Genomic DNA, 57,671 nt, shown 5'->3' with positions numbered 1-57,671 from the left:
CCCGCAACTAACGCATCAGTTTTCGCTGATACGCTACCAGATACTTTAGCACCTAGTTGCTGTAAGCGTGCTTTTGCGTCATTACGATTAAGCGTATTTAGCGTACCAGTAAGTACATAAGTAAGCCCAGCAAGCGGTTGTTCTTCTTCAGAAGGTGCGCTCAACGCTGGCCAGTTTACGCCTTGCTCTATAAGCGCATTAACAACTGCTAAATTATGCTCTTCATCAAAAAAGCCACGAACATGGGTTGCAACTATTTCGCCTACATCACTTACCTGCGTTAAACTATCAATGCTGGCATTTATTATATTTTCAAGGGTAAGAAAGTGATTAGCTAAATTTTGTGCTGTTGCCTCACCTGCTTCGCGAATACCTAATGAATATAAAAACTTAGCAAGCGTAGTGCCTTTCGCCTCTTCAAGTGCTGTTACTAAGTTTTTAGCTGACTTAGGTCCCATGCGTTCAAGTGACTCAAAATGTCCTTGTTTTAAAATAAACAAATCAGCGGGCGTTTTTATAAGCTCTCTGTCTACCAGCTGATCAACAATTTTATCTCCAAGGCCGTCTATATCCAGCGCTTTGCGTGACGCAAAGTGTTTAATTGCTTGTTTGCGTTGTGCAGGACATACAAGTCCACCCGTACAACGGGCTACAGCTTCGCCTGCAACCTTTTCAACATGAGAATCACAGATTGGGCAAGTGGTCGGGAATTCGATATCTCTGGCATCATCAGAGCGGCGCTCAAGTACAACTTGCGTTATTTGTGGGATTACATCTCCAGCACGGCGAATAATAACTGTATCACCCACTTTTACACCCAAGCGTGCAATTTCATCACCATTATGTAGTGTTGCATTTGATACTGTTACACCACCAACAAAAACAGGCTCTAGGCGTGCAACTGGGGTAATAGCACCCGTACGCCCAACTTGAAATTCAACATCAAGTAATTGTGTTATTTCTTCTTGCGCTGGGAATTTATACGCAATAGCCCAGCGAGGAGCACGTGCTACAAAGCCTAAACGCTCTTGTAAGGCCTTTTGGTTTATTTTTATTACTACACCATCAATTTCATATTTAAGCTCACCACGGCGCGTTAAAATATCGCTGTAGTACTCAAGCGCGGCTTTAGGACCTTCAACTAATTTTGTTTCTGGGCACAGTGGCAATCCCCAGTCAGTTAACTTTTCTAATTGCTGATAGTGATCTTCAGGAATATTGCCATTAGCAACAAGCCCTGTACTGTAGGCGTAAAACATGAGTGGGCGTTTAGCGGTAATTTTAGAATCGAGTTGACGCAAACTACCCGCGGCTGCATTACGCGGGTTAACAAATACTTTTTCACCGCGTTTTTGCGCTTCAGTATTCAATTTATCAAAGCCAGCGCTGTCCATAAATACTTCGCCGCGAACTTCAAGCTCTTTTGGGTAATCACCACGTAGCTTGAGCGGTACATTACGAATGGTTTTAACATTTTGAGTAATGTTTTCACCGGTAAAACCATCACCTCGCGTAGCCGCTTGTACAAGCACACCATCGCGATAAATAATTGATACAGCTAAACCATCAAGTTTTGGTTCACAACAAAAAGTAAGCTCATCAGTACTCATTAAACGCTCTTTTATACGGCGATTAAACGCAGCGAATTCTTCTTCACTAAAGGCGTTATCAAGTGAGAGCATGGGTACTTGGTGCGCTACTTGCTCAAATTTACTCAGTGCTGCACCGCCTACTTTTTGTGTAGGTGAGTCGGCGGTTAAAAATTCAGGATGCTCGGTTTCAAGTGCGCTTAGTTCGCGTAATAACCTATCGTATTCAGAATCAGGAATACTGGGGGTGTCGAGCACATAATAATTATAGTTGTGTTGCTCTAATGTAGTACGAAGATGATTAATTTGCTCACTAATGCTGCTAGACATTTAAACCTCAATAAACATAAAAAAAGCCACTTTGACGATTCACCGTCCAGTGGCTTATAAAAATATAATGTATGCGTTATTTACGCTGAAAAAGAACGAACCTGTTCAACATATTGCCTGATGCGCTCTACTGTCATTTCATTTCGCTCAGCATCTAAAATTTGTGCACCAAATTCATCCGCTAACTTTTTAGCTGCGCTGTGCAACATATTAAATGCCGCTAGGCCATCGCCGTCGCACGGTAACGTCATAAATAAGCTTACCCCAGCGGTACTAAATTGTTCCATATTATCAATATCAAACGTACCTGGGTTGTACATATTTACTAATCTAAATAAAACAGGGCCTTGGCCAGCCGGATCTAAGTGACGATTAAAAAAGCCTTCCTCAGAATATTTAAAACCTAAAGTATTAACTGCTGGTAATAGTTTACTGCCCTGCATACTAAGCTCTTCTGGCATTTGAATATGCACAATAACAAAGTCAGACATTTGAGCAGGTGCTTCTTCAGCACTTTGATCTTTTGTTTCAAGATCATCAACTATTTCTAGGTCGTCTTCAATTGGTGTTTCTGGCACGCTTGTATCAATTTGCGGCTCATTTGCATCAAAGTTAAGCTCGCCAAATTGTGGCTCATCACGTTCGTCTTGCATTGGCTCTTTTGGCTCAGCCTCAGTACGAAACGGTTTAGATGAAGCTGGTGTGCTTTGTTGTAATGGCTCAACCCGTTCATTATCCGATACCTCTGGGCGGTCTTTTTTTCTAACTGACCACAATCCATGTATTAATAAACCACCAATGACAATTACACTGATAACGATTAAAACCCATCTTAATTGTTCGGCCATCCCCTCACCTTTTATTATTTGATATGCCTAAAACCTGTATATTAATGAAAAACTAATACACTTGTTATAAAAATTTATGCGTGTGCAAGTTGCACAGCTTGCTCTATATCTACAGCAACCATGCGCGATACGCCTGGTTCTGCCATAGTAACACCTGTTAATCTACCCGCCATTTCCATCGCAATTTTATTATGACTAATATAAATAAACTGCACTGATTGTGACATTTCTTCAACCAAACGGCAAAAACGCACAACGTTGGCATCATCTAATGGTGCATCTACTTCGTCCAGCATACAGAAAGGAGCTGGATTGAGCCTGAATATAGAAAACACTAATGATAATGCGGTCAGCGCTTTTTCTCCACCACTTAACAAATGAATTGTTGAATTTTTCTTACCCGGTGGTCGTGCCATTATACTAACACCACTTTCGAGTAAATCGTCACTGGTTAATTCTAAATACGCGCTTCCACCACCAAAAACTTTAGGAAATAGCTCAGCAAAGTCTTCATTAACTTGATCGAACGTCGCTTTAAAGCGTGTTTTGGTCTCACTATCAATTTTACGAATAGCACCTTCAAGGGTATTTAACGCTTTTGTTAAATCATCTAATTGATTATCAAGATAATCACTACGTGCTTTGGCTAAATCAAACTCTTCTATTGCCGCCAAGTTTACTGCACCTAATTTATCTAACTGATTAGTAAATCCGGTTAACTGATTTTGTGCTGCGCTTAAATTTAATGAATCTGGTAATTCATCAAGTATTGCTTTTAAGCTTTGTTTCAACTCTTCTAATGGATCAAGCGCAACTTGCGCTTTTATTACCAAGCTTTGCTCTTCAATTGTTAGCTTTTGGTGCTGCTCTTGCAAGCCCACCAGCTCACCTTGTGAATTTTTAAGGCTTATTTGCTTAGTGTTTAAGCTTTCCTTGGCCTGAGTTAATTCTTTTTGTAGCAATACTAATGCCTGCTCACCTTTTTGATGCTGTGCTAAGAGCTGCGTAATTTTATCGCTAAGTTCTTGCTCTGGTATAAGCAGCTCTTCTATTTCATTAAGTAGTTCTTGCGCACCTTCTGATGCACTAACGTGCTCTTGCTCTGCATGGCTCAATTTGGTTTGGCTTAACCGCCATTCACTGCGTGCCTTTTGCTCTGAGAGCGTTGCCTGATGCGCTTGCGTTTTATATTGCTCAAGCATGCTTAATGCTTCGCTATAACTTTTATCACTTTGTGAGCGCAGGCTATTTGCAGCGTCTACCTCATCCGTTAAGTTGAGTTGCTGCTCATTCAACACTTCAAATTGCGCTACTTGCTCATCAAGCACGGTATTTAATTGCAAAAGCTGATTTGTTAATTGCTGTTTTTGTTGCTGTAGCTTTTCTAGTTGAAGCTTAAAGTGCGCTACTTGCTGTTTGAGCATATCGCTGCGTGTACCGGCTACCGCTATATTTTGCGCAAGCTCATGTATGGCTTCTTTTAGCTCGCTTTGTTCGTTAATTAATTTTATTTGCTCAGCTGTATGTTCATCACGAGTGTGTGTTACTTGTTGTAGCTCATCCTCGGCATTGGTTAACTGCTGAGCTTTGTCCTGCAATTGCTTATGCTTTAAAAGCAATGAGTTTTCAGCATTTCGATCGGCGCTTACATGCCAGTTACGACCATATAAAGCACCGTTTTCATCCATAACGGCTGTATAAAAACTATCTTTTAGTATTGCTAAATCACCGCTTTCGCTATAAGCAATACGTGCTAAATGCTCTGGATAAACACCGCTTGTTATATATGTAGCTAAGCTATTTGCTGGCATGCGTTTATCACTATTTGGCCACACACTGTTATCAGCTTGCTGCTCACTTACATTTAAATGCTCTAAAGATTTAAGTGCTTGCTCTATTAAAAGCTCAAAGCCTTCTTTAACACTTAGCTGATTAAACAAACCATTAGTACGTTCACTTTTCTCATTAAGCCCTAATGTACTTTTAAGCCCAGTTATACTGGCTTTTAGCTCGTTTATTGTTTGAGTAAGCGTCGAATATTGCTTTTGTGAGTTATTAACACGCTCATTTTGCACTTCAAGCTTAGCGCTACAGTGCGTGTGCGCTGTTTGTTTAGCGGCAAGTTCTTGAGTTAATGTTTGTGTTTGCTGTGATTGCTGTATTAACTGTTGCTCTACATCACTGCTTTGTAGTTCGCTAAGCTGGACAGTTAACTGATCAATTTGCTCGTTAACATGATCAATTTGCTGCTGAGTTTGTTTAATATGGCTACTATGTTGTTGCACATTATTATTAAGCTGTTGCTGTTGCTCACACAAAGCTTGCCAATGAGTATGGTGGCGCTGCTTAAGTGCTAATAATTCCTCAAGTTCATGCGTTAACCCACTAACTTGCTCTTCACATATTAAGGCATTCTCACTTGCCTCTTGCAGGGCTTCATTAAGTTGCTCGCACACAATTTGCTGCTGCGATTTTACCTCAGCACTTTGAATTTGGCGTTGCTGTAATTTAATTAAATTTTGTTTAAGCGTTTGGGTTTGCTGCTTTACATTTATTTGTTGCTGCTCAGCGCGAGTAAGCTCGGTGTGTATTACATGTTGCTGATGCTGTGCATCGCTTAGTTTATCTTGCTGGGCTTGTACTTGCCCCTCTAGGCTTGCAAGTACATCGTCATGCCCTGAGTTAGCGGTTTTAAAAAACAAAATTTGATCGTTCAGTTTTTTTATTTGGGCGCTTTTTTCAAGTTGTTGCTGATGTAACTTTTGCCATTTTAGAACCGCAATTTGCCCTTTTAACGTTCGCTCTTGCGCTTTTAACTCGCGGTATTTTTTTGCATCAACCGACTGCACAGCCAATTTATCTAACTGACTTTGCAGCTCTTTACGCACATCTAACAAACGTTCAAGATTTTCGCGAGTGCTTTTAATACGTGTTTGTGTTTCGCGGCGACGCTCTTTGTATTTAGAAACGCCAGCGGCTTCTTCTAAAAATACGCGCAGCTCTTGTGGTTTACTCTCTATTAAGCGCGAGATCATCCCTTGCTCAATAATTGCGTAACTACGCGGACCAAGGCCGGTGCCTAAAAATATATCGGTAATATCGCGCTTACGGCATTTACTACCATTTAAAAAATACAGTGACTGTCCGTCGCGCGTTACTAAACGCTTAATAGCAATTTGGTTTCGATCGGCAAATGTGTTTGAAGGACTTCCTTTATCGTTATCAAAAACAAGCTCTACAGAGGCTTGTGATATGGCTTTTCGATTAGTTGAGCCATTAAAAATAACGTCGGTCATGGCATCGCCACGCAGGTTTTTAGCAGAGCTTTCACCTAGCACCCATCGCACTGCATCAATAACGTTAGATTTGCCACAGCCATTGGGGCCTACAACACACGTCATTTGATCAGGAAATGGAATTTTAGTGGGCTCTACAAACGATTTAAAGCCCGCTAATTTAATGGTGCTTAAGCGCATCTTATTGTTATTACCGATTATTATTGTTATTGATTACAAACAATTTAACTCATTAACAGTTAAATTGTTAAGCTTGTCGTTTAAAATTATCTAAAATAATACCGGTCGCCATTGCAACATTAAGCGATTCTGCTCCACCAAAAGCGGGGATGGTGATTTTATTAGTTACTAACTTTGCACATGTCTCGCGTATTCCATGCGACTCACTGCCCATTAGTAAAACCCCTGAGCCCGTAAATTGGGTTTTATGCACGCTTTGCCCATCTAAAAAAGCACCGTAAACAGGTAAATTTAAAGACTGTAGGTAATCAGGTAAATCTACTTGGCTTACCGATACCCTTACAAATGAGCCCATCGTGGCGCTAATTGTTTTTGGGTTGTAAGCGTCTGCGCTGTCGGTGCTAGTTACTATATGTTTAATGCCGTACCAGTCTGCCACTCTTATTATTGTGCCTAAATTACCAGGGTCTGATATGCCATCAAGTACGAGTATTAAGCCACTTGCTTGTGGTAGCTCTGCCTTTGGCATATCAACAATAGCAATGGCTGCATTATTGCTAACTAGCGTGCTGGCTTTGGTGAGGGTCTCTTCATCTGCTTCAATAAAATTAGCTTGCGGATATTTACCTTGGTACGCATTTATAAACTCGCTTGTAGCAAAAATATTAACCACATTTAATGGGCTGTTTAATAACTCAAGTACGTTTTTTTCACCCTGTACAAGGTATTGATTATATTGCTTTCGGTACTTTTTTTGGCCAAGTTGGCGAATAAGTTTGAGTTGGTTTTTTGAAATCATAACAGCCCCATAAAATTATCCATCAAGTATAACAGATTTAGCTATAACATCTGAACTCGAAAAGCAGCGAATGGGCCTAATTTATCTTACTCGCACTTCTTTCAAAGGTCAGATCAATGCGAATAAACATGCCTTTTATCGCTTCTAATTGATTTGAATCGTCAACCGTCTGAGCCAATTCCTCATAAAGATTGTCTGACGCTTGCTTAAACTTATTATTAAACTTGCCCTTGGTTGCCAACATAAATGCATCAGCCAACGTGCGTTGCCACTCATTTAAATACTTTAACTTTGTATTACCAGCCAAATTTTCACAAATTGAGTTTAATCGAACCGACGCATGCCCTAAATTTAGAGCGGTTAGTGCAAGATCAGTAACAACGCGTGAGTGTGAACCTTGATCGTAATTAGTTAAGCGTATTAACCTATCGGCCATGCGCCGGTTATACCAAATACTCGGAGTTTGATGAGTATTTATTTCGAGTAAATCTTTATAGGTAGCCTTAAAAACACGATGAACAAGTAATTGAACACTTGGTCCTGTAAATAACTGAAAAATCCAAAATAAAATACTTACCCCCGCAAAGATTGCCATTGCAGAGCTAAGTGTGTAATCGATTGAAAATGCAAGACTCATATCTGTACTGGGTCTTACCAAAATCGTAAATGGGATACAAAACCCCAAGCCATATGGCAATGTTTGCTGATCAGCTAGCAGTAGTAAACCCAGAAAATAAGGCCCTGCTAACACAAGTAGCAATATTTCTAATTGCCCACCACTTTGTGATAATAAATTGAGTGCGTAAAAAATAGTTACAAAAGTAGCAACAATTATACCTGCCAATAAGCGCTTTATTACAACCTGCAAAATAGCTAACGGTATTCGCGCCAGCATTATCGAAAATATGACCGGTAAGATCATAATTAATAATGCAGCAGAAGAGCCTGTATTAATCCAAATAAATGCACCGATAGAAAACACCAAAGCAGTTCTAAATCCAACAATAATGCCAGCTAATGGGTCGCGATATGTAAGCATACTCGGCGCATTTAATAATGTTTTATCACGCTCTTCTAACGCTCTGTATGCGCGTAGTAAAATTGTTAAGTCGGCTGCCACTTCTAAGCTCACATTGAGCATGTGAGATTCAAATGGGGAATCACACACCGTATTTGCTCTATAGTCGGTTAGCTCTTTACGCAGCGTTTTAACTTGTTCGGCGCAGTAATCAAAATCGTCAGATTCTTTAATTTGCGAAAATACATGTTTAAGTTTACTTATTAATTTATCTAAAGTAGGTGTTATAAGGTCTTCGTGGTTTCGCTGTAGACGGCCAATTATTTGAATTAAGGCCAATAAAGAAAGTACTTTTTGCGACAACTGATTTGCAGCACGCGAGCGCCCTGGACCTTTTGGTCCTTCGTACCTTACTGCGCTGGAATCTTCGTTTATTGATCCCAATGTTGCCATAATGCCATCTATTTGCTGATGACGGTTTTCGTGAGAGCCTTTAGAATCAAGCTCAGTTACTAAATAATGCAACGTTTGGTTTATAACCGACCGCGCTTGTGTTTGCAGTAAATGTTTGACCTTTACAGGCCAAAATAGATGGCTCACAAGCCCAGCACATACAGAGCCTATTATTATTTCGCTTACTCGCGCTTGTGCAATATCAAATATACTTTGGCTGCTCACCATTGCCGGAGTAACCATGACTAAAAGTACAATAATAGCGGCTGTTACACCGGCCATAGCAAACGCATAAACAAAGTTTGCTTGGCGTACCATTGCCGATAACGCAGAGTTTACTCCCAACCATAATGCAAGTGCACCGAGCGCTAAATAAGGATAGAGAATTAACTGAGTTAAAAGCAATATGCCAAATAAACCACCCACTATGGTGCCTATTATTTGGCAAATTGCTTTTTCAATAACTAATCCGCTTTGCGGGCGTAATTGCAAAAATATAGCCGAGACTAACGCCCAATAAGGTCTTTCAAGATTTAGCCACATAGCTATAGTAAGTGCCATTACCATAGCTATAACGCCCTTAGTCGCAAAAATAATTGCCTGTTTTTTTGGAAAAAACAAATTTTGTAATACAACGCCCACTCTATTCCCCTTAACGTGTAGCGAGATGTATTGTGGCGGTCATTCCTGCGCTAAGCTGTGTATTTTCGGGCAATGAATCTAACTTAATATCAACAGGTATACGCTGTGATAAACGCACCCAATTAAATGTTTGTTGTACTTGTGGTAAAAGCTGCCCGTTACTTTGTGTATTCGTATTTGCAATGGCTTTGCCTACACTTACTACATGCCCTGTTAATTGCTTACCACCACTTAAAAGGGCTATTTTAGCTTTTTGCTCAGGATAAATAAGCGGTATTTTACTCTCTTCAAAGTAACCTGTTACGTAAAATGAATCTGACTGCACAATAGCAAACACAGGTGTGCCTTGAGCTACATAGTTACCTTGGCGTAGATTCAGATTAATTATTTGCCCTGATGCAGGCGCAACAATTTTAGTTCTATCAACATTTAACTGCGCAATTGTTTGCTCTGTCTTAGCTAAGTTATAATTTGCTTCAGCAATTTTAGTATTAATGCGAGTTGATTCTAGGGTTTCTTTACTAATTGCCTGTTGAGTGTTTAGCTCAACACGTCTTTCGTATTTGTGCTTGGCAAGTTCCCATGTATACAATGCGTTTTCTGTGTTTGCTTTACTTTTATCAAGCGCTGCTTGATAACGCTTTTTATCAACATTAAAAAGTACTTCGCCTTTTTGTACGTTTTGACCATCTTTAATATTTAAAGCAGTTACCCAACCCGACACGTCTGGAGCAACCGTGACAATATCGGCTCGAATACGCCCATCACGCGTCCAAGGTGTATGCATGTAGTCAGTCCATACCCAACGCCCAGCAAAAACCGCGGCTATAACAACCAAGATAGTAAAAGTAATACGCAGATATTTAATCATTCAATTCATCTTCCACTTAGTAGTACCAACCCGCAATAATACTTGAGTAATTTGAGGGCTTAAACCTGACGCTAACTGTGTTAAAAATTTCTGATATAGAACAACTAAATAACGAAATTTTTGCCTTGTTATTGACACAGTTTTCTTACCTCAAAATAGCTCAATTAATTAAACAGATTGGTATAAATAGACGGCGAGTGCCAAGTAACAAACAAATAGTGACACCTCAAACCAAGCCACTTTCCAAATACGGTCATGCCAATCTAGTCGATGCAAAGCAAAACGAGTCAACGCCGTTAAAATAAATGCAATTGGAAAGTAAACAATCAGCGGGCTAAACTCTAATCCCCCTAACACGACTGCTTGGAACATAATAAATATCCTAATGTTATTTAAAGCGGTGATAAAAGCTGTAAAACCTAAATAAATTTACATCCGCACTACTCTTACAATCTATCTTTTTGGCATATAAATCAATTAGCTTAATTGTACGTAGGTGTGCTTAATACATAATTAATGCCATTACATTTAAGCAGCACTAACTATGTATAGTAGCTAAATCGCATATTAAAAAGCTAAAGATCCCAGTTACCAGCCAAATAAATAAAACCAGCGAGGTTTATTTATAAAAAAGTATTGGAGTATTTAACTCAGTACTTAAAACGCCTATTTATAGCTGTTTACAGAAGAGTGAGATAATTATAAACATTGAATTTTGCACTAAAAATGGGTAAATTAACAAAAAAACAACATGGATATAATTTTAATGGAATCAATACACCCTCCCCCCTCTGAAACAACCCCACCAATAAATGAACCTGCTGAACCAATTTTTAGCGGAAAAATGCAATTTAGTGGTAAAGGCGGTGAGTTTTTTGGAATTTGGATTGTAAATATATTACTTAGCGTTATTACACTTGGCATATATTCAGCGTGGGCTAAAGTACGTACGCATCGCTATTTTTACGGCCACACCCGTATAGATGGTCATAGCTTTGACTACCTAGCAACACCAATACAAATTTTAAAAGGTCGGATTTTAGCGGTTGTTGTATTTTTTATTTACACATTCTCTATTAGCTTTATGCCTATTTTAGGCCTGTTTATTGCTCTTGGTTTTATCTTTTTAATGCCATGGATTATTAATCAAGGTTTACGTTTTAATCTGCGTATGACGCGCCATCGTAATGTTCGTTTTGCTTTTAAAGGCAATTACGGCGAAGCCTTTATTAACTTTATACTTTTGCCTATTGCAAGCATATTTACACTTTATTTATTAATGCCTTACGTTATAAAGCGTATTGATAGCTATATACATAGCAATATTAGTTACGGTGACAAACAGCTTACTGTAAATCTAAAAGGCGAAACCTATTACTTAACAGCGCTTATTTGCTTTGTAGTGAGCTCTATCACCATGGTGGTATTTATGGGGATTTTAGGGTTATTTGGTCTCAATTTATTAGATGTTGAAAATCAACAAAATTTAGAAAGCTCCCCTGCAATGGTTATGCTACCTATACTTATGATGATTGCCTATGTGCTGATGATTGCCATTGTTTCTGCTGTATGGCACGCCGCTATTAGAAATCATATTTTTGATAACAGCCATTTTGAAGGCGTTGCTACATTTAAATCTGAGCTAAAACCAGTTCCTTTCGCTGTTTTACTATTAACTAATATGTTAGCTATTGTATTTTCTTTAGGCCTTGCATACCCATGGACAAAAGTACGTACATCAAAAATGCTCGCTGATGTAACTAACGTTACTATTTACCCTGGCGCATTAAACCTAATCGATACCGCGCAAGAACAGCAATCATCATTTGCTGAAGAAGCTGCAAACGTATTTGATATTGACCTTTCTTTAACTTAAGAGCTCACCATGCATGTAAAGGGACATTTTTTTCCCATCGCATCGAGTAACTATCAAGTGTGTGTTGCAACTATTAGCGACACACACATTGACGTTATTAACGATGAACACGTTATAGCTCGCCACGCAATCTCAAGTCTTAATTTAAGTTCGGGGATGGCAGGACTTGCCGACGAACTAAACTTTGAAGATGGCAGTCGTTTTATCCCTCTTGATGTAAATTACAGATGGCCATTTAAAGCAAATAACCATCACGTAATGGAACGCCTTGAAAAAAGTAAATGGGCAATTTTAGCCGCAGTCATATTTACACCACTTTTTATGTGGTTAGTACTTTATAAAGCCGTACCCACCATTGCTGTTTACAGTGTTGATACCCTGCCACGTAATGTTGTAGAACAAATGGGTGAGCAAAGTTTTACACTAATTAAAAAGATTGCGCTTGACCCAACTGAGCTGCCCGCAGAGCAGCAAACTAAAGTACAAGCACATTTTACAAGTATGCTTAATGCGTTATCGCTTGATCAATCGGTTTATAGATTATCGTTTTATAAATCAGACAGCTTTGGTGCTAATGCGTTTGCACTACCTCATGGTCGTATTGTGGTCACAGATGATTTAGCAAATTTACTTGCCGATAAACCCAATGCACTAAAAGCGGTATTGCTACACGAAATGGGCCATGTAGTCCACCAGCATAGCGTACGTATTACAGCACAATCAGCCGCAAGTACGATTGTTTTAGCGGTTGTATTTGGTGATTTAGAAGGGGTTGCAGAGGTTGCGTTAGGTACAGGTGCATCGTTTGCTCAGCAAGGGTTTTCACGAGATATGGAACGCGAGGCAGATACCTTTGCACTCACTCAATTAGAGTCGCTTGGGTATTCGAGTAATGACTTTGCTGATGCAATAGAAGCCCTACAAGAAAGCCATACCAGCGAAAACGAGCACCTCGAAAAAGTAAATGACTTTTTAGAGTACTTATCTAGCCACCCAAGTGCACAAGAGCGTATTGACAATGCTAGGAAATAATCGCGGTTATATTCAACTTGCTCGCTACATAGTAAGTTTAAGTTGGATATATCATGGCTTTTTTCCAAAGCTTTATCATATTGCACCGCTTGAAAAATTAATGACTGGCAGTGCTGGTTTTTCAGCAGAAGTGTCTGATTTAATTACACGTTCAGCGGGTGTTGGCGAAATTATATTTGGATTGTGTTTATTTGTATTTTATAAAAATAAATACTTAGTAATTTTAAATATTTTAGCGTTAATTGGCCTTCTACTCGCTGTAGTTGTAATGCAGCCACAATTACTTATTGAAGCATTTAACCCTGTAACTACTAACCTGCCTCTTATTGGGCTGAGCGCTATATGGTTAAAAGAAATTAAGCAGTTGAATAATCGATACCTCTAACTAAAAAAGGGTATGCAAGCGCATACCCTTTTTGTAGTATTTAATTTGTAAAGTTAGTACTTATTTTTATGCGTCCACAAATGCAATAATTCGCTCGCAATGGTTGCTGCGGCAATTGCGGTAAGCTCGCTTTGGTCATACGAAGGTGATACTTCTACCACATCCATACCTACCATGTTTATACCTTTTAGCGCACGCAGTACTTTAAGTACTTTATCTGACGTTAAACCACCGCACACAGGAGTGCCTGTACCAGGCGCAAACGCAGGGTCTAAACAATCTATATCAAACGTTAAGTAAACAGGTAGGTCACCTACTCGTTCAAGTATTTGCGCTGCAATATCATTTGCATGTAAATCGTTGGCTTGCATTGCATCAATCACAGCAAACTCATGTTTGCTTTGATCAAAGTCGGTACGAATACCTATTTGTATACTGTGCTCAACATCAATTAACCCTTCCATTGGTGCATGATAAAACATAGTGCCGTGATCAAAACGCGAGCCATTGCTATAGGTATCGGTGTGCGCATCAAAGTGCACTAACGCCATTTTGCCATGTGTTTTTGCATGAGCGCGTAATAGCGGAAGCGTCACAAAGTGATCGCCTCCTAAGCCTAATAGCGTTTTACCTTGGCGAAGTATTTGCTCAGCAGCCATTTCTAGTTGCGCAGTAAAATACTCAGGATCGCCAACAGGGTAAGTAAAGTCCCCTGCGTCTGCCACTTTTAAGCGCTCAAACAACGGGAACGTCCACGGGTACTTAGTGTCTTCCCATGCTAAATGAACCGACGCACGACGAATCGCATCAGGGCCTAAGCGCGCACCAGGGCGGCCCGATGTCGCTAAATCAAACGGTAAGCCTAAAACCACTACGTCTGCATCAATTGCATTAATGTTTTGCACCATAGGACGACGTAAAAACGTCATCCCATTTGAGTACAATGAGTGATCTGCGTGACCAAACAAAGTCGACATTGCTTATAACTCTTCTAAATAAGTGTAGCCATCAAGACCGCTTTGCAACTCGTCTAAAACGCTTTGCTGTTCGTGTTTTTCAATTTTAGTGCTTACTAACTGCTCGTATGATTGCTGAAAACTTTCAACATCTAAATGTACGTAGCGCATCATATCGGCCACAGTGTCACCTTGGTTTATCTCGGTAATACTTGCAACGCCTTGCTCATCCATATTAACAATTGCGCTGTGCGTATCGCCAAACAAGTTATGCATATCACCTAAAATTTCTTGATAAGCACCCACCAAGAAAAAGCCCATTAAATAAGGTTTATCGGCACTAAATTCTGGTACAGGTAATGTGCTTTCAATACCTTGTCCATCTACATAATGCTCAAGTGCGCCATCTGAATCACAGGTTATATCAAGTAATACGGCACGTTTTTTTGGCGCTTCAGTCAAGCCACTTAATGGCAATACCGGAAACACTTGATCAATGCCCCATGCATCTGGAAGCGATTGAAATAAAGAGAAATTTACAAAAAACTTATCGGCTAAACGAACGTTTAACTCGTCAATAATAGGACGATGAAAACGGTTTTTATTATCCATGTGTTTGTTAAGTTCGTAACAAATACGGATATTAATTTGTTCAGCCCATGCACGTTGTGATAAATCAAGTAACCCGAGTGCAAATTGGTTATGCGCTTCAGCTAAGTCACCTTGGCTGTCGTGATAAATCTCAATTAAAGCACGGTCATCCGTTAAATCAGTTAACTGTACAAACGATGCCCACATGTTTTTTAATAACAGAGGTGCATCTGCCGCTGGCGCTACTAATTCTTCTGGCGTGTAACTTTCAGTACCAATAACATTAGAAATAAGCACTGCATGATGCGCCGTAAGCGCACGACCCGACTCAGAAATAATAGTCGGCATTGGTTGCTCATATTGCTTACATGTATCACCAATGGTGTACACAATGTTATTTGCATATTCAGCTAAGCTGTAATTCATAGAGTTATGCGATTGGCTACGTGTGCCGTCGTAATCAACAGCCAAACCGCCACCTACATCAAGGCAATCAATTTCTGCGCCTAGTTTACGTAGCTCACAATAAAAACGCGCAGCTTCGCTTACACCTAAACGTACGTCACGAATGTTCGCCATTTGTGACCCTAAGTGAAAATGTACTAGCTGCAATAAATCAAGCTGGTTTGCGCCTTTTAAACGATTAACTACATGTAAAACTTGCGATGCAGATAAACCAAATTTTGATTTTTCGCCGCCACTCGCTTGCCACTTACCTTTACCTTGCGACGCTAAACGCACACGAATACCAATGCGTGGTTTTACGTTAAGCTCTTTTGCTTGGCTAAGGACCATGTCTAGCTCAGAAAGCTTTTCAAGTACGATATACACTTTATGACCTAGCTTTTCACCAATAAGTGCTAAACGTACGTACTCTTTATCTTTGTAGCCGTTACATACAATAACGGCGCTGGTTTTTTCAGCCAGTGCTAGTACCGTTAGTAATTCAGGCTTGCTGCCGGCTTCTAAACCAAGTTGCTTTTTTTCTACTTGTGCTTGGCTTGCTACTATTTCTTCAACCACTTCACGTTGTTGGTTTACTTTTATCGGGTAAACTAATAGGTAGTCTTTAGGGTAACCATAGTTTTCAATCGCAGTATTAAATGCGCCGCATAAGCTGTGTACACGATGGTGTAAGATTTGCGGGAAACGAACTAAAGCAGGTAAGCTTAAACCTTTATCTTGTAGTTGCTTTGCGATATCTGTTAGTGCAATGGTTTGCTCTGGGGCATGAGCCTTGGGCGCAACATACACATCACCTTGATCATTAATACCAAAAAAACCTTGGCTCCAATGACGAACATTGTAGCTCGTACGAGCTTGTTCTAGTGATGTTGTTTCTTTCATTTATCTTTCTCTTTTATTTAATTAATGCCGACTCGGCTAGTGCCGCGCATTAAAAGAAAAATAGAGATTCAAGTCCAACAAGTATTTTTACTCGTAACGAGTGATTTTTAATGTTGATAAAACGACCAATCACGTATTGCTCGCTAGCGCATATAGAATAGGACTTTGATGATTATTAAAAATAAGAAAAGTTATAAAAATGGCTGTTTTTAAATGACTCATTATAAATTTTATTAGTAAAAATGAGTTACCTCATTCAATAAAATTCATCTTGAGTTACTTTGCTTATAGAATTTACTTTTGATGGATTAGAGTAAGGCATTCTCAACGCCTCAAATTACTGCTATCTAGCCAACGTGTTGTGACCAAGTAATACCAATATATTCTGCAACATGAATAAAAACTGCACGTCAAAAACGCGATGGATAACATCCACCAGCTTGAATTATTACTTGGCGCATATGTAGTTAAGTATTGCCTGTGGTATTGGAAGTGGAAAATTGCAGTAGTGATAGGCGAATTCGATTAATTGAGTATAAGCCAGCTATGCACTTTTTGGTGCGAACATAATTATAGCCATACCTAGCAGTGCAACTAAACCACCAATAATATCCCACATAGTAAGCTTTACGCCATCAACAACCCATAACCATAATAGCGCAACGCAAATATATACGCCGCCATAAGCTGCATTTACCCGCCCGGCTGCAGTAGGATGTAAAGAGAGCAACCATGCAAATAGTGCCAAACTTAAAGCCGCAGGAATTAAAAGTAAAATGCTCTTATCTTGCTCAAGCCAAAGGTAGGGCAAATAGCAACCCACTATTTCTGCTAAGGCTGTAATAGTAAAAAGTGCGATTGTTTTTAATTCAAACATAATGCTCCGCGCTAAAATAACAAGCATAACAATCTATATAAATTGTTATGCTTAGTGCGTTGTTATTCGCTAAGCGCCATTGTGGCAAGTTTCATTGTGCTTTCAAACGACTTAGTGCCCGCTATAAATAACCCATTATGGCAAAACACTGCGTCATCAATACCGGTTTCATCTACAAATGCTTGATCAGATAAACCAGACCACGCTTTAGGCAGCGATTTTCTATCTTCAAACGAGCCAGGCTCAACGGGTACTGTTTGTAATATCCATTGCCCAGAATGCGATGGGTAAACCATGTATAGCGCCTCACTTGATAAAATATGCACTGTTTTTTTCCACGGTGTGTATTTTTCAAGCACAATTACTCGGGCATCTTCTGCATTTTCAATTGCTTTAGCAACAATCTCTTTTGCATTAACACTACCGTGAGCTGAAGCGATAAAACGCGTTAGCATACGCGCTGCAAATTCAACAGCTTCATCAAAGCAGGTATCAAAGTTACTTTCTTCTTCCCATGTAGGGTTAAACATTGAAATTGTTTGGCTCAAGCTTATCCCTTTTGATACACCCTCAACATGACCACAATCAATGGCGTCAATAGTTGAGACTAAGCCTGAATCCACTCTATCAGCAACGGCTTGGTTATCATCACACAGCGCTAAGCCGTATTTCTTCCACACTAATCCAAATGATGAAAAAGGAATGCCATTTTCTCGCTCGCCTGCACCACCACGTTGATGATGATCAAAGCGATTCGTTTCTGGGTCGTATTCCCCACCTACATCTATTACGTAGTCGGCACTTTCTATAAGCGCTTTATCGCGTGTGCGTACCAATTTAAACGTTGGCAAAACATGTTTAAGTACCGCAATACTAAAAACGTCATCTGCATGAAAATTACCATTGTGGGTTACTACTGTTATTTCGCTCATTTGTTTATTGCTACTTTTAGAAAAGATAAAAATTCTCGCTTTGTAAGTTAGTCACTAATTATCGAGGCAGATTTTATACGAAGACAGGTGTTAAAAACAGTGAAGTATTTTTGCATCACTATAAAAGCTGCTTTTATAGTTACTAGTTTGAGTATGACTTTTATTACAAGATAATAATGAAGGCAGGTATTTACGACATATTAAGCTTTAACATGTCGCAGCGTTAATGAACTTATTTACTAAGCCCTAATTCCATAAAAACACTTTGTGGATTATCTACATATGATCCAAAACTGCTACAGCGTTTAAAGCCTAAATTTTCATATAAATTGATTGATTGTATTTGTTTTGGGCCTGTTTCTAAGCGTATTAACGGAATTTGTTTTTCGCCAGCTTGATGCAATAAAATCTGCATAATACGTCTTGATAGCCCTTTACCACGATGACTTGGTTTTACATATAAACGTCTTATTTCGCCATAAGGCTGAGTATCAAATTTCTCTACTATCGCACCGCAGGCAATAATACCTTCTTCAGTTTTTAAACCAATAGCGTACACATTAGGTAAGGTTAATTCGTTTAACTCCAGAGACTGTGCGGTAGCCACAGGGTATAAAGAGTTTATAAGTCGGTCTATATCATCAAATACATTTACCACGTCGGGATCATTCGGTTTCAAATCGACTAACTGCATAAAGCTTCCATTCATTGTTATAAGTTTATTAAGCTTTAAATAATATATTTAAGCGGACATAGCTTAGCACTGTTTAACTAAAAAATCTTTACTCCTTATTTAGCATATAGGCCATGACATTTCACCAGCTAAAAGAGCAAAAATGGCTTAGCACATGCGTAAATTTTGCTAGATTATCACTAACTAATAGATAGTAAACTTCAAGTATTATCGCACATTGGTATTAGCGCTATGCCATTTTGAATAGCATTCTTTATCCATCGGCTTTGCAATTAAGTATCCTTGCATGGTGTCAATATTCATTTTTTTAAGTAAGTCATATTGTTCTATTGTTTCTACGCCCTCTGCAACTACCTCTAAGTTTAGGCTTTTTCCTAAGCTGATAATTGTTTGCGCAATATTAAAGCCAACTGTGTTATCTAAAATTTTATCAATAAAGCTTTTATCTATTTTTAATTCTTTAACAGGAAACGTACTTAAGTAAGCTAAGCAGGAGTACCCGGTTCCAAAATCATCAATCGAAAATATAAAGCCAGCAGCAATGAGTTCTTTCATTTGCATAATTGTATAATCTACATCGCTTGAGAGCATTGACTCGGTTATTTCTAACTTAATTTGCTGTGCTCTAATATCAAATTTATTGATAGTGCTAAACAGCTCGCCTTTTAAATTTGATGAGTTAAATTGGCTTTGACTAATATTAATTGAAACACTAAACGAGTCGTCAATTATGTTATCTGCTTTAAGTTCGTTAATTAAAATACATATATCATGTAAAACAATATTTTGTAGCTTTTGTATAAGCCCATATTGCTCTGCAATAGGTATAAATTCGTTTGCTGCTATTAAGCCCTTTTGAGGATGGTTCCATCTAATGAGTGCTTCAGCACCAATAACATCACCATGCATATTTACCTGTGGCTGAAAGTAAGCACAAAATTCATCAGATGCAATCGCCCTGACTATATCGGTTTCTAGCTCGGCTTGCTTTTCAAGTAGTGTTTGCAAGGCCGGATCGTAAAAACTACTGCTATTACCCCCTTTATTTTTAGAACGATACATAGCCGTGTCTGCAAATTTTAATATATTGCCTGCCTGTGCGTTTATGCTATCAATTAGGCAGATACCTATGCTACAACTTACTTGAAATGCAAGGTTGCCGACTTCAAATTTATCATGAAAAGCTCTTTGAATCTCTTTGGCAAGGGCTTTGCACTCTCTGGTTGCTTGCTTTGTATCTTGCCCTATGTGTTTAAGTAAAATAATAAATTCATCACCACCCGCTCTAGCCAATGTATCTGAGCTTTTTATTATTGCGCTTAACCTTTTTGATAATTCCACAAGTACTTCATCACCCGCACTGTGCCCAAGTGAGTCATTAATACGCTTAAAATTATCTAGGTCTAAAAATAATAACGCCCCTATATTTTTATTACGTTTAATACTCTCTACACACGTGCTTAATTTGTCGCTAAGCATTCTTCTATTTGGAAGATTAGTTAATGGGTCGTAAAAGGCGAGCTTATGTACTTCTTGTTCGGCCTTTTTCTTTATTGAAATATCTCTGGCCATCCATACTACGTGCCTTTTTGTAGGACTATTGGGATGATAATGATCTAATGCTGCTGCCCGGCCTTCAAAAACTATACTCCCTTTAGGTACATCTAATTCATATTCAAAAATTTGCGTCTCGTTGGTCGTGAGTGTTTTTTTAATGACGTCCATTATCATTTGTGCATCTTTTGGAGGAAGTAGGTCTTTAACATTTTCACCAATAAGGTCCTTGCTTGAATCAAGCAGTAACTCATTAGAGGTACCATACACATCAGTATAAATTCCTTCTTCACTTAAAATAAGGATCAGATCGGGCATCACCTTAGTGAAGGCTTTAAACTTTTCGTTACTTTGCTGTAAATTCACTACAAGCTGTTTTGCTTTATCAAACCCGTTACTTTTTTCAAGAGCGATACTAGAAAAGTGTACAAAAAAATCAATTAACTCTAAATCTTGCTTTGATGGTGATTTAGGAGTGCCATGATAGATAGCAAAGGTACCTAATAAATCGGCTTGAGTTGAAAAAATAGGCGTTGACCAACATGACTTAAGATCAAACTTTAGCGCTAAATCTTTAAAGTCCTCCCACAGCGGTGAAGTTTCGATATTTTCTACAATTGTGCGCGATTTCGAAAATGCTGCAGTACCACATGAGCCCACTTTTGGGCCTATAAAGACTCCATTCAGTAAACTACAGTACTCTGGGTGAATATTGGGGGCTGCGCAATGAAAAAGCTGCTGGCCTTTAGCTGTTAAGATGGAACACCTAGCAGATTCATCATCAATAATTTGCTCGATTGATAAACAAATTTCAGTAAGCACCTCACTTAAAGGTACCCCTAATGCAATTTTGGATAAAATGCCTTGCTGGTGAGATAATAACTTTTTTAACCTATCCGTACCCATTTTCCTTTACCCGTATTATTTATACACATTGAAACAACAAAAGCTTTAAGTAAGCGCTTTTTTCTTACGCAGTAAAGTTCATTATAGTCATGATTAGTAAGTTTTTTATTTTATTGGTAAAAATAATAGGGCTTGTCTTAAATATCCATAATTGCGTATTACTGAACACCTATTGTTACTATATAAACAAAACTACAATATTAAAGCTAACACTTTGTTACTTAAAAGTACTGTTCAAAATTATTAAGCTATTTATACTATAAGTAATGGTAAATATTTTTTGAGGTTACAGTGCAGATCACACAAGGTATGGAATACTTTTTTTCGGGGTTTAAATTAATTAGCCAAAAAGGGTTAAAGCGTTTTGTCCTTATTCCGCTATTAATTAATATTTTGCTATTTGGTAGCTCGCTGTTTTTTTTATTCGGCTGGCTAAGTGATAGCTTTAGCTACATTAACAACATGCTCCCCGAGTGGTTAAGCTGGTTAGAGTGGCTAATGTGGCCTATTGCTGTATTAGTTGTTTTGTTTAGCTATAGTATGCTCTTTACAGTTATCACTAATTTTATTGCTGCCCCTTTCAATGCGCTCTTGAGTGAAAAAGTTGAGCTTTACCTAACAGGTCAAAAAATTAACGATGACGGCTTTGCCGAACTAGTTAAAGATATACCTCGCATGCTTGCCCGTGAGTGGACAAAACTATGCTACTACCTTCCTCGCGCAATTGGTTTTTTTATATTGTTGTGGGTTTTACCGGTTATTGGTCAAATACTATGGGTATTGTTTACTTGTTGGATGTACGCAGTTCAATACGAAGACTATGCGTTTGATAACCATAAAATTGACTTTAAGCAAATGAAAGACGATTTAAAATCTAAGCAAGGTTTGTCATACGGATTTGGTTTTGCTGTTATGTTGTTAACTGCTATCCCTTTTATAAACTTAATAGTTATGCCAGTCGCAGTGTGCGGTGCAACACGCTTATGGGTTGATAATTATCGTCCAAAATATCGCAGTTAATTAAAAGGTTGCTAACTTTTCAATATCCGAAGTACACCACATTCTAGATTAAAAAAGCACCTAAGATGCTTTTTAATCTATTTTTAAAGCAATAAACTCAAGCGATGCCCGCCTTGGTAATGCATCGCTTTGTTTATCTACTTCTTCAAAGCTTTTAATCAAAATACTAAAGCGCTGATTATTAATATTAACGGTTGTAACTTCACCAATTTTTATACTGTAGTTTTGCTGCTGATCAAACAGCGTTAGTATCTGACCTTTTTCACGCTCTACGTATAAATAAGGTGTTTGGTCTGGCATTTTTAAACGAATGACATTGATTTTACTTAGCTCATGTACCGCGACCCAATTCTGACTCTGCATTAACGTATTATAACGACTAATACCTTCAGGCTGATAAACAACATCTTGGCTTATAACGCATGTCTTACAGTCCTTTACTGATTCAATTCGCCAGTCAATAGCTGTATTTTTATAATACAAATTATCATTTTTTAGTAACCACTCACGTGCATTGTTAGTATCGCTACACGCTATTAGTAAGCTAAAAAAACTACTCAAGATAATAAACTTAGTGCTTAGCATTGGCTTCATACTATTGCTCTTTAATTGCTTTTAACTCAGCAATAATTGCACTACTTGGCTGCGCTTCTTTTATATAACTGGGCAGCGTTTCAATATTAGCAGGCGAGCTTTGTAAATTATGCACCTTGCTGTTATTTGTATTTGGCACGCCAAATCGATTACCTGCACTTTGCATATAAAACTGTAAATTAAGCACACTCCACTCATCTACATCACTCAGTATTGATATTGTATTATCTTGGTTAGTGTCAAAGCTAGTTAAGCTTTCGGTGTTAATTGCATTACAATTAAAATCAACAGGTAGTGAGCTATTTCTATTTAACCCCTGTACTTCAAGTATGGTGCTTTCATTTAAATCTGCTGAACTACCACTTGAATAATCAATAATAAAATCATCTGTAGAGCCTAAATGACTATTAGTATTTGGTGCAATATTGCAACTAGCATTGCCTGGATAAAAACGCTCATAGTAACGATCGCCTTCGTTATTACCTATTGTTGATAAACCTGCTAATTGATATAAATAATTCATAGAGCTTAAATGATTAGGCTTAAAATTAACTTCTTCGTCACCGCCATGGTATAAACCTAAGTTATGACCTAACTCATGAAATATTGTTGATGCTTGATAATTATAAGTTACATTGGTTGCTACTTGTGTATCAAGCGTTAAACCCCAGCCTCCCATAGTTACCATTAAATCATTACCGCTTATCTCAGCAATACCCGACCCACTAATACTACCGTCTTCGTTACCACTACTTGCCATTAATAAATAATGAAAAATGGGCCTGCGAGTTATATCGCTATATTCCATTTTATAAGCAAATAAATTAGGGCTACTTAAATCGTATTCAAACGGGGTATAGCTATTAAAAGGGACAACATTTCCGCCACCTAAATCAAAGTTTTGCGGTGCTGTATTTGTATTTTGATCAAACAAATCACCTACGTCAAAGTGGACTGTATAGCCTTTTCCTGCAAAAACAGAGGCTACTTTTTCAAGTGCAGTGCGATGTGGGGTAATACCTACATCACTGCTATCCATATAATCAAGTTCAATAAATATATCTTTTTGTGAAGTACGCGCCCCCCACTCATAAAGTGGTAAACCCGCGAATGTTGTACCCTGTTGCTCAGCGCAATCAGGAATACCATCCTCATCATCATCTATTGTGCAATTTATATTGTTTGGCCCAGCGGGTGTGTTAAACACAGAATAACTCCAATCAGTACTTTGATTAGTGTCTGTCGCATTAAGCTCGCGCTTTAAGCTGCCTCCTTGCTCGGAGATGATTTGCTCTGCGTTACCACCTTGCCATTGTGATGGCGTTACTGGCTCTTGTACTGAGTTGCCAAATTTTACAAAGTCGATTGTTTGTGTACCTGCACTATTAAGTAATTCTACAAAACCGTTTATGTACCAATAAGGTCTTATTTCATCATTAGTATTACCCACAAGCGCTATTTTAGGGTTGTTAACTGACGCATTGACTAAAAAATCATCTCCAAACTTACTTTGTAAAATAAGGTACTCACCATTTTCAAGCTCTTTACTGGGCAGTGAAAAAGTTGTCTCCGCACTGGTCGAGCTATTGAACATATTAATACTGCGGGTTTTAAGCGAATAACTCTGTAAGTTTACAGCAGCTCCTGTGCCGTTATAAATTTCAATCCAAGGTAAGTCGTTACTAAATTGCACAGAAGAAACTTCAGTTATTTTTATATCTTGGCTAGAGGTAGTAAAAGAAGTAGCTGTTTGCGTTTCAATGGCCGTATCATCAAAATTAGTTAAATCAGCTGTAACACGAACAATATATTGGCTATCTTCATTAAAGCTTGCGCTTACATTTACAGTATGAAAATAAGTACTTGTGTCACTAGTAGTACCCGACAAACTTTCAATATTTAAGGCCAGGCAAGTAGTAAAATCATCTGCTGACACTTGTACACTTCCTGTACAAGCACCACTACTAGAATTAACTGCTAAAGTGCTCGTTAGCATAATATCTGAAAATGTAATACTAACAGGGCTATCTACAAGAACTGGGTCATTATTATTTTGGGGTGTTACATTACTAATTGTAGCGGGCGTTGAATCAACCACAGTAATATTCAGTGTAAATTCGGTTGTGTCTTTTGAATCAGACGCTGTTAACGTATAGCTTTGTGAAGTGATACTGTTTGCAGGATGCGTATAGCTAAAAAGTAAGGCTTGTGCATCAATAACACTAATTTGTGCACCATTTAAATCATCACCAAAATCAATCTGAACGGTATCGTTATCAGCATCGCTAACTATTAAACTAAATTCTGTGGCTTGATTATATTGCACGCTAATACTTACATCATCTGCAGTTGGTGGATTGTTTGGTGCTAATACTACAACTGTTTTTTGAGCGCTATTTGTAGCGTTATCGTCATCGGTTACAGTAACCACAAATGTAACATTGGTATTTTTTGCAACAGTAGGCGCATTAAAGCTAATGCTTGTTTGTGTTTGAGTAAGTTCAACTACAGGACCACTTATTTGCTGCCAAGTTATGCTATTAATACTACCATCGCTGTCTTGTGCATCTGCAGCTAGGGTTACTCTGTCATCTTTTTCAGCTTCTTCAGGGCCTGTAACAATGACTGTTGGCGCGCTATTTACTTGATTAATTAAAACCGTTTTACTCGCTTGAGCGCTTTTACCTGCATTGTCAGTTACGGTTACGCTAAAACCTAGTGTTGTATTTTCAGATACGTTAGGGGCGGTAAAACTAAGGACTCCATCAGTTTGTGAAAACTCAACATTATCCCCAGCAGACTGAATCCAATTAATATTACTTATAGTGCCATCTGTATCTTGAGCATTAGCAACTAAAGTAACTTGTGTGCTGGCAAGTGCACTACTTGGGCCCGTTATATTAACTGTAGGAGCATTATTTTGAGAGGTGATAGTGCCTGAAAAAACTTGTTGTGCAGTAGCACCTGAATTGTCAGTAACTGTAACCGAAAAGCTAAAGGTCGTATCGGTTGTTACACTAGGTGCAGTGGCTGTAAGCGTGTTACCGTTAGGGGTAAACGTAAACTCAGGCCCGCTAAGTTGTAGCCATTGATAGCTGGCAATTTGTCCGTCACTATCACTTGCAAGCGCTGTAATAGTAAACGATTGATTAGAAGTAATAACGTTACTGCTAACCGAAAGCGTAACACTGGGCGCAGCGTTACCAGGGGCCGTAGTTGAATCACTACCTTCGCCTCCCCCGCCACAGCCCGTGATTAAAAGTGATAAAAAAAGTAAACTTAGCCATTTATTAATATTGTTTTTTACCACTTTTAGCCTCTACATATTAACTATACAAATTTTGTGGCACCTTAGTAACGTTTAAATGAACGGTTATTTCCTCACGATCATGATATAGATGTTTAGCTTGCAACTCGTAATTGATACCTTGTTTCTCAAGCTCTTTTCTTATCATCGAAAGACATTCATAAACACTATCAAAGCGTTTTTTCATAGGCAGCTTTAAGTTAAATATAAACTCTTTTGCGTATGCGTTTACCGCCCAATCAATCATTAGCGTAGTCACTTTGGTCGGTTTTTCCACCATATCGCACACTAACCAAGTAATATTTCTTTTTTCTGGGCGATATTTAAAACCGTCGGCTCTAAAATGTTTAACTTGCCCAGTTTGCATTAAATCGTCATTCATTGGGCCGTTATCAATCGCACTTACAAACATACCACGGCGTACAAGCTGATAAGTCCAACCACCAGGGCATGCACCTAAATCAACACTGCGCATACCAGCAGCTACGCGTGACTCGCGTTGTTGCTCAGGTATAAATACGTTAAATGCTTCATCGAGTTTTAACGTTGAACGACTCGGTGCATCGCTTGGCATACGAAGACGCAAAATACCCATGAAAAATGGAGAATTATTAAAGCTATACGAGTAACCAACATAAGCCGTATTGTTTGTTAAAAACATGACATGCATTACTGGGCGATTTGCTTTTAGCTCACGTAGTACAGTATTTTGTTTTTCGAGGGCTTTTTTAAGCGGTGTTGAGATTTTTTTACAGAACGTTAAAAGCTCTTTGCCTTCGTTTGTGTCTGGCGTTTCAACGCGCAGTTCTGAGCACAATGTAAAATCTTTAGCAGCTTCAACTACTGCGCTTACACGGTCCTCTACTGGCATGTTTTCAAGTAATGTGCCGGCAAACCATTGACGTGCAAACACCATGTTTTTAAAATCAACTTTTTTGATTATTTCGTCGCTGTGATGCGCTTCAAAACATTCGTAAACAACATAACCTGTATTTGGTTTTGCTTTTACATACCCAGCAAAACCTTGCTCTGCAGCATGAAACGTTATTTCAGCAGCGGCATCGTTTTCAAAACCACTACGACAAAAAATCACAACACTAGACATATTAACCCTTAAACTCTTTAAAACTTAAATCGTGCAACTTGCACTAAAATAACAATCCAACCAATAATAAAGCACAACCCACCAAGCGGTGTTATAGGCCCAAGCCACTTCATTCCTGTTAGAGCGAGTAAATATAAGCTACCACTAAAAAGTAGTGTGCCCGTTATAAAAAAGCCACCAGCCCAGCTCAGATTTATCCCCCATTTAATTAAAATAGCCACCGCAATAAGTGCAAGTCCATGTACCATTTGATACTCAGTAGCCGTTTTAAAAACGCCTAATGAATACTCCGACAAGCGACTTTTTAAACCATGGGCAGCAAATGCACCTAACATCACTGAAAGCATACAAAAAATACTACCGGTCATTAAAAATAATTTAATCATCTAACCCCCTGCTCGAGTCTTAACGTTTCTCAATTTGTTGCTTAATAAATTCAACGGCACTTAACGCTGCTGTTTCTCTATTTTGCTGTTCAGTTACGCCACTTTTTTTACGTGGTTTTAATGAGTGATCGCCATCACTCAGCCAAGTAAACAAAGGCTGTTTTGGCATTTTCATAGTAAGAAGCTCTTCACGTGTACCAAATATATCTCGCTCGCCCTGTAATACCAAAAAAGGGCAAACAATATCGGCAAAATGTTCGGTGCGTAATTTTTCTGGCCTACCCGGCGGATGAAATGGATAACCAAATGCAATAACACCTGAAAGGCTTTGCTCTGTACTACATGCAAGCATTGATGCCATGCGACCACCCATCGATTTACCGCCTATAAACAACGGCAAATCTGGCTGCGCATTTGTTAGCACTTGTTCATAATAAGTAATTAGCTTTGGTGCTCGCTCAGGAGGCCTGCGTTTATTAGTTTGTTTAGCGATTTTCATATATTCAAAATCAAATAAACCAACATCAACCCCCTGCGCGCTTATTAATTTTGCCATGTGCTGCATAAAGTCAGAATCGCTACCAGCACCTGCGCCATGTGCAAATATAAACTGTGCTATTGCAGGTTGCTCCGTGCTTTTAAACCATTCAATCATTATTAATACTCATGTTCTTGCTCATGCTCTACTAAGCTGAGCATCCACTCTTTAAACGAAACTATTTTACCAAGCTCTGTTTGCGACTCACGAAGCACTAAGTAATACGCATTTTTACTCTCTAGGCTATGATTAAACGGAATTACCAAACGTCCTGCGTCTATGTCGGGTTTAGCTAATACACTATTGCCAATTGCCACACCTTGTCCATGTACCGCTGCTTGCAAAACCATAGATGAGTGGCTAAATATAGGCCCTTGATTTACCTGGACGTTGCGCACGCCTGCTGTTTTCATCCACGTTTTCCAGTTTTTACGTGTAGTGTCGTGTAATAGTGTGTGATGCGCTAAATCACTAGGTTGATCAAGCGGCTTTAACCCGCTTAATAACATAGGACTACAAAGTGGTACTAAATATTCGGTATGAAGCTTGTACGCTTGTACGCCACTCCAATGACCCCTTCCATAATAAATAGCAATATCTACGTCATCAGTGAGTGAGTTTTCATCTTGGTCTTGTGCTTTTATTCGCACATCTATCTCTGGATGTAACTCATTAAACAAACTCAAACGAGGCACTAACCACTGAATAGCAAAACTTGGGGTTAGGCTTACCGTTAGGGAGCCCTTAGCGCCACGAGCTAATAGCTTTTCTGTTGCATCAATAAGCTGAGTAAAAATCTCTTTAATATCTAAAAAATAGCCTTGGCCTTCTTCAGTTAATAATAAAGAGCGGTTTTTACGTAAAAACAGCTTCAAACCTAAATGCTCTTCAAGTGTTTTTATTTGATGACTTACTGCCGCCTGCGTTACATAAAGCTCTTCTGCTGCTTTTGTAAAACTTAAATGGCGCGCAGCCGCTTCAAAGGCTTTTAATGCGTTTAATGGAGGTACTCGTCTTGACATAATAACCAAGCTTAGAATTAGTTTTTCTTATGCGTGAGATTATATACATCATATAAGTTTGTGTATATTAAAGGCATAAAAAAAGCGACCTGAGTCGCTTTTTAATAAACATTATGCTTAATTATAAATCGCTTGCACTTGTATCAAGTGGGGCAAAGCTTTTAATTAAATCATCAACCGCTTTCATTTGCGTTAAGTAGCCTTCTAACTTACTAAGCGCTAGCGCACATGGGCCATCACATTTAGCTTCGTTAGGATTTGGATGCGCTTCGATAAATAAACCAGCAATACCCAATGCCATACCGCTGCGCGCAAGCTCTGCAGCTTGTGCACGACGACCGTCAGCAGAGTCAGCTCGTCCACCAGGGCGTTGTAGCGCATGTGTTGCATCAAAAATAACAGGTGCCATTGCTTTCATGTCATCCATACCCAACATATCAACCACAAGGTTGTTGTAACCAAAACTAGAGCCACGTTCACAAAGGGCTACGTTGTTATTACCAGCTTCATTAAATTTAGTAATGATATGACGCATTTCATGTGGCGCTAAAAACTGCGGTTTTTTCACATTAATAATCGCACCTGTTTTAGCCATTGCTACAACTAAGTCGGTTTGACGTGCTAAAAAAGCAGGTAACTGAATAACATCAACTACTTCAGCCACAGGTGCTGCTTGATGTGGTTCATGTACGTCAGTAATAAGCGGAATATTAAACGTATTTTTAATCTCTTCGAATATTTTTAAACCTTCTTCCATACCAGGGCCACGGTACGAATTGATTGAAGAACGGTTAGCCTTATCAAATGACGCTTTAAATACATAAGGAATATTTAATTTAGTCGTTACCTCTACGTAATGCTCTGCAACACGCATAGCTAAGTCGCGAGATTCTAATACATTAATACCACCAAACAGTACAAATGGTTTATCATTTGCCAGTTCAATTTCATTAATTTTAATAATTTGGTCTTTCATTTAAATTCCTTAAGGTGCAACTGCTTGCATCATTAATCCACAAATATAAGCCATGTAAGTACCCACACCATAGCCAAGTACCGCAAGCAATACACCAACCGGTGCAAGCGACGGATGAAACGCTGATGCAACGACAGGGGCAGATGCAGCACCGCCCACATTAGCTTGTGAACCTACTGCCATATAAAATAAAGGCGCTTTAATTAACTTTGCCACAATAAGCATTAAGCTTGCATGGGTTAGCATCCATATACCACCAATCAAAAATAACCCTGGGTTACTAAATATAGCGGTTACGTTCATGTGTAAACCAATTGAGGCAACTAAAATATATAAAAAACTTGAAGCTACTTTTGATGCACCAAAGGCTTCAATTTGTCTTACTTTAGTAAATGACAAACTAATACCAATAGTGGTTGAAATAACAATTAACCAAAAGAACTTACTGTTTAAACTGTACTCTTTAGCCCAGGCATAGTTATTTTCGAAAAACGGCCCTAAAAAGTCAGCGCAAAAATGGGCCAAACCAGTAATACCAAATGCAATTGCAATAATGGTCATATAGTCATTAAGAGTTGGCATACGCGCATGTTCTGCATGGTACTTTTCAACGCGGTTTTTTAGATCTTCAATCGCTGTCGTATCGGCACCAGTAGCAGCATCAATTTTTTTATGATTAGCTGCCATTAATAACAAAACAGCCATCCAAATATTTGCCACAATTACATCTACAGTTACCATAACTGAAAATATATCGCCGCCTACTTCAAACATCTCTTTCATTGAGGCTTGGTTGGCGCCACCGCCAATCCAACTGCCAGCAACAGTCGTCATACCGCGCCAAACTGCTTCAGGGCCGTGACCGCCCACTAAATCAGGATTAAATACACTCACGACCAAAATAGATAGCGGCCCACCGATTACAATACCGAGTGTGCCCACTAAAAACATAATAAGTGCTTTAGGACCTAGATTTAAAATTGCTTTTAAATCAATACTAATAGTGAGTAATATTAAACACGCTGGTAATAAGTAGCGTGATGCAACGTAATAAACGTTTGAGCTATGGCCATCTACAATACCAAAGGTATTTAATAGCGAAGGTAGAAAGTAACACAGCAGTAATGCCGGTACGTATTTGTAAAATGCTTTTAGTTTTGGGTTTTCACTACTTGAGGTTTTAAATATAAACCCCAAAATTATAGCAAGTAAACCAAGTACAACAGCATCATTTGTAATTAATGCAGTGTGGGTGTCAGCCATAGTTATTCCTATTCTTAATGGTGTGTTTTATTATTATCTTCTAGTTCTTCTATTTGGTGCTGAATTATCTCTATTGCAGGATCGTCCGGACACTCATCTATAAAAAACTGTAAATCATCACGTGCCATTTTAGGGCAACCGAGCTGATTTAATAAGTAACCTCTGTCGCGTCTCTCATACGGGTCGTCGCCTATTAACTCCATTAGCATCTCTACACAGGTTAAAGCATGACCAAATTTGTTTTCGCTAATGAAAGACCATTTTTGCTGAGCTAAAAATAACTTATATACTTCGTCATCAAAAATCAGTTCTAGTGGCTCTTGCTCTTGACCATCATCTTCATCTGCGTTTTCAGGGATAATATACCAACTTTGTTGTCCACTGCTTGGCTCTATTATGTAGCCTTCTTCGTCACTAATCGCCACATGTACGCCAACATCACCTTGGGTAAGACTAAGATTCGCGTCACAGTTAGCTTGTTGTAAAAAATGACAAAGTATAATTGCCAGTGTTGTAGGTGAACCACTGCGCATAGAAAGCGTATAGCTTAATGTATTTAATTTATATTCAGGCACTTTTAAACCTGATGCACTAAATAGCCAACCACTGTAAAACATATCTAATAATTTTTCGAGGCGATCGTGCTCATCACTCACTTTTAAACACAGCGCTGAAATTTGCTGCTCAAAGTCAGTTAAAGTTTCATAACATGGTGTTAAATCTATCTGAGGGTCCCATTTTGATTCTGCTTTAATACAGCGATAAATCGCTGGAGGCGTAAATTCATCGTAAGCATCATCAAGATAAGATTCATCGTGTTCATCAAACCCGAGGGTAGTCATTAATACTGCAACATTTTAGAAAACGAAGGCGTAGTTTACCTAACTTTAAAGCTATATACCAATATAGAGGTATTTTTGAATGTTTTATAAGAGGGAGTTGTATTTGAGCTTTACAAAACAACTATAAAGCTCAAATAGTCAGATATTACTTAAAGCAAAAAAGTTGATTTAGACGTCGCTAAATAACCTATCGCTAAAATAACAGCAGTGTTAACTAAAACGTAAGCAACTTTAGCCGCCATTTTAGTTTGTCTGGCGCTTTTAGCCCCAATGCCAATATATATAACCACTAATACTATTTTTTCTAATAGCCAATATTGTTCAAACGGGTTTATTTTTGCCATAAATATAAGCGTAAGTGCGGACACTAACAACAACGTATCTATGCTGTGACTGCCAATCATTACCACTTTATTTTTCGCTAATTTACCACTACCCATTCGCGAAAATGCGCGAACATAAAATAAAATCACACTTAACATCGCAATCGCCATGTGTGAGTGCTTTACTGCTAAATAATCCATATGCCCCTAAACTTCTATTAAAAATATTTTAGTCTGGAAAACGGCTTAATACCGTTTCTAATTCATCAAGTTTCTCGTTAAAAACATCTACAAGTTTAGGCTCAAAATGAGTCCCTTTTTGCGTGTTAATTTCGTCTACCACATTTTGTAGTGTCCAAGGCTCTTTATAACAGCGTTTATGTCTAAGTGCATCATATACGTCAGCTAAAGCAACTATTCGACCAAAAACATTAATGCTTTCACCTTTTAAGCCTTGAGGATACCCAGAACCATCCCACTTTTCGTGATGCTCTTTTGCAATAATGGCACCTGCACTGACAATTTCGTGCGGCGAATCTTTTAAAATAGTATAGCCTTTATCAGTATGGGTTTTCATCACTTCCCACTCTTGGGCGTCTAACTTTGCAGGCTTGTTTAATACCGCATCCGGAATGCCCACTTTACCTACATCATGAAGAGGCGACGCCAACCTCACTAAATCAGCATCATGCTTAGATAAACCATAGCCCTGCGCTAAAATATGACAAATATGTGCTACACGCTTAACATGATTACCCGTCTCGGTTGAGCGCTGCTCAACGGCTTCACTTAACCTATATACAAGCTCTTGTTGAGTTGCTTCTATTTCAGACTGAAGTTGTACATTTTCAAATGCGAGTTGCACGTTTTGAGAGAAAATCTTAATTAAATGACGCTGAGTATCCGTTAAATCCCTTGGAATACCTGATATAAATAGCATCGAATTATGATTGTACTCACTGCTACAATACGCGAATAAGTAGTTATCTTTATAAATAATACTTTTTTCATTAAGCGCCTGATGACATGCACTTAACTGTTCAGCTTGTAATACCTCATCGAGCTCTTTACCTTCACTTTTTTCAAAGTCACCGGTACCCGAGCAAACAATTAATTTTTTATTATTTTGTGTTTCAGGATTTTGCGCAACTAAAGTAGTTGCATACATGGCTTGATCAGCAATACCTAATAAGGATGTTAATTGCTGCATAACGCCTTCAATAAAGTTTTCTATTGAATGAGCTGAGAATATATCGCGAGACGCTATAATTATTTTTTCAAGCCCTTCACGTGACTGCTCTATTGAAATAATATCGCGGTACGAGCGTAAGCTCGACATAATTACAGTAAATAGTTTTTGAGCGGTCAGCTCTGTCTTTGATTTGTAATCGTTAATGTCATAATTAATAATTACTTGGCGCTCAGGAGCCTGTCCAGGCTGCCCTGTTCTTAAAATAATCCGTATATGATTATTTTTAGCCTCTTCGCGAATAAACTTCGCAACTTGCAAACCGGCATCATCGGTTTCCATTACTACATCAAGTAGCACAATTGCTGCATCTGGATGCTCTTTTATGAGCTCTTTGGCTTCAGCACCCGAATAAGCACTGATAAATTCTAAGCGTTTATTTTGAAACTCAAAATCACTCAACGCTAGTTTTGTAACAGCATGAACTTCAGGTTCGTCATCAACAATTAATACTTTCCAGGTACCGTGCTCAATCTCATCGATTGTCTCTTCTGGCTCATCTGAAAATAAAAAATCACCCATCATAGTCGAAATTCCTTCATGGCATTATTTAACGCACTAGTAAGCAATTATTATTCTTTAGGGCCACTGTGCAAGTGTTACACGGTCATTATTACCAAGGTCTTTCACTGTTTTAATATTAACAAACGCCATTTTTTCAAAGAAATGACGAACAGCTGCACCTTGCTCAAAACCGTGTTCTATTAAAAGATAGCCATTAGATAACAAATAGTCACGTGATTGTGTAATTATTTGTTTAATATCAGACATTCCGCAATCATCAGCCACTAAGGCCGACAAAGGCTCAAAGCGCACATCACCCTGATTTAAATGTATATCGCTACTTTCTATATAAGGAGGGTTAGTGACAATTAAATTGAATTTTTCGCCATGCAACTCACTAAACCAGTTACTTTGTTTAACGTGCACGTTATTAATCGCCAATCGCTGCTGATTACGTGTAGCAAGTGCAACAGCATCGCTTACTCTATCTACAGCCGTAATTTGCCAGTTAGGCATTTCACTGCCCAGTGCTAACGCAATTGCACCAGTACCTGTGCCTAAATCAAGTACTCTAGCTGTCGTAGATACAGCCACTTCAAGTGCTTGTTCTACTAACGTTTCGGTATCTGGTCGAGGTATTAGGGTCATTGAGTTAACTTCAAGCGATAAGCTCCAAAATTCACGCAGTCCAGTTATATGGGCTACGGGTTCACCTTTTAAACGTCTTTGAATAAATACATTAAATTGCGATTGTTGCTCATCACTAAGCGCATGTTCTGGCCAAGTAAAAAGGTAACTGTGAGGTTTTTGAAGAATATGAAGGAGTAAAACTTGTGCATCTAATTTAGCACTTTCGCTGCTAGATGCTAATAAATCAGCACCTGCAGCAATTGCTTGTTCAAGAGTGTGAGCCACAATTACTCGTCGCCCATGGCCGCAAGTAAGTCAGCTTGATGCTCTTGCATTAATGGGTCAATAATCGCACTTAAATCACCGGCTACCACTTCGTTTAAACGATAAAGTGTTAAGTTAATACGGTGATCGGTAATACGACCTTGCGGGTAGTTATAAGTACGAATACGCTCAGAACGATCGCCACTACCTACCAAGTCACGACGTTCAGAAGCTTCTGCCGCATGGCGTTTTTCATCTTCAGCTTGTTGCAGTCGAGCTGCAAGTACTGACATCGCTTTAGCGCGGTTTTTATGCTGCGAACGCTGATCCTGACACTCAACCACAACACCGGTAGGTATATGTGTAAGTCGAATAGCAGAATCAGTTTTATTTACGTGCTGACCACCTGCGCCTGATGCGCGAAATGTATCAACTTTTAAATCGGCTGTATTAATTTGTATCGCTTCAGCTTCCGGTACTTCTGCCATAACAGCAACAGTACAGGCTGAGGTATGAACACGACCTTGTGATTCAGTCTCAGGCACACGCTGTACGCGGTGTACGCCTGATTCAAACTTTAATTGGCCGTAAACGCCTTCACCACTAATATTGGCAATAACTTCTTTGTAACCGCCATGCTCACCTTCATTGGTGCTTACAACTTCTACTTTCCATTTTTTATTTTCTGCGTAGCGGCTGTACATACGGAATAAATCACCAGCAAAGATAGCCGCTTCATCGCCGCCCGTCCCTGCACGTACCTCAACAAACACGTTGTTGTTATCTCTCGGATCTTTTGGCAACATTAATACTTGAATTTGATCTTCAATCACTAGTATTTGTGCTTTTGCTTCTTTATATTCTTCTTGCGCCATTTCACGCATTTCAGGGTCAGAATCTTTAAGCATTTCTTCTGCACTGGCTAAATCGTCTTGCGTTTCTTTATAGTTTAAAAACGTTTTTACAATCTCTTCAAGCTCAGAATACTCTTTTGAAAGCGCACGAAAACGGTTTTGATCACTAATGACCGACGGGTCGCTTAGCAGCGCTTGTACTTCTTCGTAACGCTCTACTAAGGTTTCTAATTTATTATAAACAGACTCTTTCATTTAACGGTTATTCCTGATCAATACCTAACATTTTTTTCAACTGGTTTAGCTGCGCCACTTCACCTTTTTTCGCTGCATCTTGTATTGCACGGGTAGGCGCGTGCATTAAGCGATTGGTTAATTTATTGGCGAGCTCTAATATAATTTTTTCTGCATCTTTACCTGTATTTAGCTGACTAACAGCACGCTCTACAAGTTCAGACTTAATTGTTTGTACATCGTTTCGATAATGGCGGATTAAATCTACCGAATCGAGTGAACGCATCCACATTGCAAATTCTTTGGTGCGTTCAGTAATAATTATTTGCGCTTGCTGTGCAGCTTGCTCGCGCGCTGCCATATTCTCGCTTACAATGGTTTGTAAGTCATCAACGGAATATAAATAGGCAGCATCTAGCTCCCCAACTTGGCTTTCTATATCACGCGGAACCGCTATATCTATAAATAGCATAGGTTTGTGACGTCGCTGCTTTAGCGCCTGCTCAACCACCCCTTTACCAATAATAGGCAGAGTGCTGGCTGTAGAACTAATCACTATATCGGCTTTATGCAAACGCTCAGGCAATTGCGCCAAAGCAATCACATCTGCCGACACTTCGTCAGCTAAATTACGAGCTCGCTCAATAGTTCTATTTGCAACAGTGATATTTTGAGGCTCATTTTGGTATAAATGTTTAGCAACCAATTCAATGGTTTCACCTGCGCCAATTAATAACACATTGGTCTTATCAAGTTTGCCATAAATATGCTTTGCCAAGTTGACTGCAGCAAACGCAACCGATACCGCACTTGCGCCAATATCGGTTTCAGTTCTAACTTGTTTCGCTACCGAAAATGTTTTTTGAAACAACCTATCAAACGTAACACCTACTGCATCGTGGTTTTTAGCACTAAAAAACGATTGCTTTATTTGCCCCAGAATTTGCGGTTCACCCAACACTAAAGAATCCAACCCACACGCCACGCGCATTAAGTGATTAATAGCATCGTTATCTTCGTAGCAATAAATATTTTTGCTCAGTTCATGTTCATCCAAACCATGGAAACTGGCAAGCCAGCTCAACAGTGTTTGGGAATTTTGCTGAGCGAGGCTACAATAGATCTCGGTTCGATTGCAGGTAGACACAATAACCGCTTCATTAAAGTCGGCATGGCCACTTAATTGTTGCAACGCCTCTGAAATTTGCTCAGGCGAAAAAGCCACTTTTTCACGTAATTCTACGGATGCGGTTTTGTGATTTATACCTAGTGCTATTATGGTCATATTTGCCAAATATTGCTGAGCCCTACTTCAAAGGCAGTAATTTTACCAAAAATCAGCGGAATATGGAAAGTAAGGAACAACATTTGATTCGACAATATTTAATTTTATTCATGTTTTTTTTGTTTTTAGGTGGCTGTGCTCATCAAATTGATACAAAAACAACACTTTATGATGATTGGAAACCACGTTTAGCTGCTCAAAAAACTTGGCAAGTAGAAGGTAAACTAGCATTTATTAGCCCACAAGAGCGTCAATCTGCAAACTTAAATTGGCAGCAAACAACAAATTCTAATAATTTAATACTGACTACTTTTATTGGTACTCGTATTTTGTCGCTTAAACAAACAGCTAACGGTGCTGAATTAGAGTTTGACGGTGAACAATACTTTGATACTAACGCTGCAGAGCTTTTAAAAAGATTAACGGGTTTTACACTACCGGTTGATAATGCCGATAACTGGCTCAAAGGCACTATTAACGATGAAAGTTTAATTGTTGATGAGCTTGGGCGTGCAAAGCAAGTATTGTGGTTTGATAATACAGGCAAAAAATGGCAAATAGATTATGGTACTTATATACAAAACGCTGGTTACTGGTTACCTACTAAACTAACGTTAAAGCACCAACAAATAAAAATTAAAATTCAACTATACGATTGGCAGTTTAAATAAGTATGAACAACAAAACCTCTTTTTCACTTATTGCCCCGGCAAAACTCAATTTATTTCTACATATTAATGCTCGCCGAGAAGATGGCTATCATGAACTTGAAACCTTATTTACTTTTTTAAATTTTGGTGATGAGTTGCATTTTGAGTTAACAACAGATGGGAGTATTTCTGTCGGTGGTGATACTAAAAACATCCCTCTAAATGATAATCTCATCTATAAAGCGGCTTTATTATTACAAACACACTGTAAAACCTCTTTGGGTGTAAAAATAAATTTAATTAAGCGCTTGCCGATGGGGGGCGGTGTTGGAGGAGGTTCATCTGACGCTGCAAGTACTTTATTAGCCCTAAATAAGTTATGGAAATTGGCACTAAATCTAGAAACACTAGCTCAATTAGGGCTCAAGTTAGGGGCAGATGTTCCCGTGTTCATACAAGGTCAAAGCGCCATAGCGCACGGTATTGGTGAAAAACTACACCATGTAAAACTTGAACAAAAATGGTACTGCGTTGTACACCCAAATCAACATGTAAGTACCGCAAAAATATTTACACATCCAGATTTAAAACGCGACACACCAAAAATAATAGGTGACTGGAAACACCATACTTTGACCAACGATTGTGAGCCATTAGTTAAAAAGCTTTGCCCCGAGGTTGAAAAAACCCTCCAGTGGTTGCTAAAATACGCACCGTCGAAGATGACCGGAACAGGTTCATGTTGTTTTGTCGAATTTGCTAGTCAAGTTCAAGCACAAGATGTACTTGAAAATCTCCCCCATACTTGGCAGGGTTTTGTGGCTTCAAGCGCAAATGTCTCMCCTGCTCATACGGAGTTAACCGCCATATTCGATCAATGAAGTAACGTACAAGTAATCATAAGTTAACCCGCAGTGATATTTATCATTGCTCGTTAGTCCAAATATTCAGTGCCTGAGGAACCCTACCGTGCCTGACATGAAGCTCTTCGCTGGTAACGCAACACCTGAGTTAGCTCAAAAAGTTGCAAAACGTTTATATATTGAATTAGGCGATGCTGTTGTTGGCCGTTTTAGCGACGGTGAGATCAGTGTTCAAATAAATGAAAATGTTCGTGGCTCGGACGTTTTTATCTTGCAATCAACCTGTGCCCCTACAAACGATAACCTAATGGAACTTATCGTTATGGTTGATGCTCTACGTCGTGCATCTGCAGGTCGTATTACTGCCGTCATTCCTTATTTTGGTTATGCGCGCCAAGACCGTCGTGTACGTTCTGCTCGTGTTCCAATTACCGCTAAAGTTGTTGCCGATTTCTTATCAAGTGTAGGTGTTGACCGTGTCCTTACGGTTGATTTACATGCGGAACAAATCCAAGGCTTCTTTGATGTACCAGTAGATAACGTATTTGGCAGCCCTGTATTACTTGAAGATATGGAAGAACGCGACTTTGAAGACGTCGTTGTTGTATCTCCAGATATCGGTGGTGTTGTACGTGCCCGTGCAATTGCAAAACTACTAAACGATACCGATTTAGCCATTATTGATAAACGTCGCCCACAAGCAAACGTTTCTCAAGTAATGCATATTATTGGTGATGTTGAAGGCCGTGATTGTATTATCGTAGATGATATGATTGATACCGGGGGTACGTTATGTAAAGCCGCTGAAGCACTAAAAGAACATGGCGCTAAGCGTGTATTTGCATACGCAACGCACCCTATTCTTTCAGGTAAAGCAGCAGAAAACCTACGTGACTCAATGATTGACGAAGTAATTGTAACTGACTCAATTCCGCTATCTGACGAGCTTAAAGCCCTTGATAAAATAAAGGTACTTACGCTTGCTGACATGTTAGCAGAGACTATTCGTCGTATTAGTAACGAAGAATCTATCTCAGCGATGTTTGAACACTAAAATTAAACATTCCTGAATATAAAAGCGCCTTTTGGCGCTTTTTTTGTAAGCGATGTTTATTTTGTCTGGGCGTGGTGGTATGATAGCGCGCCTTTTGGCTAGGGACCTTGGTCGCAAAGGCCCTACACATTTAAATAACTGGAGACATCATGTCTAACAAAACTTATACGTATAACGCTGAACTTCGCGTAGAAACTGGTACTGGTGCGAGCCGCCGCCTACGTCGCGAAGACAAAGTTCCTGCAATCCTTTACGGAGCTGATAAAGAAGCTTTATCTCTTACTTTTGCTCATAAAGATATGATCAAAGCTCAAGAAGACGAAGGTTTCTACACGCATATCCTTACGCTTAACGTTGATGGCGAAGCTGTTGAAGTAATCTTAAAAGATATCCAACGTCACCCATTCAAGCCTAAGCTTACTCACCTTGATTTCCAACGTGTAGATGCTACTCATAAATTTCAAACTAAAGTTCCTCTTCACTTCATCGGTGAAGATATTGTAACTAAAGCTGGCGCAACTGTTGTTCACCAGTTAACTGAAGTTGAAATTACGTGTCTTCCAAAAGCACTTCCAGAATTCATTGAAGTAGATGTTTCTAAGTTTGTTGTTGGCGATTCAGTTCATATCTCTGACCTAACTTTCCCTAAAGGCGTTAGCTCTGTAGATTTAGCTAAAGGCGAAGGCCATGATCAGTCTATCCTGACTATCAAAGCAAACAAAGCAGCTCCAGTTGAAGACGACGCTGCAGCAGCAGAATAATATTTAAGGTCTCGCAACCTTGAATTCTATTCAAATGCTTGTGGGCCTGGCTAATCCAGGCCCCGAATACGCAAACACACGCCACAATGCAGGTGCTTGGTTCATCGAGCAAATCGCTGCACGCTATAACTGCACTCTAAAACACGATCCTAAATATCACGGCCTTACAGGCAAAGTGATCATTCAAGGCCAAGAATTCAAATTATTGATCCCCACTACTTACATGAATTTAAGTGGTAAAGCGGTCAGTAGTTTAGCTAATTTTTTCAAAATCCCTGTCGAGGACATCTTAGTTGCCCATGACGAATTGGATTTAGACCCAGGCGTTGCCAAATTAAAAAAAGGTGGCGGGCATGGCGGTCATAATGGTTTAAAAGACATTATTGCAAAAATGGCAAATCAAAAAGACTTTATGCGCTTGCGCATTGGTGTAGGTCATCCGGGGCATCGTGAAATGGTAACTGGTTGGGTGCTTGGAAAAGCGGCCAAAGAAGACCAAGAAAAAATGGATGCTGCTGTTGATGAAGCAGTTCGTTGCATGGAAATACTTGCAAAAGATGGTGTGTTAAAAGCACAAAACAGACTACATTCGTTTAAACCCTAGTAACTTGGGTCCAAGTACACCGTTTAAACGAATTCTAAACAAGGTATCTTACTATGGGTTTTAAATGTGGCATCGTTGGCTTGCCTAACGTTGGTAAATCAACGCTTTTCAATGCACTAACTAAAGCGGGTATTGAAGCCGCTAACTTTCCTTTTTGTACCATTGAGCCTAATACAGGTGTGGTACCTGTGCCAGATCCTCGTCTAGACGAACTTGCTAAAATTGTTAATCCTCAACGAGTTCTTACCACTAGTATGGAATTTGTAGACATTGCTGGCTTGGTAAAAGGCGCATCTAAAGGTGAAGGCCTTGGTAACCAGTTTTTAGCTAACATTCGTGAAACCGATGCAATTGGCCACGTAGTTCGCTGTTTTGAAGATGAAAACATCATTCACGTAGCAGGCACTATTGACCCTGCTGACGATATTGACGTAATCAACACTGAGTTAGTACTTGCTGATATGGATAGCGCTGAAAAAGCCCTTTTCCGTAATGCAAAAAAAGCAAAAGGTGGTGATAAAGATGCTAAAGAGCAAAATGCCGTACTTGAAAAAGTAAAAGTGCATCTTGATGAAGGCTTAACTTTACGCGCTTTAGCCTTAACTAAAGAAGAAAAAGCAGCAATCAGCTCTATCAACTTCTTAACTATTAAACCAACTATGTATATTGCAAACGTTGCTGAAGATGGTTTTGAAAATAATCCATACCTTGATCGTGTACGCGCTATTGCTGCAGCTGAAGATGCGATTGTTGTTCCTGTATGTGCTGCTATCGAATCTGAGCTTTCAGAATTAGATGACGAAGACAAGCTTGAGTTTATGGCTGATCTTGGCTTAGAAGAGCCCGGTCTTAATCTTGTTATTCGTGGTGGTTATGAATTACTACAATTACAAACTTATTTCACTGCGGGTGTTAAAGAAGTGCGTGCATGGACAATCCCTGTAGGTGCAACAGCGCCACAAGCAGCGGGTAAAATCCATACCGACTTCGAGCGTGGCTTTATTCGTGCGCAAACGATTGCTTTTGACGACTTTGTTGCCTTTAAAGGTGAAAGCGGCGCAAAAGAAGCAGGTAAGATGCGTCAAGAAGGTAAAGAGTACATTGTTAAAGACGGCGATGTAATGAACTTCTTGTTCAACGTATAAGTCAAATTAAACCAAATTAGCATTGGTAATAATTTTAAAGGCTCGTTTTTACGAGCCTTTTTTGTACCCCCAACGTTATAAACTTATAAAATTGATATAAACCCAACTTAAATAACTACGTTTAATCTAAAAAAACACACTGCGCAGAAGATAAAACCTCAATAATTAAGTACCTCTTAAACAAATTAATGTTAAGAATTAACAAGAGCGTAATAATTTGTTGAATAATCAAACAGCTTCAAACTATTGGTTTTGCTTTTTTTTTATTTAGCGACAAATTTTGTATGTGAATTGCACTCAAAAAATCATCATTTTTATTAAAATTTAGCCGCTTAGCTTAATTTTCCTGCAAACAAACACAGTTAAGTGTTTTTTTGCAAAAAAGGTGTTGACGAATTTGGGTCATATCAGCATAATACGCCCCGCACTCAGCGATGAAGTGCTAACAAAAAAGATGGCTAAGTAGCTCAGCTGGTTAGAGCACATCACTCATAATGATGGGGTCACAGGTTCAAATCCCGTCTTAGCCACCATATTTTTTTGTTGCTCAATGAAGAGTTTAAAATAACTACCTTGTGTGCGGGAGTGGCGGAATTGGTAGACGCGCTGGATTTAGGTTCCAGTATCTTAGGATGTGAGAGTTCAAGTCTCTCCTTCCGCACCATAATTCTTGATAAGAATTAAAACTATCAATTGTTATTGTTGGGATATCGCCAAGCGGTAAGGCACCAGGTTTTGATCCTGGCATTCCCAGGTTCAAATCCTGGTATCCCAGCCAACAATGGCTAAGTAGCTCAGCTGGTTAGAGCACATCACTCATAATGATGGGGTCACAGGTTCAAATCCCGTCTTAGCCACCATTTCTTCTTTTAGAAGTGGCTCTGCAAGAGTTAAATTGCAGCTCAATGAAGAGTTTAAAATAACTACCTGTGTTTTATAACACAAACGATGCGGGAGTGGCGGAATTGGTAGACGCGCTGGATTTAGGTTCCAGTAACTTCGGTTGTGAGAGTTCAAGTCTCTCTTTCCGCACCATGTTCTTGATACGAACTAAAAATATCAATTAATTCTTAGTTGGGATATCGCCAAGCGGTAAGGCACCAGGTTTTGATCCTGGCATTCCCAGGTTCAAATCCTGGTATCCCAGCCAACTTCTTCTACCAAGGAAAGTTGGATAAAAGAATAACTCTTGCTTAGAGTTTAAATGAGCAAATTAGTAATGCGGGAGTGGCGGAATTGGTAGACGCGCTGGATTTAGGTTCCAGTATCTTAGGATGTGAGAGTTCAAGTCTCTCCTTCCGCACCATGTTCTGATAAGAACTAAAATTATAAAAGAATTCTTTGTTGGGATATCGCCAAGCGGTAAGGCACCAGGTTTTGATCCTGGCATTCCCAGGTTCAAATCCTGGTATCCCAGCCAACTTCTTCTACCAAAGAAAGTTGAATAAAAGAATTACTCTAGCTTAGAGGTTAAATGAGCACATTAGTGATGCGGGAGTGGCGGAATTGGTAGACGCGCTGGATTTAGGTTCCAGTATCTTAGGATGTGAGAGTTCAAGTCTCTCCTTCCGCACCATGTTCTTATTAAGAACTAAAATTAATATCAAATTTATAGTTGGGATATCGCCAAGCGGTAAGGCACCAGGTTTTGATCCTGGCATTCCCAGGTTCAAATCCTGGTATCCCAGCCAATTTGACTTCTTCTCTAAAACTTCTCAACAATCATTAAATTCAGCTTACTTTCTCTGTACTTAAATATGTATTTATAAATTCGTCGATACTTATCGGTTTGCTATATAAATACCCTTGTAAATAATCACAGTTCATACTCAATAACGCTTGCTCTACTTCTTTGGTTTCTATTCCTTCAGCAACTACATCGCAATTTAATCGGCCTGCTAAAAACAATGTAGATTCAACAATGGCGTAATCAGGTGAATTAGTTAGCATATCTTTGACAAATGACTGATCAATTTTTATTTGATTAATTGGCAGCTCTCTTAATAATGACAATGACGAAAACCCAGTACCAAAATCATCAACACTAAATTTAAACCCGCGCATACTCAACTGTTGCATCATTTTTCTAGCAGCCGGAATATTTGTCATCATTGCGCCTTCTGTAATTTCAAAAATTAACGAGTCACTTAATGTAGGGTCGGTTGCGAGTAAATTAATTATAAAATCGTAAAACTCACTGCTTTCAATATCTTTCGTTGATAAGTTGACATGTATAGTACCGATAAAACCAAATAGCTTGAGCTTTCTAATATGATTAACGGCTTCTTGTACAACCCATTTCGATAAAGGAAAAATAAGCCCTGTACGCTCAGCTACGGTTATAAACTTTTCAGGACTAATAAAGCTACCATCATCTTGCGGCCATCGGATAAGCGCTTCTAGTCCATGTAATTGCAGATCTTTAGAGTCCATTATGGGTTGTAAATAAAGCTCAAACTCATCTTTATGTAATGCCACTTTAATTTTGGCTGATAAATCAAAAAAGTCCTCAGCTTGTTTACCTATTGCAGATGAGTAATTTACCAAAGGTTGAAATGTTTTTTTTGCTTCATGCAATGCCAAGTCAGCTTTTTTTAATAATTGATCTGGCAATCGGCTATCATCAGGAAAACGGCTTACACCTATACTTAATTGTATTTTAACCATTTGTTCATTTGTACAAAACGGACTTTTGACGGCTGAGTTTATAATGTTTACACAATAATTCATGCTTTCATCTGTATCGGTATGCAATAAAAAAGCAAACTCATCGCCACCTATTCGATACAACTTAGCAATGCCGCATAATTCTTTATTTAGTTTATTAGCAAATGCTGTCAAGAGTTGGTCACCACACTGATGCCCAAATGCATCATTAATTTGTTTAAAGTTGTTTAAGTCGATATAAAATAGTGAAAATGGGGAAGGATATTCAACTTGTTTACTTAAAGATTTAAAAAACTTATCGCGGTTAGGTAAGGTTGTTAAGTTATCGTGCTCAGTTTGATATTTTTGATACTGCGTTGCTTGTTCTATTTTAAGGATACTTTTTAAACTCAGTTTGACAACCAAGAAAACAAACCCTGCACCACCAAATAATATTGTGGCAACTGCATTTCTTATTATTGCTGCAGTATCGTAGTTCGAAAAGTAATAAAGTATCCACCAATACCCCAGAATAAAACAGACAATAGCGCATAACAGGACACTCCACGCTCTTTGCGATGTTTTTTTGCAAACTTTAAAGGTTGTTTTTAGGCTAGCTACAAGTAATAGCACACCTAACATAATCATTACTGTAAAAAAATTATCCACACACAGGCTCTTTAAAGTTATTTAATTGCGATTTAGTGAAGTTACACCGTTAAGTTAAAACCATGTTCGATATAGCGCATCACGACCTGCCCATCTAAAAAACAGACATAAAAAAAGGCTCATAAATGAGCCTTTCTAATATTTACTTTAAATTTAGTCTAAATCACCGCTAATTGCGTATTTTAAAACCCAGTTTTTTATAGGGCCTGTATTATTAGCCATTTTTAAAAACTGGCTGCGCGCCCATTTCAGTGGCGTAATTTGATTAGAAAAACCAAAGTAACACGCATCCATCATGCTCATCATTAATAAGTTAGCCCTGCGGCGAGCTCGCTCGTATTCTTTGAGTTTAAGCGGGCAACCTATATCTCCCGCATTGTCTAAAACCTCAGCAAGTGCTACTACATCCTGAAAACCTAAGTTTACCCCCTGCCCTGCAAGCGGATTAATTGTATGTGCAGCGTCACCGACTAAAACTAAGCGCCCTTGTGAATAGCTGTTAGCATGTTGGCGAGTAAGCGGAAATACTGCATGGGTTTGTACTTCAAAGTCTCCAGCAAGTTCTGGAAACTTATTAAGTATATGCGTTTTTAGTTCAGCTGGTGTTAGCCCTTTAAATGCTTGTAGTGTATTTGCATCATCGTACCAAATTAAATTAGCGTACGGTGCCTGCATTGGCAAAAATGCGAGTGGCCCACTTGGCGTAAACTGTTGCCATGTTTTTACCTGCTGCGGCGCATCAAGCTTTATAAGTACACCCATACAATGTTGTTGATACTGCCATCCGGTTACACCAATATTAGCTTTAGCACGCAGCTGCGATTGTCCACCATCGGCGGCAATTACTAAATCAGCTGTATAGGTTTGCATTCCGTACACAAGCGTAATTAAATCATCCGTTTGCTCTATTTTAGTAATAGGTGTGGCTTGTTCAATAACCTCAATCTTATAATGCCCAAATTGCTGCCACAAACTTGCTTGAATTAAACTATTTTCAATTAAGTGGCCTAAATGCGTGGTATTTATATCGGCGCAGTCAAACAATAAATTATCATCCCCACGCTCAAATGCCTCTAATTGCTCATAAGGCGCTATGCGGTTTTGCCTTAAAAGCGGCATTGCTCCTAATTCATCAAGTAAATTTTCTGAAAAACGATTAATAGCCGACACTCTAATATCCACCTTATCACTACTAAGAATGTGTGATGGGTCTATTAGATGTTTTTCGATTATGCGAACGCCAAAACCCTGCTGAGCCAACTTTATCGCCATAGCCGCGCCAACCATGCCACCGCCAACTACTATCACATTATTTTTAGTCATGTTTTTCATCATTTTATTATTACTTGAATCTGTTTTGATTGTATCAAAATTAATTTGTTTTATACCAGAGGATATCCCTGACAGCACATTAAACTAGCCTTGTATTGATTTGAGATCACAAACATGAAAACTATACTTGGATCTGGACGGGTATCCAGCTAAAATACGCCTCCTTTAAGTGAGCATGCTTGCTCCTTAATCCTGTTTCAAGCACATTTTTGTGCCACTATCGAATTGAACACGAGGCAATATTTCAATGAGCAAAAAGCTGCATATTAAAACCTGGGGTTGTCAGATGAACGAATACGACTCTCAGAAAATGGCTGAACTTTTAGATGCCACCAACGGCTACCAGCTAACTGAAGATGCAACAGATGCCGACGTAATCTTACTTAACACCTGTTCAATTCGTGAAAAAGCGCAAGAAAAAGTATTTCACCAATTAGGTCGTTGGAAGTTGTTAAAAGACGACAAGCCAGATTTAATTATTGGTGTAGGTGGTTGTGTTGCCTCACAAGAGGGTGACTCTATTCGCCAGCGTGCGCCATTTGTTGATGTTATTTTTGGTCCGCAAACATTACACCGTTTACCAGAAATGATTAAACAAGTGCAAGGCGACAAAGGCTCATCAGTTGTTGATATTTCATTCCCAGAGATTGAAAAATTTGACCGCCTGCCAGAGCCAAAAGCAGATGGGCCATCTGCTTTCGTATCAATTATGGAAGGCTGTTCTAAGTACTGTACGTTTTGTGTTGTACCTTATACTCGCGGTGAAGAAGTTAGCCGCCCAGTAGATGACGTACTACTTGAGGTTGCACAACTTGCAGAGCAAGGCGTACGTGAAGTAAATCTTTTAGGTCAAAACGTAAATGCATACCGCGGCGATACGCACGATGGCGAAATTTGTTACTTCTCTGATTTAATTCGTCTTATTGCAGCTATTGATGGTATTGACCGTATTCGTTACACCACATCGCACCCGGTAGAATTTACCCCAGATATAATCGACGTTTACGCCGATGTACCAGAGCTTGTAGATCACTTACATTTACCAGTACAAAGTGGTTCAGACCGTATATTAAACCTAATGAAACGTGGCCATACGGCAATTGAATACAAATCGACAATCCGTAAGTTACGCAAAATTCGCCCTAACTTAAGCATGTCGTCAGATTTCATTATTGGTTTCCCTGGCGAAAGCAAAGAAGACTTTGAAGCAACTATGAAGCTTATTAGCGACATTGGTTTTGATATGAGCTTTAGCTTTATTTACAGTGCACGCCCAGGTACGCCAGCGGCAGATTTACCAGATGACGTAACAGAGCAAGAGAAAAAAGAACGCTTATACTTACTACAAAACCGTATTACACAAATGGCGCAACAAATTAGTCGTCAAATGTTCGATACAGAGCAACGTATACTTGTTGAAGGTCCTTCTAAAAAGAACCCTATGGAATTACGCGGCCGTACCGAAAACAATCGTGTAGTAAACTTTGTTGGCCCGCACACAGTGATCGGACAGTTTGTTGATGTACGTATTACCGAGGCGCTACCTAACTCTTTACGTGGTGACTTAATTCGTACAGAATCAGAAATGAACTTACGACGCGAAGTCGCTCCTTCAGCTATTTTAACTAAAGCTGCAGCTGCAGAGCCAAAACCAGACACTGTTAACGAAATTGGCGTAGCTACTTTCGTTCCTTAGTCACACAATTAGCGCCAGTTAACGCTGGCGCAGTACTATAGGAAGCAATTTTGAGTAATCAGTTAAAAACATTAGAGATTTATTTAGAACCTGCCGATAACAAACGCCTCTCTTCTTTATGTGGCCCGTTTGACGAAAACATCAAACAAATTGAACGCCACCTGGCTGTTGAAATAATTCACCGTGACAACTTTTTTAAAGTAACTGGTAAACTACACAACTGCGCCGGCGCTGTAGAAATCTTAAAAAACCTTTATGTTGATACTCAACCAGTTCGTGGTGTTTTAGGCGAAATAGAACCCGACGCCGTTCATTTAGCTATTACCGAATCAAAAGCCTTAGAGCAAGATGCATCCAGCAGCGCTTACGGCAAAGAAATGGTTATTAAAACTCGCCGTGGTGTTATTAAACCACGTAACGACAACCAAGGTGTTTATGTGGCTAATATTTTAAACCACGACATTACCTTTGGTATAGGCCCTGCTGGTACTGGTAAAACCTACCTTGCAGTTGCAGCCGCCGTCGACGCCCTTGAGCGCCAAGAAATACGCCGTATATTATTAACACGCCCTGCTGTAGAAGCTGGCGAAAAGCTCGGCTTTTTACCAGGCGATTTAAGTCAAAAAATAGACCCATACCTGCGCCCTCTTTACGATGCTCTTTTTGAAATGCTAGGTTTTGAAAAAGTAGAAAAGCTTATCGAAAAAAATATCATCGAAGTCGCACCGCTTGCTTACATGCGCGGACGTACTCTAAACGATGCCTTTATTATTTTAGATGAAAGCCAAAATACCACCGCCGAGCAAATGAAAATGTTTTTAACCCGTATAGGGTTTAACTCAAAAGCGGTTATTACAGGCGATATTACACAGGTCGATTTACCTCGTGGCACACGCTCAGGCCTTCGCCATGCAATTGAAGTGCTTGATGGCGTAAAAGAAATTAGCTTTAACTACTTTAAAGCCCATGACGTAGTTCGTCACCCTGTTGTAGCACGCATAGTTGAAGCCTACGAGCGTAACGACGAAAGCGAGCGACTTAAGCGCATTGAAAAGCAAAATGCAAAAGATGCACTCGTAGCTCTTCAACTGCCTACTACTAAAGAGTAATACTTTGACAACCGAACTTGATTTACAAATAGCCTGTGAGTTTGACAACCTCCCAAGCGAAGAACAATTTGCACTATGGGCCGACAAAGCCCTTAGCCAATACCGTGACGAGTCAGAACTCAGTATCGTTATTAGCGACGAAGCGCAATCGCAACAACTTAATAACGACTATCGCGGTAAAAATAAACCGACCAACGTACTGTCGTTCGAATTTGAAGCACCACCAGGAATAGATATTCCCTTGGTTGGTGATTTAATTATTTGCCCAGCCATTGTATTAGCTGAAGCAATTGAGCAAGAGAAGTCATTTCATGACCACTTTGCCCACATGGTTATTCACGGATGCTTGCATTTGCTTGGATTTGACCATATAAAGAGTGAAGACGCTTTTGAGATGGAAAGCATCGAAAAGCAAATACTTGCAGAGCTAAACATAGCAGACCCATACCGGGACGATATTTAAATTAACGGAGCAATTAGACGCAATGAGCGACGGTAACTCGCAATCTAGCCAGGGTTCTTCTGGCAAAACGTGGTTGGGCAGAATAGCCCAAATGTTGCAAGGGGAACCCCAGAATAGAGATGAGCTGGTCGAAGTTATTGCCGATGCGCAAGAACGAGACGTAATCGATCCTGAAACAAAAGAGATGATAGAAGGTGTGCTTGGCGTGTCTGAGCTTAAAGTGCGAGACATAATGGTCCCGCGCTCACAAATGATCACCCTTGAGATCGACAGCCCGCTTGAAGAGCTAATTCCAATGATGGTTGACTCAACTCACTCACGCTTTCCTGTGGTGATTGAAGATAAAGATCATGTAGAAGGGATATTACTCGCAAAAGATTTACTGCCACTGATCTTAAATAAAGACGAGCATTTACCATCAATACGCGATTACTTACGCCCAGCAATGGTAGTACCTGAAAGCAAACGCGTAGATACCCTACTAAACGAATTTCGTCAGCAACGCTACCACATGGCTATTGTTATTGACGAATACGGCGGTGTATCGGGCCTTGTGACAATCGAAGACATTCTTGAAATAATCGTTGGCGAAATCGAAGATGAGCATGACGAAGAAGAAGATCAACAAGATATTCGACAGCTTGCTAAGCACGTATACGTAGTACAAGCGCTTACCCCTGTAGATGACTTTAACGAGTACTTTAAAACAGGTTACAGCACCGACGAAGCCGACACCATTGGCGGCACTGTATTACATGCATTTGGCCATATGCCAAGTCGCGGTGAAACAATAGACATAGAAGGTTATCAGTTTAAGGTAACCAACTCTGACAATCGTCGTATCTTACAACTGCAAGTCACCGTACCTAAGGTTGATGAAAACGACAGTGAAGACTCTGCTAACTAAACTCACCCTGTTAGCAAAAGATAAAAAAGCATGGCTCGCACTTATTGCGGGCCTTGTTTTAACTTTTGGCTACGCCCCCTTTGAAATTTGGCCCATTGTATTTTTTAGCCTTGGTACCATAATTTTTTGCGTTAATCCTAATAATACCGGTAAAGCACACGCAAAAACCGCCGCTAAATATGGCTTTATATTTGGCCTAGGCTGGTTTGGTGCGGGCATAAGCTGGGTACATGTTTCTATTGCCACCTTTGGCGGTATGCCGCTTATAGCGTCGCTCTCGTTAATGGCTTTTTTGTGCTCATACTTAGCATTATTCCCCGCCCTTGCCTTTTGGGCAACTACACGCTTTGCCAGTGGCCCTAAAAGCTTTGGCGCATTACTAATTGCCTGCTTTGCAATTAGTGAATATTTACGTGGCACCGTACTTACCGGTTTCCCGTGGCTAAGTTTTGGCTATACACAAACCGACGGACCACTCAGGCTGCTTGCCTCTTATATTGGCGAGTTTGGCCTAACCCTCGTGTGTATCGCAATTGGTTTTGCACTTTATCGCTTAACCCAAAAAGATTTTAAAACCCCAGCGGTTACTGCTACAGCTGTTGCGCTTATTTTTACAGGTGCGCAAAGCACTGGCACCGTACATTACTCAGATAAAAACATGTCAGTATTGCTCGTACAAGGCAACATACAGCAGCACCTGCGCTTTGAGCCAAGTGAGTTTTGGACCACAATGAGCAAATATCAAGACATGACGCGCCCACATTGGGATGCCGACTTAATAGTATGGCCAGAAGCCGCCGTGCCTGAAATAGAAATGCTTGCTGATTCCTACCTAGCCAATTTAGACAGTGCAGCCTCGTTTAATAACACCGCCCTTGTAACCGGTATTGTTGACTACCAACGCGACACCAAAAATATATTCAACACGCTTATTGTGGTCGGTAATAAAGAACGCGGCGACGAGCATGGGCATTATCATTACCTTGATAAAAACCGCTATCAAAAACACCAACTATTACCTATTGGCGAATTTGTGCCGTTTCAAGACTTTTTGCGCCCTATTGCTCCGTTATTCGATTTACCTATGTCATCGTTTACCCGTGGCGACAAAGTGCAAAACAACTTGCGTGCCAATGGCTATAACTTACTCCCTGCTATTTGCTACGAGATTGTTTTTTCCGACTTAGTCCGCGGTAATTACAAAAGCGACTCTGACTTACTTTTTACGGTAAGTAACGATGCCTGGTTTGGCGACTCCATTGGGCCTTTGCAACATATGCAAATAGCCCGTATGCGCGCGCTCGAGCTACAACGCCCTCTAGTACGTGTTACCAACAATGGTGTAAGCGCCGTATATGACCCTATAAGCCACACACAACAAACCATGCCTCAGTTTGAAGCTACCATATTGAAAGCCAACATTAAGCTTATAAAAGGCGACAGCGTGTACAGCCAATACGGCAATATGTTTGTGTGGGGATTTGTGTTTTTGATGGGTGTTGTTGGGTTTGGGGTGAGATTTAGAAAATAAACTTTTATCTTACAGTGATTCCAAAGCGTTTATTCTTACTAGAATCACTGTAAATTTATTTTACCGTTAATAAAGACTCAATCTTATCTGAGATTTCTTCGATATTATCTTTATATCCGACAAAGAGTTTATCTGCCAAAAGAGGTAGTTGACTAACTAAAGCGTCTCCATCTCCAACCATGAGAGGTAATAGCTTTGTATTATCAGCCCCTATCTCTGCTGATAAAACAGCATTGAGCTCTTTCATAGGCCAAGATTTTTTTACTGAATCCTCTGATATTATTGCAATAACATATTTAGATTTTTGAAGCGCTGTATTAATTTTTGCTACAAGAGAGTCCCCCCAATTTATCGCGAAACAATCTATAAATGCATTTATATTACGCTTTTTAAGAGACTCATATAGAGGCAAAGCCACACTTTCTTTATCTTCACTCGCATGGCAAATAAAAACATCATACATTTCGAATATACCTTTTAATTTATTGATAAATGCAAGTGGGTTGTTATCTAGTTCCAAAACCTTTTTACATAATGTTAAGTATGGGGAATGATCCTCACCTCTAACCATTCTTATAAAGCTTAAGTTGCCATAGACAGCTCTTTTATATATAGACCCATCTAGCTTACTCATATCAATTTCAGATTTTTCTGCATGATATCGTACTTTGATAAAGCGTTTTTCAGCTTCAATTAAGTTTTTCCCCCATTCATTTATCATTGCTCTAGTTTTACGAATGAATTTACGGTTTATATTAACACCCTTATTTACAACTAACCCAGTCACCTCCTGTCTTTGCGATTTATGCTGCAACCTAGTTTTCTTATGGTTAATCGAAAAACCAGAGCTAATAACAGCCGCTTCTAGAACATTCCCGACCTTATAAATATATTGCTCATCACCTAATTTAGATTTTTCAATAATAGCTTGTGAAAAGGGCTTATTACTTGAAAAAGTAATATCATCAGCGTATCTCGTGTAGACTAAATGAAACTTTTTAGCTATTTTTGTTAGCTTCCGGTCTAAACTAGTAGATGCTAAATTAGAAAGAACTGGTGATGTAGAGGCACCTTGGGGCAGTCTTCCTTTGTAAGTACAAATTTGGGCAAGAACTGTTGCAGCTGGTACGCCCATATTAAATGGTACACTTTTAAATATTCCTTGCACCCGCCCAAAATTAACTGAATGAAAGAAATCTTTTAAGTCAATGTTTAATACAAACGCCTTTTTTTTATGTTGTTCTGCATTGGAAATAATACCTTTCCCATTCCCCACGAAACCATGTACTGGTTTCTTAACTCTATAGTGAGCTTCAATTAAAGGTTTAACTTTATCTTGTAAAATTTTAACAGAGCTACAAGGGCTTTCAATAGCTCGATCCTCCCCTGATTTCTTTTTTACACTAAAGCTTTTATAGTTTTGATTTTGAGAATATAAAATATATAAAAGCTGGCCTACAGGAAGCTCTAAAATATTGGCTACATCATTATCTGTTTGCAAACCTAGAAATTTTTGTTGTGAGAAATTAAGTTCACGAGTTAAATGAGGGGAAAGTATCGGGTTCTTCCATGTATATCCTGAGCCACTGATGATCTTTTTTGGCTCAAATAAATTTAAGTGAAATAAGAAATTATTCAACATATTTATCAATTAACATCCATGTGGTTATAGCGGCTTCAACCCAATCACTTTGCGCACTTTGAGAAAGTAATCAGATAATTTCAAGCAATCTGATACAGTTGACATAGGCGTATCTTACCCTGAGTTCCTAATCTAAAGCGGTAACAACTTCAGACATTTTGGGTCGAAACCAACAAAATAATACACTAAAAATAGCATTATTGATAAGTTCAAACTAAAAAGTTTTTAAATTATTTGCATTTTAATCTAACACTGAACCTGCTCTTCTACCGTTTCAACATTTACAACTTGATTCAAGTTGCCTTTAATAACCACAGTGGCTGATATTTTATCTTGAATGGCTTGCCTGTTTGGATCCCAATATATCTGTAAAAACCCTAATAACCCCGTAGCAAAGCCGGCACCGTAGCCGCCGTAGCGACCAAAACAATCTAATAAACCTAATGGCTCACCGCTTAGGGCGACAACACGGATATTACAAACCTTTTTACCCGGTGTTTGGCCGCGCCAAAGTAACGAGAACAACGTAAAGTAAACAGCAGCCCAGCCAAAACCTAAGCCCAAGTCTTGAATAATGCCTTTGCTCCACTGCAAAATACTAGTTGTTTGTGCTGGTTTTTCTTCTATTAACTGTGCAGGCTTTATTTCGTTATTTTCACTGAGCACTAATAGTTGTAAAAGTACGATAGCAAGTTGTGGGCTTTGTAGGTCGTCCATTTCTGCTAATTTGGGGACTTCCCCTATTAAATTATCAAGCGCGTTTTGTTGGCAAGGTTGCTCACAGCTGTCATCGGCTGTTTGCGCTAAATAAGTATTTACCCGTTGTTTTTCTGCGGCGGTAAGCTGTATTTCATCTTGTATTTTTACGCCCTGAACAGCTAAACCTTGATCAGCCTTATCGTCTTCTAGGTAATCTATACCAATTGAAAGCACAGTAAGTGCGCTTACAAATAAAATACTTGCTGCCGTTATTTTTAAGATTCTTCGCCACACATTCGACATTTTTGGAAGGTATTGCTGCGCCGTGCCTTTATAAAAGGCCATTGCCGCAACAAATGCTATTAGAGCCGCGCTAAGCTTGGCCGCTAAAAATATCAGCGCAACATCAATAATAATAGCTAGTGCACGCTGAATAGGTGTAGCTAAAGGTAAGCCCAGTAAAGCGCTGTCAATTTTAAAAGCGTAGGGTGTAATAACTTCTCGGGTTTCAGAATTTGATAATTCTAATTGTTCTATTTCTGTGGCTTTCATTTATTTTCTTGTTATTAAAATAGGTAACCCGGTTAACTTACGCGTTTTTTATTTTTTGCTCAAGGTAAACCTAAAGCAAACAAAACAACGACAACGCTTAACTGTTAATGAACTAAATGAAATTTAATTACTCTTAACAGCACTATTAAGTTGAGGGTTTGGTGTGAATAAAGGGAATGCATGGCCGTGGGTTATCTCGTTGTGTATACACGCTATTGTGTTGTACTTTTTGTTTTCGCAATCAATTGAAGTTGCGCCGCCAAAGGAGGAAAAAAGCACAATAATACAGGCCTATGTCACGGTTAATTTAGCAAGCCTACCTAAGCCAAGCTCAGTTGTTACAACAACCAATGCGCCTGATATAGAACCTGTAAATACTAAAACTGATGCACCAAATGCAGTGACCTCTAACACTACACCTATAAAAAAAGATTCTACAAAAGCCAAAGTAAAGGTGGCTAAAAAAACGCAAGCCAAAACCACCACGTTACCAAAGGCACAAACAGAGCTTAAAAAAGAGCCCGTAAAATCTGTTGACCCCGAGTTAGCTGCGCCTTCAGAGCCTACAACAAAAGCCTCTCAAACATTTAAAAAGCTAAATCCATACGCGCCGCTATTTGGCTCTCCTGTAAATAATATGGCTCATAAAAGAATCGTCTCCTTTGGTGAAGGTAAAGGCTCTACAAATGATGAGATAAACAATAAGCTCATTATTAAAACGCCAATAAAATCGGATAATTCAGAAGTTATTAGCCAAAATACAACAGGCACACGGCGATTAGAAAAATTTAACGGTAAATGCTATTTAATTGATACCTCGACCGTATTTGGTAGTAATGGCATGCCTCAAGGTAGCGGTAAACCCTGTCCTGAGGATAAAACGGATAAAGAAATTATGTTTGAAAAAATCATGAAAAAATGGAGCCGTAAAAATAATTAGCTTTAAATAAGTGAACAAATAATATGTTTATCCGTATTGATAAGCTTAAAGTACTTAGGAGTAAGCCATGATCACCAAACAACTATCATCACTTTTTGTATTTAATTTATTAGTAGTAAGTGCACAAGCTAATGCAAACCAGCGCTGGTATGTAGTTAACGATTCCGTAATGGGCGGTGTATCTAATAGCCAATTCACACAAACTCAAGAAAGTTTGCTGTTTACAGGCAATGTTTCGCTTGATAATAACGGCGGTTTTKCATCAATACGTACTGAAATTGACACACAAAGCCAAAATACTAAAGTTATAGCGCTGCGTGTTAAAGGCGACGGACAAACCTATCAGCTCAGGCTCAGAACAACTAATTACCTTGATGGCGCAGCGTACACTCACTCATTTAAAACAGTAAAAAATGAATGGGTAGATATAAACTTTGCTCCGAGTGATTTTACTTTAACGTATCGCGGCCGCGTGCTTGAGCAACAACCGATTATTGATTTTGATGATATAAAACAGCTAGGCTTTATGATTGCAGGCAAGCAAGAAGGTCAATTTAAACTTGAAGTGAGTAAAATTGAGTTTAAAAGCTAACCCACCAGCTTTTTGGTGGCGCTAAATAGTATAGTCGTCGCCCCGCCTCTTTAGTTCACTAATAACCAGTTCAACCATTTGTTGCTTTATTGCCGCTTGCTCTGATTTTAACTCCCCTAATTGCAGCTCTAACATATCTATTTGATCTTGCTGTTGCGTGTTTCTATATTGTTTTGCACCTAGGTGGTCAGCATCTAAAACTGAATTTGCATCACTTTTATTTAGCTCATTGGCGCTGCTATCG

General features: G+C 39.2%; 49 protein-coding genes and 10 tRNA genes (2 of these 59 cut by a window edge). 27 read left to right on the top strand and 32 right to left on the bottom strand.

Going from position 1 to position 57,671, the window contains the following annotated elements; genetic code table 11:
- From ligA to EU510_RS17890, 7 genes are all read right to left on the bottom strand, one after another.
- Positions 1-1,919, bottom strand: the 5' portion of a protein-coding gene (ligA, locus tag EU510_RS17920; RefSeq protein WP_149594590.1) for an NAD-dependent DNA ligase LigA. The gene continues 100 nt to the left of window position 1, outside the view; 1,919 of the gene's 2,019 nt are visible here — the first part of the coding sequence; the start codon lies at positions 1,917-1,919; the stop codon falls past the left edge of the window.
- 80 nt (positions 1,920-1,999) lie between these two features.
- Positions 2,000-2,767, bottom strand: coding sequence for a cell division protein ZipA (gene zipA, locus EU510_RS17915; RefSeq protein ID WP_149594589.1), 768 nt, complete (start codon positions 2,765-2,767; stop codon positions 2,000-2,002).
- Positions 2,768-2,841: 74 nt separating this feature from the next.
- Positions 2,842-6,243 carry a chromosome segregation SMC family protein gene (locus tag EU510_RS17910; protein ID WP_149594588.1) on the bottom strand — a complete coding sequence of 1,134 codons (3,402 nt, stop codon included), beginning with the start codon at positions 6,241-6,243 and terminating at the stop codon, positions 2,842-2,844.
- Between the two features lie 67 nt (positions 6,244-6,310).
- On the bottom strand, positions 6,311-7,042 hold the full coding sequence (locus EU510_RS17905; RefSeq protein ID WP_149594587.1) for an RNA methyltransferase: 732 nt from the start codon (positions 7,040-7,042) through the stop codon (positions 6,311-6,313).
- 76 nt (positions 7,043-7,118) lie between these two features.
- Positions 7,119-9,155 (bottom strand): FUSC family protein, encoded by a 2,037-nt coding sequence (locus EU510_RS17900; protein WP_149594586.1) that lies wholly within the window; start codon positions 9,153-9,155, stop codon positions 7,119-7,121.
- Between the two features lie 10 nt (positions 9,156-9,165).
- Entirely contained in the window at positions 9,166-10,026 is an 861-nt protein-coding gene (locus tag EU510_RS17895) for an HlyD family secretion protein (protein WP_149594585.1), read from the bottom strand.
- Positions 10,027-10,194: 168 nt separating this feature from the next.
- Positions 10,195-10,398 carry a DUF1656 domain-containing protein gene (locus EU510_RS17890; RefSeq protein WP_024605434.1) on the bottom strand — a complete coding sequence of 68 codons (204 nt, stop codon included), beginning with the start codon at positions 10,396-10,398 and terminating at the stop codon, positions 10,195-10,197.
- Positions 10,399-10,792: 394 nt separating this feature from the next.
- On the opposite strand from EU510_RS17890, the gene EU510_RS17885 reads away from it, so the two are divergent.
- The 3 genes from EU510_RS17885 to EU510_RS17875 are packed head-to-tail and all read left to right on the top strand — an operon-like array spanning position 10,793 to position 13,319.
- The gene (locus EU510_RS17885) at positions 10,793-11,902 is read left to right on the top strand and encodes a YjgN family protein (protein WP_149594584.1); all 1,110 of its coding nucleotides are present in this window, start codon (positions 10,793-10,795) and stop codon (positions 11,900-11,902) included.
- Positions 11,903-11,911: 9 nt separating this feature from the next.
- Positions 11,912-12,934, top strand: coding sequence for a M48 family metallopeptidase (locus EU510_RS17880; protein WP_149594583.1), 1,023 nt, complete (start codon positions 11,912-11,914; stop codon positions 12,932-12,934).
- Positions 12,921-13,319, top strand: a complete 399-nt coding sequence (locus tag EU510_RS17875; RefSeq protein ID WP_149594582.1) for a DoxX-like family protein — start codon at positions 12,921-12,923, stop codon at positions 13,317-13,319. Before EU510_RS17880 ends, EU510_RS17875 begins: the two co-directional genes overlap by 14 nt.
- Before the next feature lie 53 nt (positions 13,320-13,372).
- Here EU510_RS17875 and speB read toward each other — a convergent pair whose 3' ends face one another.
- From speB to EU510_RS17845, 6 genes are all read right to left on the bottom strand, one after another.
- Positions 13,373-14,296: an agmatinase gene (speB, locus tag EU510_RS17870; protein ID WP_149594581.1), complete on the bottom strand. Its 924-nt coding sequence runs from the start codon at positions 14,294-14,296 to the stop codon at positions 13,373-13,375.
- A gap of 3 nt (positions 14,297-14,299) precedes the next feature.
- The gene (gene speA, locus EU510_RS17865; RefSeq protein ID WP_002958572.1) at positions 14,300-16,213 is read right to left on the bottom strand and encodes a biosynthetic arginine decarboxylase; all 1,914 of its coding nucleotides are present in this window, start codon (positions 16,211-16,213) and stop codon (positions 14,300-14,302) included.
- Between the two features lie 544 nt (positions 16,214-16,757).
- Positions 16,758-17,090: a YnfA family protein gene (locus EU510_RS17860; RefSeq protein WP_149594580.1), complete on the bottom strand. Its 333-nt coding sequence runs from the start codon at positions 17,088-17,090 to the stop codon at positions 16,758-16,760.
- 62 nt (positions 17,091-17,152) lie between these two features.
- A complete protein-coding gene (locus tag EU510_RS17855; protein WP_149594579.1) occupies positions 17,153-18,022 on the bottom strand; it encodes an MYG1 family protein in 870 nt (289 codons plus the stop codon).
- Positions 18,023-18,254: 232 nt separating this feature from the next.
- The gene (locus EU510_RS17850) at positions 18,255-18,716 is read right to left on the bottom strand and encodes a GNAT family N-acetyltransferase (protein WP_149594578.1); all 462 of its coding nucleotides are present in this window, start codon (positions 18,714-18,716) and stop codon (positions 18,255-18,257) included.
- Positions 18,717-18,923: 207 nt separating this feature from the next.
- Positions 18,924-21,176, bottom strand: coding sequence for an EAL domain-containing protein (locus tag EU510_RS17845; protein WP_149594577.1), 2,253 nt, complete (start codon positions 21,174-21,176; stop codon positions 18,924-18,926).
- 309 nt (positions 21,177-21,485) lie between these two features.
- Between EU510_RS17845 and cysZ the strand changes: the two genes are divergently transcribed.
- Entirely contained in the window at positions 21,486-22,196 is a 711-nt protein-coding gene (cysZ, locus tag EU510_RS17840) for a sulfate transporter CysZ (protein ID WP_188085441.1), read from the top strand.
- Positions 22,197-22,268: 72 nt separating this feature from the next.
- Here the strand turns inward: cysZ and EU510_RS17835 are convergent, their stop codons facing one another.
- The 14 genes from EU510_RS17835 to hemA form a co-directional block, all read right to left on the bottom strand.
- Positions 22,269-22,790 (bottom strand): hypothetical protein, encoded by a 522-nt coding sequence (locus EU510_RS17835; RefSeq protein WP_149594576.1) that lies wholly within the window; start codon positions 22,788-22,790, stop codon positions 22,269-22,271.
- Position 22,791: 1 nt separating this feature from the next.
- Positions 22,792-26,100: a PKD domain-containing protein gene (locus EU510_RS17830; RefSeq protein WP_149594575.1), complete on the bottom strand. Its 3,309-nt coding sequence runs from the start codon at positions 26,098-26,100 to the stop codon at positions 22,792-22,794.
- Between the two features lie 16 nt (positions 26,101-26,116).
- Complete coding sequence (gene rlmM / locus EU510_RS17825) at positions 26,117-27,202, bottom strand: 23S rRNA (cytidine(2498)-2'-O)-methyltransferase RlmM (RefSeq protein ID WP_149594574.1); 1,086 nt, start codon at positions 27,200-27,202, stop codon at positions 26,117-26,119.
- Between the two features lie 17 nt (positions 27,203-27,219).
- A complete protein-coding gene (locus EU510_RS17820) occupies positions 27,220-27,588 on the bottom strand; it encodes a DUF423 domain-containing protein (RefSeq protein ID WP_188085439.1) in 369 nt (122 codons plus the stop codon).
- Positions 27,589-27,607: 19 nt separating this feature from the next.
- Positions 27,608-28,243 carry an alpha/beta family hydrolase gene (locus EU510_RS17815; protein WP_149594573.1) on the bottom strand — a complete coding sequence of 212 codons (636 nt, stop codon included), beginning with the start codon at positions 28,241-28,243 and terminating at the stop codon, positions 27,608-27,610.
- Between the two features lie 2 nt (positions 28,244-28,245).
- Positions 28,246-29,148 carry a transcriptional regulator GcvA gene (locus tag EU510_RS17810; protein WP_149594572.1) on the bottom strand — a complete coding sequence of 301 codons (903 nt, stop codon included), beginning with the start codon at positions 29,146-29,148 and terminating at the stop codon, positions 28,246-28,248.
- Positions 29,149-29,269: 121 nt separating this feature from the next.
- Positions 29,270-30,124, bottom strand: a complete 855-nt coding sequence (kdsA, locus tag EU510_RS17805; RefSeq protein ID WP_149594571.1) for a 3-deoxy-8-phosphooctulonate synthase — start codon at positions 30,122-30,124, stop codon at positions 29,270-29,272.
- Positions 30,125-30,133: 9 nt separating this feature from the next.
- A complete protein-coding gene (locus tag EU510_RS17800; RefSeq protein ID WP_149594570.1) occupies positions 30,134-31,387 on the bottom strand; it encodes a DUF819 domain-containing protein in 1,254 nt (417 codons plus the stop codon).
- A gap of 14 nt (positions 31,388-31,401) precedes the next feature.
- A complete protein-coding gene (locus EU510_RS17795; protein WP_149594569.1) occupies positions 31,402-32,229 on the bottom strand; it encodes a tetratricopeptide repeat protein in 828 nt (275 codons plus the stop codon).
- 149 nt (positions 32,230-32,378) lie between these two features.
- Positions 32,379-32,753 (bottom strand): SirB2 family protein, encoded by a 375-nt coding sequence (locus EU510_RS17790; protein WP_149594568.1) that lies wholly within the window; start codon positions 32,751-32,753, stop codon positions 32,379-32,381.
- 28 nt (positions 32,754-32,781) lie between these two features.
- On the bottom strand, positions 32,782-34,326 hold the full coding sequence (locus EU510_RS17785) for a response regulator (protein WP_188085438.1): 1,545 nt from the start codon (positions 34,324-34,326) through the stop codon (positions 32,782-32,784).
- Positions 34,327-34,380: 54 nt separating this feature from the next.
- Positions 34,381-35,220, bottom strand: coding sequence for a peptide chain release factor N(5)-glutamine methyltransferase (prmC, locus tag EU510_RS17780; RefSeq protein ID WP_149594567.1), 840 nt, complete (start codon positions 35,218-35,220; stop codon positions 34,381-34,383).
- 2 nt (positions 35,221-35,222) lie between these two features.
- A complete protein-coding gene (gene prfA, locus EU510_RS17775) occupies positions 35,223-36,308 on the bottom strand; it encodes a peptide chain release factor 1 (RefSeq protein ID WP_002958554.1) in 1,086 nt (361 codons plus the stop codon).
- Between the two features lie 7 nt (positions 36,309-36,315).
- Positions 36,316-37,572 carry a glutamyl-tRNA reductase gene (gene hemA, locus EU510_RS17770; protein ID WP_175413900.1) on the bottom strand — a complete coding sequence of 419 codons (1,257 nt, stop codon included), beginning with the start codon at positions 37,570-37,572 and terminating at the stop codon, positions 36,316-36,318.
- An 83-nt stretch (positions 37,573-37,655) separates the two neighbouring features.
- On the opposite strand from hemA, the gene lolB reads away from it, so the two are divergent.
- The 16 genes from lolB to EU510_RS17690 all read left to right on the top strand — a co-directional run bounded on the left by lolB (position 37,656) and on the right by EU510_RS17690 (position 44,340).
- The gene (gene lolB, locus EU510_RS17765; protein WP_149594566.1) at positions 37,656-38,243 is read left to right on the top strand and encodes a lipoprotein insertase outer membrane protein LolB; all 588 of its coding nucleotides are present in this window, start codon (positions 37,656-37,658) and stop codon (positions 38,241-38,243) included.
- Between the two features lie 2 nt (positions 38,244-38,245).
- Positions 38,246-39,103 carry a 4-(cytidine 5'-diphospho)-2-C-methyl-D-erythritol kinase gene (gene ispE, locus EU510_RS17760; protein WP_149594565.1) on the top strand — a complete coding sequence of 286 codons (858 nt, stop codon included), beginning with the start codon at positions 38,246-38,248 and terminating at the stop codon, positions 39,101-39,103.
- 88 nt (positions 39,104-39,191) lie between these two features.
- Positions 39,192-40,139, top strand: coding sequence for a ribose-phosphate pyrophosphokinase (locus EU510_RS17755; protein WP_149594564.1), 948 nt, complete (start codon positions 39,192-39,194; stop codon positions 40,137-40,139).
- A 149-nt stretch (positions 40,140-40,288) separates the two neighbouring features.
- Positions 40,289-40,900 carry a 50S ribosomal protein L25/general stress protein Ctc gene (locus EU510_RS17750; RefSeq protein WP_149594563.1) on the top strand — a complete coding sequence of 204 codons (612 nt, stop codon included), beginning with the start codon at positions 40,289-40,291 and terminating at the stop codon, positions 40,898-40,900.
- Positions 40,901-40,919: 19 nt separating this feature from the next.
- Positions 40,920-41,504, top strand: a complete 585-nt coding sequence (gene pth / locus EU510_RS17745) for an aminoacyl-tRNA hydrolase (protein WP_002958548.1) — start codon at positions 40,920-40,922, stop codon at positions 41,502-41,504.
- 53 nt (positions 41,505-41,557) lie between these two features.
- Positions 41,558-42,649: a redox-regulated ATPase YchF gene (gene ychF, locus EU510_RS17740; protein ID WP_002958547.1), complete on the top strand. Its 1,092-nt coding sequence runs from the start codon at positions 41,558-41,560 to the stop codon at positions 42,647-42,649.
- A gap of 456 nt (positions 42,650-43,105) precedes the next feature.
- Positions 43,106-43,182, top strand: a tRNA-Met gene (locus tag EU510_RS17735).
- A 46-nt stretch (positions 43,183-43,228) separates the two neighbouring features.
- Positions 43,229-43,313: transfer RNA gene (locus EU510_RS17730), tRNA-Leu, on the top strand.
- A gap of 39 nt (positions 43,314-43,352) precedes the next feature.
- Positions 43,353-43,427: transfer RNA gene (locus EU510_RS17725), tRNA-Gln, on the top strand.
- A 5-nt stretch (positions 43,428-43,432) separates the two neighbouring features.
- Positions 43,433-43,509 (top strand) — tRNA-Met (locus EU510_RS17720).
- A 90-nt stretch (positions 43,510-43,599) separates the two neighbouring features.
- A tRNA-Leu gene (locus tag EU510_RS17715) sits at positions 43,600-43,684 on the top strand.
- Positions 43,685-43,724: 40 nt separating this feature from the next.
- A tRNA-Gln gene (locus EU510_RS17710) sits at positions 43,725-43,799 on the top strand.
- Between the two features lie 71 nt (positions 43,800-43,870).
- Positions 43,871-43,955: transfer RNA gene (locus EU510_RS17705), tRNA-Leu, on the top strand.
- 39 nt (positions 43,956-43,994) lie between these two features.
- Positions 43,995-44,069: transfer RNA gene (locus tag EU510_RS17700), tRNA-Gln, on the top strand.
- A gap of 71 nt (positions 44,070-44,140) precedes the next feature.
- Positions 44,141-44,225 (top strand) — tRNA-Leu (locus EU510_RS17695).
- Positions 44,226-44,265: 40 nt separating this feature from the next.
- Positions 44,266-44,340: transfer RNA gene (locus EU510_RS17690), tRNA-Gln, on the top strand.
- A gap of 40 nt (positions 44,341-44,380) precedes the next feature.
- Here the strand turns inward: EU510_RS17690 and EU510_RS17685 are convergent.
- Positions 44,381-45,964 carry a putative bifunctional diguanylate cyclase/phosphodiesterase gene (locus EU510_RS17685; RefSeq protein WP_149594562.1) on the bottom strand — a complete coding sequence of 528 codons (1,584 nt, stop codon included), beginning with the start codon at positions 45,962-45,964 and terminating at the stop codon, positions 44,381-44,383.
- A 153-nt stretch (positions 45,965-46,117) separates the two neighbouring features.
- On the bottom strand, positions 46,118-47,374 hold the full coding sequence (locus EU510_RS17680) for an FAD-dependent monooxygenase (protein ID WP_149594561.1): 1,257 nt from the start codon (positions 47,372-47,374) through the stop codon (positions 46,118-46,120).
- A 169-nt stretch (positions 47,375-47,543) separates the two neighbouring features.
- On the opposite strand from EU510_RS17680, the gene miaB reads away from it, so the two are divergent.
- The 5 genes from miaB to lnt are packed head-to-tail and all read left to right on the top strand — an operon-like array spanning position 47,544 to position 53,002.
- A complete protein-coding gene (gene miaB / locus EU510_RS17675) occupies positions 47,544-48,992 on the top strand; it encodes a tRNA (N6-isopentenyl adenosine(37)-C2)-methylthiotransferase MiaB (RefSeq protein ID WP_002958544.1) in 1,449 nt (482 codons plus the stop codon).
- Between the two features lie 50 nt (positions 48,993-49,042).
- Positions 49,043-50,101 carry a PhoH family protein gene (locus tag EU510_RS17670; protein ID WP_149594560.1) on the top strand — a complete coding sequence of 353 codons (1,059 nt, stop codon included), beginning with the start codon at positions 49,043-49,045 and terminating at the stop codon, positions 50,099-50,101.
- Positions 50,102-50,105: 4 nt separating this feature from the next.
- On the top strand, positions 50,106-50,564 hold the full coding sequence (gene ybeY, locus EU510_RS17665; RefSeq protein WP_149594559.1) for an rRNA maturation RNase YbeY: 459 nt from the start codon (positions 50,106-50,108) through the stop codon (positions 50,562-50,564).
- A gap of 22 nt (positions 50,565-50,586) precedes the next feature.
- Entirely contained in the window at positions 50,587-51,471 is an 885-nt protein-coding gene (corC, locus tag EU510_RS17660) for a CNNM family magnesium/cobalt transport protein CorC (protein ID WP_149594558.1), read from the top strand.
- On the top strand, positions 51,452-53,002 hold the full coding sequence (gene lnt, locus EU510_RS17655; RefSeq protein WP_188085437.1) for an apolipoprotein N-acyltransferase: 1,551 nt from the start codon (positions 51,452-51,454) through the stop codon (positions 53,000-53,002). The genes corC and lnt overlap by 20 nt, the downstream gene beginning before the upstream one ends.
- Before the next feature lie 55 nt (positions 53,003-53,057).
- On the opposite strand, the gene EU510_RS17650 is transcribed toward lnt, so the two are convergent.
- Together EU510_RS17650 and EU510_RS17645 are read right to left on the bottom strand one after the other, a co-directional pair.
- Positions 53,058-54,644, bottom strand: a complete 1,587-nt coding sequence (locus tag EU510_RS17650) for a TIR domain-containing anti-phage reverse transcriptase (RefSeq protein WP_262501249.1) — start codon at positions 54,642-54,644, stop codon at positions 53,058-53,060.
- Between the two features lie 246 nt (positions 54,645-54,890).
- Positions 54,891-55,895: an RDD family protein gene (locus tag EU510_RS17645; protein ID WP_149594555.1), complete on the bottom strand. Its 1,005-nt coding sequence runs from the start codon at positions 55,893-55,895 to the stop codon at positions 54,891-54,893.
- Positions 55,896-56,058: 163 nt separating this feature from the next.
- Between EU510_RS17645 and EU510_RS17640 the strand changes: the two genes are divergently transcribed.
- A complete protein-coding gene (locus EU510_RS17640) occupies positions 56,059-56,835 on the top strand; it encodes a hypothetical protein (protein ID WP_149594554.1) in 777 nt (258 codons plus the stop codon).
- Between the two features lie 67 nt (positions 56,836-56,902).
- Positions 56,903-57,427: a CIA30 family protein gene (locus tag EU510_RS17635; RefSeq protein ID WP_149594553.1), complete on the top strand. Its 525-nt coding sequence runs from the start codon at positions 56,903-56,905 to the stop codon at positions 57,425-57,427.
- 21 nt (positions 57,428-57,448) lie between these two features.
- On the opposite strand, the gene EU510_RS17630 is transcribed toward EU510_RS17635, so the two are convergent.
- Positions 57,449-57,671 carry the 3' portion of a hypothetical protein gene (locus EU510_RS17630; protein ID WP_149594552.1) on the bottom strand. It continues 314 nt past the right edge of the window, so the window shows 223 of its 537 coding nt (coding positions 315-537); its start codon lies off the right edge, out of view — the gene reads right to left on this strand; the stop codon is at positions 57,449-57,451.

The organism is Pseudoalteromonas sp. FUC4, assembly GCF_008370255.1.
Lineage (GTDB): Bacteria > Pseudomonadota > Gammaproteobacteria > Enterobacterales > Alteromonadaceae > Pseudoalteromonas.
This window is presented reverse-complemented; position numbering and strand designations above follow the sequence as displayed.

Excerpts from the sequence above, each read along its gene's own strand:
- zipA (WP_149594589.1), bottom strand. The coding sequence starts at position 2,767 with ATGGCCGAACAATTAAGATGGGTTTTAATCGTTATCAGTGTAATTGTC.
- EU510_RS17910 (WP_149594588.1), bottom strand. The coding sequence starts at position 6,243 with ATGCGCTTAAGCACCATTAAATTAGCGGGCTTTAAATCGTTTGTAGAG.
- EU510_RS17905 (WP_149594587.1), bottom strand. The coding sequence starts at position 7,042 with ATGATTTCAAAAAACCAACTCAAACTTATTCGCCAACTTGGCCAAAAA.
- EU510_RS17895 (WP_149594585.1), bottom strand. The coding sequence starts at position 10,026 with ATGATTAAATATCTGCGTATTACTTTTACTATCTTGGTTGTTATAGCC.
- EU510_RS17890 (WP_024605434.1), bottom strand. The coding sequence starts at position 10,398 with ATGTTCCAAGCAGTCGTGTTAGGGGGATTAGAGTTTAGCCCGCTGATT.
- EU510_RS17885 (WP_149594584.1), top strand. The coding sequence starts at position 10,793 with ATGGAATCAATACACCCTCCCCCCTCTGAAACAACCCCACCAATAAAT.
- EU510_RS17880 (WP_149594583.1), top strand. The coding sequence starts at position 11,912 with ATGCATGTAAAGGGACATTTTTTTCCCATCGCATCGAGTAACTATCAA.
- EU510_RS17875 (WP_149594582.1), top strand. The coding sequence starts at position 12,921 with ATGCTAGGAAATAATCGCGGTTATATTCAACTTGCTCGCTACATAGTA.
- speB (WP_149594581.1), bottom strand. The coding sequence starts at position 14,296 with ATGTCGACTTTGTTTGGTCACGCAGATCACTCATTGTACTCAAATGGG.
- speA (WP_002958572.1), bottom strand. The coding sequence starts at position 16,213 with ATGAAAGAAACAACATCACTAGAACAAGCTCGTACGAGCTACAATGTT.
- EU510_RS17860 (WP_149594580.1), bottom strand. The coding sequence starts at position 17,090 with ATGTTTGAATTAAAAACAATCGCACTTTTTACTATTACAGCCTTAGCA.
- EU510_RS17855 (WP_149594579.1), bottom strand. The coding sequence starts at position 18,022 with ATGAGCGAAATAACAGTAGTAACCCACAATGGTAATTTTCATGCAGAT.
- EU510_RS17850 (WP_149594578.1), bottom strand. The coding sequence starts at position 18,716 with ATGCAGTTAGTCGATTTGAAACCGAATGATCCCGACGTGGTAAATGTA.
- EU510_RS17845 (WP_149594577.1), bottom strand. The coding sequence starts at position 21,176 with ATGGGTACGGATAGGTTAAAAAAGTTATTATCTCACCAGCAAGGCATT.
- cysZ (WP_188085441.1), top strand. The coding sequence starts at position 21,486 with ATGGAATACTTTTTTTCGGGGTTTAAATTAATTAGCCAAAAAGGGTTA.
- EU510_RS17835 (WP_149594576.1), bottom strand. The coding sequence starts at position 22,790 with ATGAAGCCAATGCTAAGCACTAAGTTTATTATCTTGAGTAGTTTTTTT.
- rlmM (WP_149594574.1), bottom strand. The coding sequence starts at position 27,202 with ATGTCTAGTGTTGTGATTTTTTGTCGTAGTGGTTTTGAAAACGATGCC.
- EU510_RS17820 (WP_188085439.1), bottom strand. The coding sequence starts at position 27,588 with ATGATTAAATTATTTTTAATGACCGGTAGTATTTTTTGTATGCTTTCA.
- EU510_RS17815 (WP_149594573.1), bottom strand. The coding sequence starts at position 28,243 with ATGATTGAATGGTTTAAAAGCACGGAGCAACCTGCAATAGCACAGTTT.
- EU510_RS17810 (WP_149594572.1), bottom strand. The coding sequence starts at position 29,148 with ATGTCAAGACGAGTACCTCCATTAAACGCATTAAAAGCCTTTGAAGCG.
- kdsA (WP_149594571.1), bottom strand. The coding sequence starts at position 30,124 with ATGAAAGACCAAATTATTAAAATTAATGAAATTGAACTGGCAAATGAT.
- EU510_RS17800 (WP_149594570.1), bottom strand. The coding sequence starts at position 31,387 with ATGGCTGACACCCACACTGCATTAATTACAAATGATGCTGTTGTACTT.
- EU510_RS17795 (WP_149594569.1), bottom strand. The coding sequence starts at position 32,229 with ATGACTACCCTCGGGTTTGATGAACACGATGAATCTTATCTTGATGAT.
- EU510_RS17790 (WP_149594568.1), bottom strand. The coding sequence starts at position 32,753 with ATGGATTATTTAGCAGTAAAGCACTCACACATGGCGATTGCGATGTTA.
- EU510_RS17785 (WP_188085438.1), bottom strand. The coding sequence starts at position 34,326 with ATGATGGGTGATTTTTTATTTTCAGATGAGCCAGAAGAGACAATCGAT.
- prfA (WP_002958554.1), bottom strand. The coding sequence starts at position 36,308 with ATGAAAGAGTCTGTTTATAATAAATTAGAAACCTTAGTAGAGCGTTAC.
- hemA (WP_175413900.1), bottom strand. The coding sequence starts at position 37,572 with ATGACCATAATAGCACTAGGTATAAATCACAAAACCGCATCCGTAGAA.
- EU510_RS17750 (WP_149594563.1), top strand. The coding sequence starts at position 40,289 with ATGTCTAACAAAACTTATACGTATAACGCTGAACTTCGCGTAGAAACT.
- ychF (WP_002958547.1), top strand. The coding sequence starts at position 41,558 with ATGGGTTTTAAATGTGGCATCGTTGGCTTGCCTAACGTTGGTAAATCA.
- miaB (WP_002958544.1), top strand. The coding sequence starts at position 47,544 with ATGAGCAAAAAGCTGCATATTAAAACCTGGGGTTGTCAGATGAACGAA.
- corC (WP_149594558.1), top strand. The coding sequence starts at position 50,587 with ATGAGCGACGGTAACTCGCAATCTAGCCAGGGTTCTTCTGGCAAAACG.
- EU510_RS17650 (WP_262501249.1), bottom strand. The coding sequence starts at position 54,644 with ATGTTGAATAATTTCTTATTTCACTTAAATTTATTTGAGCCAAAAAAG.
- EU510_RS17645 (WP_149594555.1), bottom strand. The coding sequence starts at position 55,895 with ATGAAAGCCACAGAAATAGAACAATTAGAATTATCAAATTCTGAAACC.